General features: G+C 63.7%; 53 protein-coding genes (1 of these 53 cut by a window edge). 19 read left to right on the top strand and 34 right to left on the bottom strand.

What is annotated here, in order from left to right; genetic code table 11:
- Positions 1-62: 62 nt before the first annotated feature.
- The 3 genes from QM712_RS10725 to QM712_RS10715 form a co-directional block, all read right to left on the bottom strand.
- Positions 63-1,085, bottom strand: a complete 1,023-nt coding sequence (locus QM712_RS10725; RefSeq protein ID WP_415023064.1) for an NADP-dependent oxidoreductase — start codon at positions 1,083-1,085, stop codon at positions 63-65.
- A 61-nt stretch (positions 1,086-1,146) separates the two neighbouring features.
- A complete protein-coding gene (locus tag QM712_RS10720; protein ID WP_415023063.1) occupies positions 1,147-2,304 on the bottom strand; it encodes an acyl-CoA dehydrogenase family protein in 1,158 nt (385 codons plus the stop codon).
- A gap of 56 nt (positions 2,305-2,360) precedes the next feature.
- A complete protein-coding gene (locus QM712_RS10715) occupies positions 2,361-3,149 on the bottom strand; it encodes an enoyl-CoA hydratase/isomerase family protein (RefSeq protein WP_415023062.1) in 789 nt (262 codons plus the stop codon).
- A 238-nt stretch (positions 3,150-3,387) separates the two neighbouring features.
- On the opposite strand from QM712_RS10715, the gene QM712_RS10710 reads away from it, so the two are divergent.
- From QM712_RS10710 to QM712_RS10700, 3 genes are read left to right on the top strand one after another with little or no spacing between them, the layout of a single operon-like run.
- On the top strand, positions 3,388-4,488 hold the full coding sequence (locus QM712_RS10710) for a phosphotransferase family protein (protein ID WP_415023061.1): 1,101 nt from the start codon (positions 3,388-3,390) through the stop codon (positions 4,486-4,488).
- On the top strand, positions 4,485-4,970 hold the full coding sequence (locus QM712_RS10705; RefSeq protein WP_415023060.1) for a hypothetical protein: 486 nt from the start codon (positions 4,485-4,487) through the stop codon (positions 4,968-4,970). Before QM712_RS10710 ends, QM712_RS10705 begins: the two co-directional genes overlap by 4 nt.
- A 14-nt stretch (positions 4,971-4,984) precedes the next feature.
- On the top strand, positions 4,985-6,100 hold the full coding sequence (locus tag QM712_RS10700) for a hypothetical protein (RefSeq protein ID WP_415023059.1): 1,116 nt from the start codon (positions 4,985-4,987) through the stop codon (positions 6,098-6,100).
- 95 nt (positions 6,101-6,195) lie between these two features.
- On the opposite strand, the gene QM712_RS10695 is transcribed toward QM712_RS10700, so the two are convergent.
- The 7 genes from QM712_RS10695 to QM712_RS10665 are packed head-to-tail and all read right to left on the bottom strand — an operon-like array spanning position 6,196 to position 13,114.
- A complete protein-coding gene (locus tag QM712_RS10695; protein ID WP_415023058.1) occupies positions 6,196-7,182 on the bottom strand; it encodes an NAD(P)H-dependent flavin oxidoreductase in 987 nt (328 codons plus the stop codon).
- Positions 7,182-8,093, bottom strand: a complete 912-nt coding sequence (locus QM712_RS10690) for an SDR family oxidoreductase (RefSeq protein ID WP_415023057.1) — start codon at positions 8,091-8,093, stop codon at positions 7,182-7,184. The genes QM712_RS10695 and QM712_RS10690 overlap by 1 nt, the downstream gene beginning before the upstream one ends.
- Before the next feature lie 8 nt (positions 8,094-8,101).
- Positions 8,102-9,280 (bottom strand): acyl-CoA dehydrogenase family protein, encoded by a 1,179-nt coding sequence (locus QM712_RS10685; RefSeq protein ID WP_415023056.1) that lies wholly within the window; start codon positions 9,278-9,280, stop codon positions 8,102-8,104.
- 32 nt (positions 9,281-9,312) lie between these two features.
- Positions 9,313-10,176, bottom strand: coding sequence for an HpcH/HpaI aldolase/citrate lyase family protein (locus tag QM712_RS10680; protein ID WP_415023055.1), 864 nt, complete (start codon positions 10,174-10,176; stop codon positions 9,313-9,315).
- Positions 10,173-10,628, bottom strand: coding sequence for a MaoC family dehydratase (locus QM712_RS10675; RefSeq protein WP_415023054.1), 456 nt, complete (start codon positions 10,626-10,628; stop codon positions 10,173-10,175). Before QM712_RS10675 ends, QM712_RS10680 begins: the two co-directional genes overlap by 4 nt.
- Before the next feature lie 12 nt (positions 10,629-10,640).
- Positions 10,641-11,840: an acetyl-CoA acetyltransferase gene (locus QM712_RS10670; RefSeq protein WP_415023053.1), complete on the bottom strand. Its 1,200-nt coding sequence runs from the start codon at positions 11,838-11,840 to the stop codon at positions 10,641-10,643.
- A 2-nt stretch (positions 11,841-11,842) separates the two neighbouring features.
- The gene (locus QM712_RS10665; RefSeq protein WP_415023052.1) at positions 11,843-13,114 is read right to left on the bottom strand and encodes a hypothetical protein; all 1,272 of its coding nucleotides are present in this window, start codon (positions 13,112-13,114) and stop codon (positions 11,843-11,845) included.
- A gap of 288 nt (positions 13,115-13,402) precedes the next feature.
- On the opposite strand from QM712_RS10665, the gene QM712_RS10660 reads away from it, so the two are divergent.
- The 8 genes from QM712_RS10660 to QM712_RS10625 all read left to right on the top strand — a co-directional run bounded on the left by QM712_RS10660 (position 13,403) and on the right by QM712_RS10625 (position 21,253).
- Positions 13,403-14,293 carry an SDR family oxidoreductase gene (locus tag QM712_RS10660; RefSeq protein WP_415023051.1) on the top strand — a complete coding sequence of 297 codons (891 nt, stop codon included), beginning with the start codon at positions 13,403-13,405 and terminating at the stop codon, positions 14,291-14,293.
- A gap of 30 nt (positions 14,294-14,323) precedes the next feature.
- Positions 14,324-15,496 carry an acyl-CoA dehydrogenase family protein gene (locus tag QM712_RS10655; RefSeq protein ID WP_415023050.1) on the top strand — a complete coding sequence of 391 codons (1,173 nt, stop codon included), beginning with the start codon at positions 14,324-14,326 and terminating at the stop codon, positions 15,494-15,496.
- A 63-nt stretch (positions 15,497-15,559) separates the two neighbouring features.
- Positions 15,560-16,048, top strand: coding sequence for a MarR family winged helix-turn-helix transcriptional regulator (locus tag QM712_RS10650; protein ID WP_415023049.1), 489 nt, complete (start codon positions 15,560-15,562; stop codon positions 16,046-16,048).
- A 16-nt stretch (positions 16,049-16,064) separates the two neighbouring features.
- Positions 16,065-16,826, top strand: coding sequence for an SDR family oxidoreductase (locus tag QM712_RS10645; RefSeq protein ID WP_415023048.1), 762 nt, complete (start codon positions 16,065-16,067; stop codon positions 16,824-16,826).
- A 74-nt stretch (positions 16,827-16,900) separates the two neighbouring features.
- On the top strand, positions 16,901-17,695 hold the full coding sequence (locus tag QM712_RS10640) for an enoyl-CoA hydratase-related protein (RefSeq protein WP_415023047.1): 795 nt from the start codon (positions 16,901-16,903) through the stop codon (positions 17,693-17,695).
- Positions 17,696-17,712: 17 nt separating this feature from the next.
- Positions 17,713-18,954: an acetyl-CoA hydrolase/transferase family protein gene (locus tag QM712_RS10635; RefSeq protein ID WP_415023046.1), complete on the top strand. Its 1,242-nt coding sequence runs from the start codon at positions 17,713-17,715 to the stop codon at positions 18,952-18,954.
- Between the two features lie 17 nt (positions 18,955-18,971).
- Complete coding sequence (locus QM712_RS10630; RefSeq protein ID WP_415023045.1) at positions 18,972-19,901, top strand: 3-keto-5-aminohexanoate cleavage protein; 930 nt, start codon at positions 18,972-18,974, stop codon at positions 19,899-19,901.
- Between the two features lie 44 nt (positions 19,902-19,945).
- Positions 19,946-21,253, top strand: coding sequence for an enoyl-CoA hydratase-related protein (locus tag QM712_RS10625; protein ID WP_415023044.1), 1,308 nt, complete (start codon positions 19,946-19,948; stop codon positions 21,251-21,253).
- A gap of 75 nt (positions 21,254-21,328) precedes the next feature.
- Here the strand turns inward: QM712_RS10625 and QM712_RS10620 are convergent, their stop codons facing one another.
- Positions 21,329-22,147 carry an enoyl-CoA hydratase/isomerase family protein gene (locus QM712_RS10620; protein WP_415023043.1) on the bottom strand — a complete coding sequence of 273 codons (819 nt, stop codon included), beginning with the start codon at positions 22,145-22,147 and terminating at the stop codon, positions 21,329-21,331.
- Positions 22,148-22,179: 32 nt separating this feature from the next.
- Entirely contained in the window at positions 22,180-23,370 is a 1,191-nt protein-coding gene (locus QM712_RS10615) for a CaiB/BaiF CoA transferase family protein (RefSeq protein ID WP_415023042.1), read from the bottom strand.
- A 110-nt stretch (positions 23,371-23,480) separates the two neighbouring features.
- Between QM712_RS10615 and QM712_RS10610 the strand changes: the two genes are divergently transcribed.
- The 4 genes from QM712_RS10610 to QM712_RS10595 all read left to right on the top strand — a co-directional run bounded on the left by QM712_RS10610 (position 23,481) and on the right by QM712_RS10595 (position 27,197).
- The gene (locus tag QM712_RS10610; RefSeq protein ID WP_415023041.1) at positions 23,481-24,272 is read left to right on the top strand and encodes a histidine phosphatase family protein; all 792 of its coding nucleotides are present in this window, start codon (positions 23,481-23,483) and stop codon (positions 24,270-24,272) included.
- A gap of 10 nt (positions 24,273-24,282) precedes the next feature.
- Positions 24,283-25,368, top strand: a complete 1,086-nt coding sequence (locus QM712_RS10605; RefSeq protein ID WP_415023040.1) for an acyl-CoA dehydrogenase family protein — start codon at positions 24,283-24,285, stop codon at positions 25,366-25,368.
- Between the two features lie 25 nt (positions 25,369-25,393).
- Positions 25,394-26,536, top strand: a complete 1,143-nt coding sequence (locus QM712_RS10600) for an acyl-CoA dehydrogenase family protein (protein WP_415023039.1) — start codon at positions 25,394-25,396, stop codon at positions 26,534-26,536.
- A 145-nt stretch (positions 26,537-26,681) separates the two neighbouring features.
- A complete protein-coding gene (locus tag QM712_RS10595) occupies positions 26,682-27,197 on the top strand; it encodes a MarR family winged helix-turn-helix transcriptional regulator (RefSeq protein ID WP_415023038.1) in 516 nt (171 codons plus the stop codon).
- Here QM712_RS10595 and QM712_RS10590 read toward each other — a convergent pair.
- A complete protein-coding gene (locus tag QM712_RS10590) occupies positions 27,194-28,501 on the bottom strand; it encodes an ABC transporter substrate-binding protein (RefSeq protein ID WP_415023037.1) in 1,308 nt (435 codons plus the stop codon). The two genes, QM712_RS10595 and QM712_RS10590, sit on opposite strands and share 4 nt — an antisense overlap.
- A 115-nt stretch (positions 28,502-28,616) precedes the next feature.
- Between QM712_RS10590 and QM712_RS10585 the strand changes: the two genes are divergently transcribed.
- Positions 28,617-29,471, top strand: coding sequence for a MaoC/PaaZ C-terminal domain-containing protein (locus QM712_RS10585; protein WP_415023036.1), 855 nt, complete (start codon positions 28,617-28,619; stop codon positions 29,469-29,471).
- Positions 29,472-29,485: 14 nt separating this feature from the next.
- On the opposite strand, the gene QM712_RS10580 is transcribed toward QM712_RS10585, so the two are convergent.
- From QM712_RS10580 to QM712_RS10535, 10 genes are all read right to left on the bottom strand, one after another.
- Positions 29,486-30,463, bottom strand: coding sequence for a Bug family tripartite tricarboxylate transporter substrate binding protein (locus tag QM712_RS10580; RefSeq protein ID WP_415023035.1), 978 nt, complete (start codon positions 30,461-30,463; stop codon positions 29,486-29,488).
- 78 nt (positions 30,464-30,541) lie between these two features.
- Positions 30,542-31,237: a histidine phosphatase family protein gene (locus QM712_RS10575; protein WP_415023034.1), complete on the bottom strand. Its 696-nt coding sequence runs from the start codon at positions 31,235-31,237 to the stop codon at positions 30,542-30,544.
- 74 nt (positions 31,238-31,311) lie between these two features.
- Positions 31,312-32,463 carry a CaiB/BaiF CoA transferase family protein gene (locus tag QM712_RS10570; RefSeq protein WP_415023033.1) on the bottom strand — a complete coding sequence of 384 codons (1,152 nt, stop codon included), beginning with the start codon at positions 32,461-32,463 and terminating at the stop codon, positions 31,312-31,314.
- Positions 32,460-33,734, bottom strand: a complete 1,275-nt coding sequence (locus QM712_RS10565) for a 3-hydroxyacyl-CoA dehydrogenase NAD-binding domain-containing protein (RefSeq protein ID WP_415023032.1) — start codon at positions 33,732-33,734, stop codon at positions 32,460-32,462. Before QM712_RS10565 ends, QM712_RS10570 begins: the two co-directional genes overlap by 4 nt.
- Complete coding sequence (locus tag QM712_RS10560) at positions 33,688-34,350, bottom strand: nitroreductase (protein WP_415023069.1); 663 nt, start codon at positions 34,348-34,350, stop codon at positions 33,688-33,690. Before QM712_RS10560 ends, QM712_RS10565 begins: the two co-directional genes overlap by 47 nt.
- Before the next feature lie 10 nt (positions 34,351-34,360).
- Positions 34,361-35,410 (bottom strand): phosphotransferase family protein, encoded by a 1,050-nt coding sequence (locus QM712_RS10555; RefSeq protein ID WP_415023031.1) that lies wholly within the window; start codon positions 35,408-35,410, stop codon positions 34,361-34,363.
- Positions 35,411-35,415: 5 nt separating this feature from the next.
- Complete coding sequence (locus tag QM712_RS10550; protein ID WP_415023030.1) at positions 35,416-36,660, bottom strand: acyl-CoA dehydrogenase family protein; 1,245 nt, start codon at positions 36,658-36,660, stop codon at positions 35,416-35,418.
- 21 nt (positions 36,661-36,681) lie between these two features.
- Entirely contained in the window at positions 36,682-37,476 is a 795-nt protein-coding gene (locus QM712_RS10545) for an SDR family NAD(P)-dependent oxidoreductase (protein ID WP_415023029.1), read from the bottom strand.
- A gap of 10 nt (positions 37,477-37,486) precedes the next feature.
- Complete coding sequence (locus tag QM712_RS10540; RefSeq protein ID WP_415023028.1) at positions 37,487-38,248, bottom strand: SDR family NAD(P)-dependent oxidoreductase; 762 nt, start codon at positions 38,246-38,248, stop codon at positions 37,487-37,489.
- Positions 38,245-39,897, bottom strand: a complete 1,653-nt coding sequence (locus QM712_RS10535) for an AMP-binding protein (RefSeq protein WP_415023027.1) — start codon at positions 39,895-39,897, stop codon at positions 38,245-38,247. The genes QM712_RS10540 and QM712_RS10535 overlap by 4 nt, the downstream gene beginning before the upstream one ends.
- Positions 39,898-40,103: 206 nt before the next feature.
- Between QM712_RS10535 and QM712_RS10530 the strand changes: the two genes are divergently transcribed.
- On the top strand, positions 40,104-41,123 hold the full coding sequence (locus tag QM712_RS10530) for a zinc-binding dehydrogenase (protein WP_415023026.1): 1,020 nt from the start codon (positions 40,104-40,106) through the stop codon (positions 41,121-41,123).
- 50 nt (positions 41,124-41,173) lie between these two features.
- On the opposite strand, the gene QM712_RS10525 is transcribed toward QM712_RS10530, so the two are convergent.
- The 5 genes from QM712_RS10525 to QM712_RS10505 are packed head-to-tail and all read right to left on the bottom strand — an operon-like array spanning position 41,174 to position 45,715.
- Complete coding sequence (locus tag QM712_RS10525; protein ID WP_415023025.1) at positions 41,174-42,385, bottom strand: ABC transporter substrate-binding protein; 1,212 nt, start codon at positions 42,383-42,385, stop codon at positions 41,174-41,176.
- Between the two features lie 33 nt (positions 42,386-42,418).
- Entirely contained in the window at positions 42,419-43,114 is a 696-nt protein-coding gene (locus tag QM712_RS10520) for an ABC transporter ATP-binding protein (protein WP_415023024.1), read from the bottom strand.
- Entirely contained in the window at positions 43,111-43,809 is a 699-nt protein-coding gene (locus tag QM712_RS10515) for an ABC transporter ATP-binding protein (RefSeq protein ID WP_415023023.1), read from the bottom strand. The genes QM712_RS10520 and QM712_RS10515 overlap by 4 nt, the downstream gene beginning before the upstream one ends.
- Before the next feature lie 2 nt (positions 43,810-43,811).
- A complete protein-coding gene (locus QM712_RS10510; RefSeq protein WP_415023022.1) occupies positions 43,812-44,816 on the bottom strand; it encodes a branched-chain amino acid ABC transporter permease in 1,005 nt (334 codons plus the stop codon).
- Positions 44,817-44,857: 41 nt separating this feature from the next.
- Positions 44,858-45,715, bottom strand: coding sequence for a branched-chain amino acid ABC transporter permease (locus QM712_RS10505; protein WP_415023021.1), 858 nt, complete (start codon positions 45,713-45,715; stop codon positions 44,858-44,860).
- Positions 45,716-46,054: 339 nt separating this feature from the next.
- On the opposite strand from QM712_RS10505, the gene QM712_RS10500 reads away from it, so the two are divergent.
- A complete protein-coding gene (locus QM712_RS10500; RefSeq protein ID WP_415023020.1) occupies positions 46,055-46,921 on the top strand; it encodes a MaoC/PaaZ C-terminal domain-containing protein in 867 nt (288 codons plus the stop codon).
- Between the two features lie 50 nt (positions 46,922-46,971).
- On the opposite strand, the gene QM712_RS10495 is transcribed toward QM712_RS10500, so the two are convergent.
- The 3 genes from QM712_RS10495 to QM712_RS10485 form a co-directional block, all read right to left on the bottom strand.
- The gene (locus QM712_RS10495; protein ID WP_415023019.1) at positions 46,972-47,976 is read right to left on the bottom strand and encodes a hypothetical protein; all 1,005 of its coding nucleotides are present in this window, start codon (positions 47,974-47,976) and stop codon (positions 46,972-46,974) included.
- A gap of 173 nt (positions 47,977-48,149) precedes the next feature.
- Positions 48,150-49,445 carry an MFS transporter gene (locus QM712_RS10490; protein WP_415023018.1) on the bottom strand — a complete coding sequence of 432 codons (1,296 nt, stop codon included), beginning with the start codon at positions 49,443-49,445 and terminating at the stop codon, positions 48,150-48,152.
- A 64-nt stretch (positions 49,446-49,509) separates the two neighbouring features.
- Positions 49,510-50,631, bottom strand: coding sequence for a phosphotransferase (locus QM712_RS10485; protein WP_415023017.1), 1,122 nt, complete (start codon positions 50,629-50,631; stop codon positions 49,510-49,512).
- Positions 50,632-50,727: 96 nt separating this feature from the next.
- Between QM712_RS10485 and QM712_RS10480 the strand changes: the two genes are divergently transcribed.
- On the top strand, positions 50,728-51,630 hold the full coding sequence (locus QM712_RS10480; RefSeq protein WP_415023016.1) for a LysR family transcriptional regulator: 903 nt from the start codon (positions 50,728-50,730) through the stop codon (positions 51,628-51,630).
- A gap of 60 nt (positions 51,631-51,690) precedes the next feature.
- Here QM712_RS10480 and QM712_RS10475 read toward each other — a convergent pair whose 3' ends face one another.
- From QM712_RS10475 to QM712_RS10465, 3 genes are all read right to left on the bottom strand, one after another.
- The gene (locus QM712_RS10475; RefSeq protein WP_415023015.1) at positions 51,691-52,902 is read right to left on the bottom strand and encodes an ABC transporter substrate-binding protein; all 1,212 of its coding nucleotides are present in this window, start codon (positions 52,900-52,902) and stop codon (positions 51,691-51,693) included.
- 260 nt (positions 52,903-53,162) lie between these two features.
- Entirely contained in the window at positions 53,163-53,642 is a 480-nt protein-coding gene (locus tag QM712_RS10470; RefSeq protein ID WP_415023014.1) for a hypothetical protein, read from the bottom strand.
- A gap of 8 nt (positions 53,643-53,650) precedes the next feature.
- Positions 53,651-53,777, bottom strand: partial view of an amidohydrolase family protein gene (locus tag QM712_RS10465; protein ID WP_415023068.1) — the 3' end only. 1,052 nt of this gene lie beyond the right edge of the window; only the last 127 of its 1,179 coding nucleotides appear in the window; its start codon lies beyond the right edge, outside the window — the gene reads right to left on this strand; the stop codon is at positions 53,651-53,653.

Here is a 53,777-nt window from a genome sequence, read left to right as displayed (position 1 = left end):
TGACGTTGTAATCGACCACCCGCTTTACCGGCACCAAGACCTTCATCGATCCTCTCCCGACGCTATGTCGCGGCCTCGAGCCGGATGATCGGCTTGCCGCGGTTGCTGCCTTCATACAGGCCCGCCAATGCCGCCGGCGCCTGTTCCAGTCCGAGACGCACATCCTCGTCGTAGACGAGCCCGCCACCCGAAGCGAGGCGGGTCAATGCGTCGGCGGCCTCGGCGAACGCCGCGACGTGATCGAAGATGATGAATCCGGTCCAGCACAGGCGGCGCGTCAGCACCTCGCGTTCGGGACGCGGGCCCGTCGGCGGCGGCGACCAGGACGCGTTCGACGCCGTCCCGCATTGAATCACCCGCCCGCCCCTGCGCATCGATCGAATGGCCGCATCGACGATCGCGCCGCCCGTATTGTCGAAGAAGATATCGTTGCCGTCAGGGCATGCGCGGCGAATGGCCGCCGCCAGATCGCCCTCGCTGCGATAATCGATCATGTCGGCATAGCCGTAGCGCTCCCGCGCCAGTGCGGCCTTCTCCGCCGAGCTGGTCAGGCCGACGGGCCTGCATCCGGCAAGCCGCGCCAGTTGCCCAACGAAGCTGCCGACGCTGCCGGCGGCCGTCGACACCAGCACGTGTTCGCCTGCTTTCGGCCTGCCGAGACCGTTGAACGCGAGATAGGCCGTCAGGCCGTTGATGCCGAGCAGGCTGAGATTGGCGCTCAGCGGCAGCGCCGACGGCGTCACCCGCCGCAGGATCGCATCGGGCGTCGTCGTGCAATGCGATTGCCATCCGAACCAGCCGTAGAGGAAGTCGCCGTCTGCGATGCCGGCACTCCGGCTCTCGACGACCTCGCCGACCGCGAGCGCGCGCATCGGCGTATCCAGCGGCACCGGCGCGCTGTAATTGCCCTCGTCATTGGCCCAGCCGCGCTGCGCCGGATCGACAGACAGGTAGTGGTTGCGCACGAGGATCTCGCCGTCCACGGGACGCCTGACCGGCTCGCGCACCAGGGCGAAGTCCGCCGGCCGCGGCACGCCTTTCGGGCGGGCAACGAGCCGCATCTGCAGGTTCACGGTCTGCGTCATCTCGCCTACCTTCCGGAGATCGGCCTCGATAGGCCGGGCATCCAAGAGCCGTCGACCGGCGTTACCGCTTGGCGTATTGCACGGCCGCGCGGCCGATGCGTTCGCGGGCGACGATCAGCTTCATGATGCCCGCGGTGCCGTCCCCGATCTCCAGCCCCATCACGTCGCGCATGCGCTGCTGATGCGGCGATTCCAGCGTCCAGCCGTAATGACCGAAGGTCAGCAGGCACTGATGGATGGCGTCGAAGGCCGTCTTTGGGCCCATCCATTTCACCATCGCCGCTTCCGCGGTGTGGGGCTGCCCGGCATCGCGCAGCTCGATCGCGTGATAGGACAATTGCCGGACCGCGGCGAGCTGGCTCTCATATTCGACGAGCGGAAACGTCACGCCCTGGTACTGGGCGATCGGCGCGTTGAAGGCGTTGCGCGTCTTGGTGTACTCGAAGGCCTCGTCGAGCGAGGCTTGCGCGCAGCCGATGCATTCCAGCGCGATCAGCGCGCGGCTGTAGTCGAAACCGCGCATCACATGGGTGAAGCCCTGGTTCTCCGCGCCGAGGCGGTTGGCCACGGGGACGCGGACGTTGTCGAAGAACACCGAGCCGCGGCCGATGATTCGGCTGCCGACGTCGTTGAAGCGGGTGCGCGACAGGCCGGGGCTGTCGGCGGATACGACCATCGCCGTGATGCCGCCAGCGCCGCTTTCGGGCGTTCCGGTGCGTGCGAAGACGATGAAGGCGTCGGCGCAATCGGCGAAGGTGATCGAGGTCTTTTCGCCGTTCAGCACGTAGTGATCGCCTTCGCGGCGGCAGCGCAGCTTCATGTTGCCAGCGTCCGACCCGCCGCCCGGCTCGGTGACGCAGATGCCGAGCAGCTTTTCGCCACTGATCATGCGCGGAAGCCATTCCTGCACCAGATCCGGAGACCCGCTGTTGGCGAGGATCGCGCCCAGGAGCGAGACGTTCACCTGCACGGTGCTGATGTTGAAATCGCCATAGGCCAGTTCCTCGGCGATCACGCCCGCGGTGACGCCGGGCGCCGCCAGTCCGCCGTACTCCTCGGGCAGATCCACGCCCAGCAGGCCGAGGTCACCGAGCTCCCTGACGAGGTCGCGATCCATGACCGCCGCTTTTTCGCGCTCCTGATAGCTCGGGGCAAGCCGCTGCCGCGCGAAACGGCGCGCCAGGTCGCGGATTGCCAGTTGATCCTCATTGAGCAGCATTCGATCTCGTCCTTCCGGTCACCGCCACAGACATCGATAAGAAGGGCCGGCCTGCCCTAGCGCGCCTCGAACGTCGGCTTGCGCTTGCCGAGAACGGCCTGCATGGCGTTCCAGGCATCCTCGGTCCGCGTGATGCGCGCCATGGCCCTCGCCTCGTTCTCGAGCTGTCCTTCCAGGCCTTCGGTCTCGCTGCTGATCAGGAGATTCTTGATCTCGCCATAGGCCAGCGTCGGACCGGCGGCCAATTGCCGCGCGAGCGCCCAGGCCTCGTCGTTCAGCGAATCCGCGGACACGACCCGGTTGATCAATCCCGCCGCGGCGGCCTCTTCGGCCGAGAGCGTCTCGTTCAGCATCAGGAATTGCGACGCCCGCCGGCTGCCCATGCGCCGTGGCAGATAATACGAGCCGCCGCTGTCGCTCACGATGCCGATCCCGGCGAAGGCCGCGTAGAACTTCGCGGCCGGCGATGCCAGCACGAAGTCGGCGCCCGCGACCAGCGCCACCGCGCCGCCCGCGGCCAGGGCATGGACGGCCATCACGACAGGCGCGTTCATCCGCGCAAAGCGCGAAATCGCCATGTGCAGGTCGGCGGTCGCGCTCGATACGAAATTCGCCAGATCACGCCGGTCGCGCGCCAGCGCATTGAGATCGCCCCCCACGCTGAAAAAGCGGCCTTTGGCATCGATCAGAACGGACCTGACGTCCGGATTGACCGTGCATTCGGTCGCAAGCCTGTTCAGATCCTCGGCGAAATGTCCGTCCAGGGGATTGCCGCGATCGGCCTGATTCAGGGTGATGTGCGCAACGCCGTCCTTGATCACGAACTCAAATGCGGTGAGCTTCATCCCTGCCTCCCGGTGCCGATATCTTGCTTACTTGGTAAACTACATTACCTTTTTCTGGCGCGCCGTGCCAAGCTCTTTTTTCTCGCCGCGCAAAGCCCTTGGAGCGGTTGAACAAAAGGCCGGGCGCATACGCGGATATTGCGACCTTGTGAGCGGCTAGACAATTTGGTGCGCTAGTTTATCATAAGTCTCGGTAGGCGGCGCATCCGTCGCCTTTCATCCCGGACCCCGAGGGAGCATGGACCAGGCCGTGACGCGGCAGCAGGAAGATATTCAACGTCCGGCGGGACGCCCGGCGCAGGCAGCACAACGCGGTCTCGCGCTGTTCGAGGATCCATCGGCCCTGCAGGCTGCGGTCGCTGACTTTCTCAGCCGCGACGCCGGACGTCCCGTCGTCATCGAGCGGCTTCAGAAATTCCCCGCCGGGTTTTCCTGGATCACCTACGGCGTCAAGCTGCGCGGCCATCCGCGCGCCGACGACATGATCCTGCGCATCGGTCCCCCCTATGGTCTGTTCGCGCCTTACAGCGCGATGCCCGAGTTTCAATCGCTGTCCGCGCTGGAGGGCAGCGGCGTGCCCGTGCCCCGCGCGTTCGCGGCCAGCGACGATCCCTCCATCCTGGGCGCGCCGTTCTTCTTCTGCGAGCGCGTCGCCGGCGATACGCCGCTCCCTTGGGGCGGCAGCGATGGCGCGATGAACGATGCCCGCCGCGAGAGTCTTGCAGCGGACTTCATCGATTCCCTCGCCGCGCTCCACAATTTCGAGTGGCGGCGTACCGAACTGGCGCAGTGGGACCCCGGCATCACCGTGGACAACGCCGCCGATCGTCAGCTGGACTTCTGGTGGGAGCGTTTCCAGCGCTGGGCCCTGCGCGCACACCCGATGGCGCATCGAACCTTCGCCTGGCTGCGCCGCAACAAGCCGCGGGCTCCCCGCGTCACCCTCGTCCATGGCGACTATCGGCTCGGAAATTTCCTGGAGCGGGATCAGCGGATTTCCGCCATTCTCGATTGGGAACTGGTCCATCTCGGGGATCCGATTGAAGACCTTGGTTGGGCATTTTTGCCGCAATATCGTGGCGGCACCCGCATGGTCTGCGCCCTCGCCAACGAAGACACCTTCCTGCAGCGCTATCAGGACAAGGTGGGCCACGAGATCGACCGCGGCGCGCTCCACTTCTACATCGTATTCTCGCTGCTCAAGCTCGCCCTCACCCACATGGCGGCGGCGCGTTGCTTTGAAGATGGCCTGTTCAACGACATGCGGATGCCCGCGATGGCGACGCAGATCGGACCGGTATTTCGCCAGATCGCCAAGATCATGGAGCGCGGCTCGTGAACAACTCGCTTCCCAGGCTGATCGACGGGATGATCGCCACCTTGCGGCGTGAAGTCATTCCCAATCTCGAAGGCGAGTTCGCGCGCGGCCAAGCGATCGGCATCATCTACATGCTCAACAGCATCCAGCGGCGTGCCAGCTGGTCGAACCGCTTCTTCCACGAGCAATTGCTTGCTTTCAGCAAAGCCAGCAAGGAACTTCAAGCCATGGCGGGCCAGTTGCCAGGAGCGCCATTGCCAGGTGTCACGGAAGTGCCCGATCTGCCCGATGAAGGCGCGCTGGAGGCCAGACGCAACGCCAGCGATGAGCAGCTCTGTCGCATGATCGACTGGCTCGCCGAACGCCGCGAAAACCTGCCCGCCACCGTCGTGGCAGAGGTCGAGACAATCCTAGACGATTATCTGAACCGCCAGCTCAAGTGGGACATCGAAACCAGCGCCAAACCGATGTTCACTGAGATCTCGCGGGGCCGCGAAGACTGAAGAGGAATACCGGCATGCTATCGGCTCAAGACGACTTCATCGGGCACCAGCTTCCCACGACGTTCGACCACGTCATGAACAGCGATCCGACCTGGATGGAACGCTACTGGTACACCGGTCATCCGAAACCCGACGGCGATTTCATCTTCGACGTCGGGCTCGGCTGGCACCCGAACCGCAACGTGATGGACGGTTTCGCCGGCGTCACCGTCGACGGACGGCAGTACAATTTCCGGGTCTCCCGCAGGATGCGGCCGAATCCGCTCACCACGTCGATCGGCCCGCTGCACATCCAGATCCTCGAAGGGCTGCGACGCCATCGCCTTCTGCTCGAGCCGAACGAGTCCAGCCTCGCGTTCGACATCGAATTCATCGGCACCATGAACCCGCACGAGGAGGAAGAGCATTTCCGCCGCCGCAACGGCCGGGTTACCGAGCACATGGCGCGCGCCCAACAACTTGGCGCCTACCGCGGCTGGATCGAGGTCGACGGCAAGCGGCGCGACATCGAGGCCACGCGCTGGCTCGGTCAGCGGGATCATTCCTGGGGGATTCGCGGCGAGATGCGCACCGACGAGACGAGTCCACCCGTCACGTTCTATCCACCCTTCTTCTACTGCTGGACGACGGCGCAATTCGCCAACCGCGGCCTGCACCTGTTCTTCAAGGAGCGCGCGCCCGGTGATCTCATATACATCTCCGGCGAGGAGGTGACGACCATCGGTGAGCGGTCAAAGACGACGCGGAAGTTGGCCGGAATCGCCCACGACGTCGTCTGGGCCAACGATCCTCACGGACAAACGGTCGAGCGCGCCGCGTTCGACGCCGTGTTCTCGGATGGGACGCACCGGAAGGTGAAGGTCCGCACGCTGCCGGCGCGCTACTTCCTCAAGGGCGGCCTTTACGGGGGCCTGCGCGGCTGGTTTCATGGCGACGACAAGGGCAAATTCCACTCGGAGCACGATGTCTGGACCCTCGCCGAACCGGACACGCGGCGGTTGGTCCGCACGCTTTCCGACCATGTGATCGAGGTCGTCGACGGCGACGACGTCGGATACGGCATCATCGAATACGGCGTGGGCAACGGCTACGAGAAGTACGCCGAGGTTCAGCAACATCCGCCAATCTGACCGACGCAAACGAACCAACCGAAATCGACCGTTCAGGCGGAACGTCTTCCACGCTCCGCCTTCATCTGTTCCGAGCGCTACGCGCCGCCCGACTTCTAGACAGCGGCAATCGCACGCCGCGCCCGGGCGTAATCGTCAGCCAGCCACGCAATGAAATCGGCAGCAGGTTCGACGCGTTTGACCGCTCCGATCCCCTGCCCCGCGCTCCAGATATCGCGCCAGGCCTTCCGATCGGACCCGCCGCCCGAGATATTGACGGCCCCGCGATCCGGGCGCCACAACGAGGCCGGGTCCAGTCCGTTCGCCGTCACTGACGGCAGCAAGAACGACGCATTCGCACCGGTAAAGCAATTGGCGATCACGACATCCTTGGCCGCGCAATCCACAATCATCTGCTTGAAAGCAGGCTGGGTATTCGCCTCGGTCGAGGCCAGGAACGGCGAGCCGACATAAGCCAGATCGGCCCCGAGCGCCTCAGCTGCCAATACCGCACTTCCCGTAGCGATGCAGCCCGAGAGGATCAAGAGCCCGCGCCACCATTCGCGGATCTCCGCCATCAGTGCAAATGGGGACACATTACCGGTGTGGCCGCCGGCACCGGCCGCAACCGCGATGATGCCGTCAACCCCGATATCCGCACATTTGCGCGCCTGGCGATCATTGATCACATCGTTGAGCACGATGCCGCCATAGCCGTGAATGGCATCCACGATCTTGGCGCTTGCCGCCAGCGCCAGGACCACGATCGGCACCCGGTGCTTGATCGTCAATTCCAGATCGGCCTCGAGCCTGTCATTCGACTTGTGCGCCACCAGATTGACCGCGTAGGGAATATGGCAGCCGTCCAGTCCCTGCTCGATCCGCGTCAGATCATCGTCCAGCTCCGCGCTGGTCCGCGCGTTCAAAGCCGGGATCGAACCGATGATGCCGGAACGGCATTGCGCGATCACGAGCTCGGGGGTTGATGCGATGAACATCGGCGCGGCCATGACCGGGATCTTCAGGCCACTACGCAGGCGCTTCGCAACACCCTGATCCGACTCCACGCTCTTCCTCTTCTGAGTGAGGGCCTCCGCGTTCATCAGACCGGATCCCAGGTAAAGACGTCGGCCGAGCGATGCAGCGGATAGAGATCATTCGCGAACATCGGAAATACCCGATCGATCACCGTCTCGGGCGTCCACCCCTCTGCCGTGTGAGCAGTGCGGACCGGGCGCGGCTGCGAGAACAGGTAGATCTCGTTGTTGCGGACCCCGAAGATCTGGCCGGTGACGTGCGCGGCCGCATCGCTCGCGAGCGCCACCACGAACGGCGCGATTTTCTCAGGAACGAGCTTCTTCAGCCCGTCGACGCGCCGTTGCTGCTCGGGCGTATTGGTCGGAATGGAATCGATCATTCGCGTCCACGCAAATGGTGCGACGGCATTCGAACGGACGTTGAAGCGCTGCATGTCCAGGGCAATCGACTTCGACAGGCCGACGATACCCAGCTTGGCCGCCGCGTAATTGGCCTGCCCGAAATTGCCGACCAGCCCGGATGTCGACGTCATGTGAATATAAGCGCCGGAAGCCTGCGTCTTGAAGAACGGCGCCGCGGCACGGCTAACATGGAAGCTGCCGCGCAAATGAACGCTGAGGACGGATTCGAACTCTTCTTCCGTCATCTTGTGAAACAGCCCGTCGCGCAGATTTCCCGCATTGTTCACGACGGCATCGATCCGTCCGAACGTGTCGATCGCCATCTGCACCATGGATTGAGCACCCTTGGGGCTCGTGACGCTGTCCGTGCTGGCGACGGCCCGGCCTCCAGCGGCATTGATCTCATCGGCCACTTCCTTGGCCGGCATGCTCTCTCCCGCCTCTCCGGCAAGATTGACGCCGAGATCGTTGACCACCACAGCAGCCCCCGCCTTCGCGAAGGCCAGCGCGATGCCTCGCCCGACTCCACGCCCCGCGCCTGTGACCAGTGCGACCTTTCCGTCCATAATTCCCATAGTGCGCCTCAATAGCTTTTTGGCAGGCCGAGAACTTTCTCGGCCACGAACGAGAGAATGAGTTGCTCGGTGATGGGCGCAAGCCGCGTGAGCGAGACCTCGCGGTAGAGCCGCTCGACGTGATATTCCTTGGCATAGCCGAAGCCGCCATGGGTCATGACCGCCTGCCAAGCAGCGTCGTGCCCGGCGCGCGCGCCCAGGAACTTCGCCGAATTCGCCTCGGCTCCGCACGGCAATCCCTGGTCGTAGAGCTCGGCCGCCTTCATCGCCATGAGCCACGCAGACTCGAGATACATCCATTTCTCGGCCAGCGGATGCTGGATGCTCTGGTTCTGACCGATCGGACGGTCGAACACGACGCGCTCCTGGGCGTAGCGGGTCGCCCTGCGCAATGCGTCCTGTCCGATTCCGATCGCTTCCGAAGCGATCAGCACGCGTTCGGGATTGAGGCTGTGCAGGATGTACGAGAAGCCCTGGCCTTCCTCGCCGATCCTGTCCTCTTCGGGAATGAACAGCCCGTCGATAAAGATGGCGTTCGAATCGACGGCCTTGCGCGCCATCTTCGGAATACGCTGGACATCGATCTTGCTGCGATCCAGATCCGTGTAGAAGATCGTGATCCCGTCGGTCGGCCGCGCGCAATCCTCGTATTTCGTGGTGCGCGTCAGCAGCATGATCTTGTTGGCGACCTGTGCCGTCGACGTCCATACTTTCTGGCCACGGACGATGTAGCCTCCCTTGACCTTCTCCGCGAAGGTCTTGATCCGCGTCGTGTTCAATCCCGCGTCTGGCTCGGTGAATCCGAAGCAGCACTGGTCCTTGCCGGCGATGAGTTGCGGCACCCATCGCGCCTTCTGCTCGGGCGTGCCCTTCACGACGATCGGGTGCGGTCCGAAGAGGTTGATATGAACGGTCGAGGCCGCCGCCATCCCCCCGCCATGGCTTGCCACCTCATGCATCATGATGGCGGCTTCGGTGACTCCGAGCCCCGATCCGCCGTATGCCTCGGGCATCGTGATACCGAGCCAGCCGGCCTCGGCCATGGCGCGATGGAATTCAAGCGGGAACTTGCCGTCCTCGTCGCGCGCGAGCCAGTACTCGTCATCGAAGCGGGTGACGACGGCGCGCACCCCCTCGCGAATCGCATTCCGTTCGTCGTCCGTGGGTAAGGGTCTAACTTCCGTCATGGGGCGTGTGCTCTTCGCAAACCGGCAGAACCTTAGAGAGACGCCAGCGTCTTTCTCGCGGCCTTCAGATGGGGGATGTCGTACATCTTGCCGTCGATCCCGAGCGTTCCGGCGCCGGGATTGGCCTCGAACGCCGCGACGATCTTGCGCGCCTGCGCAATCTCGGCCTCGGATGGCGCAAAGCACCGGTTGATCACGCCAACCTGGTCGGGATGAATTGCAACGCGCCCGACAAAGCCGTCGCGCCGCGACCGTCGGCAGTCGCGTTCGAGCCCCTCCGAATCCTTGAAGTCGGCAAAGAGCGTTTCGATCGGCGCGACCTCGGCTGCGGCCGCGGCGAACAGGCACTGCGTCCTCGCCACCTGATACGGCCAGGTCCAGCTGCCGTCGCTTTCCTTGTTGTCGGTCCCCCCGATGACCGCAGACAGATCTTCGGCACCCCACGTCAGCGCGGCGAGCCGCGGGTGCGCCGGCGCATAGGATCCCAGTGCAAACATTGCCCGCGGGGTCTCGGTACAGACCACGGCAATCCGCACCGAACCACGATCCACGCCGGACCGCACTTCGAGGGCATCGAGGTAGTGAGCGATGCGCTCGATATCTGCAGCACCATTGGCTTTCGGAATCAGCAGACCGTCGAGACCGGGTTTGACGACTGCAGCCATGTCGTCCAGCGTCAAGCCGGTGTCGAGCGCGTTGACCCGCACGAAGAATGCCCAGTCACGGGACGTCTGGCCTTCGAGAAGCCGGCCGACATGATCCCGGGCGGCTGCCTTCTGGGGAGGCGCCACGGAATCCTCGAGATCAAGGATCAGCGCGTCGGCGCCCGACTCCCGTCCGCGCGCGAATTTTCGTTCGGAATCGCCGGGTACGAACAACAGCGAGCGCAGCCTCATTGCTGGGGCACCCGCAACATGAGCGCGGCCCGCTTGCAGGACGCGATGAGCTCGCTCCGCTGGTTGTAGCCGCGATGCTCGAACGTAACGATGCCCTGCTGAGGCCTCGATTTGCTGTCGCGCAGGGCGACCACCGTCGTCTCTGCGCGGATGGTATCGCCGGCAAAGACAGGCTTTGGAAAGGTGACTTCTTCCCAGCCGAGATTGCCGACCGTCGTTCCCAGCGTGGTCTCCTGCACCGACAAGCCGACGATCAGGCCCAAAGTGAAGATCGAATTGATCAGCGGACGTCCGAACTCGGTGGTCTTCGCATATTCGTGGTCGATGTGGATCGCCGCCGGATTGTGCGTCAACGTCGAGAACAGAATGTTGTCCATGTCGGTGACGGTGCGCCGCACCTCGTGTACGAACTTCTGGCCGATCTCGAACTGTTCGAAATATTTTCCCGCCACGTGCGGATCCTCCTAATGCAGGCGCCCGAGAATCGAGACCGCCGCGATGCTGTTGAAGGGCGCCCCTCCGAGATTGTGCACCAATCCAAGATCGACCGTGCCGCGCTGCCGATCTCCGGCTCGCCCAAGCAGTTGGGTATAGACCTCGTAAGCCATCCGGAGGCCGGAGGCGCCGACGGGATGACCGAAGCACTTGAGTCCGCCATCGATTTGGCAGGGCTGCGCCCCCGCCCGATCGAAACGACCATCGAGGATGTCGAATGGCGCACGCCCCTCATCGGAGAGATCCAGGTCCTCCATCGTGACGAGCTCGGTGATCGAGAAGCAGTCATGCACCTCGGTGACCGAAAGATCGCGGCGCGGCGCCTCGACGCCCGCTTCGGCATAGGCGCGTTTCGCAGCCTGCCGCGTGTTTGCGACGTAGCTTCCGTCCCATTCGCCGTATTGCAGCTCCCAGCCGTGGCTTGCGCACAACTGGATTGCCTTCACGGTGACGGGATTGGCGATGCCCAGTCCTCTTGCGATATCCGGCGTCGTCACGATGGCGCAGGCTGCGCCGTCCGACACACCGCAGCAATCGAACAGACCAAGCGGATCGGCGATCATCGGCGCCTTGAGGATGGTCTCGACGTCGACGGCCTTACGCAGATGCGCCTTCGGATTGAGGGCTGCGTTCTGGTGGCTCTTCCAGCTGACGTGCGCCATCGCCCGCTTCAGATCGGATTTGTCGATACCATGGCGCGCCGCATAGGCTCCGGCCAATTGCGCGAACGATCCCGGCGCCGAGCCGTAGGGCATCCACAGATCGTTGGCGAGGCCCTTGGTGCGGAGTGGGAGCCCGCCGTAGCCGGTGTCCTTGAGCTTCTCGACGCCGACCGCGAGCGCGATGTCGACCGCGCCGGCGGCGACGGCATAGCTTGCCGCGCGCAGGGCTTCCGAGCCAGTCGCGCACATATTCTCGACGCGCGACACAGGTATGCCGCGCAGGCGAAGCGCGTGCGCCAGCGGCAAGGCGCTGTTGCCGACGTTGATGTCATCGAGGGCATTGCCCATCCAGGCAGCCTCGATCTGGCTCTTCTCGATGCCGGCGTCTGCAATCGCCTCGACGAACGCATCGACCATCAGGTCCTCGGGGCCCTTGTTCCAATGCTCGCCGAACGACGTACAGCCCATGCCGATGACGGCGACCTTGTCCTTGATGCCTGTGGCCATGTCTATCCCTCGATGGTGGGACGGTCCGCGGGAGCCGCCTTCCAGAAGTACGTCCTGAAGCCGCGCCGGGCGTCGCGCGACTTGATGCGCAACAGCGGCCGCACCGCGTCTCCGACCGAGAAGCCGCGGCCGTCGCCGTCCGTGAACTCCATCATCACGCGCGCGCCGTTGTCGAACTGCACGAGTCCGAACCAGAACGGCGGATCGGGCGTGAAGTTGAGGCGGTCGGCCGTCACCGAGACGATCCTGGCGGCACAGTCGGCCAGTCGAACGTCCTCGAATGGCTCGGGAGCCGTGGCGTCCGGCCGTACCGGAAAGCGGCTCTTCGGAAACTGGACATTGCCCTCGGCGTCGCGGCCGCCGACGAATCCGATCATGTCGCGGCCATAACGCTCCAGCACCGTCGCCTGCGCCTTCTGCTCGAACTCGGAGCGTACGCCCCAATCGAGCTGGACCGCCCCGGTCAGGCTGAGGAAGCGCATGTAGTCGTCGAACGCCACGCCCTTGCTCAGTTGCGCCGCCGCTTCGCGCGCGCCCGGCATCTCGCCTGTGATACGGAACACCATCGCATCGCAGCCGCTGCCGAAGCCGGCTAGCAGGATCAGATCTCCCTCGCGGGCTCCCGCGCACGCCAAGGCGAACGCGAACAGCGCGTGCGCCGACCCGAGATCGCCGACGGCTTGCGCTAGATCGGCCGCGGCATTCGGAGCGGTCACTCCCGTCAGCCGTGAAATCTCGCGCCAGCACCCAGCAAGCGGTTCATGCACCGCCGCGCGCGCGATCTTCGACGGTGCGACTCCCGCCGCGGCGCAGGCCGCCTTGATCGTCGGCGCGATCACTTTTCCGATCGCGGTGTCGCGGACGAACCGCTCCTCATACGCGTAGGATTGCGGGCGTTCGCGGGACGCGTAGATATCAACGAGGTCATGCGACAGGCTCGCGTGACCGAGCAGTTGCGCGGCGCCGCGATCGGAGACGAAAGCAGCCGCGCCGCCGTCGCCGTCGGACAGATGCTGTGAGCTCCCGGCGGTCGCCGGCCGCTTTTCCCCGGCTGCGATGATCGTATCGCCACGCCCCAGCAAAGCATCGCGGAGTGCCGAGACCGCGCAACGGCGCGATCCGGCGACGTCGCCGGTGCGCACGCCCTGATCCAGGGCGAGCGCATCAACGAGCAGCGTCGCCTGTGACCGCTCGATGAAGGGAGCGGAGGTCGACGCGAAGATCACGGCCTCGGGTTGCGGCAACGCCCGCGACGCCTCGACGGCAAGCGTCAACGCGTCTTCGTCCCATCCCGCAACGGCACGACGGCCGGACGGCCTGCCGCCCAGACCTGAAAACTTGAGAGCCTTGCCGGCGGCAGCCCGTTCCAATCGCAGCAGCGGTGCGTAGGCTCCGACTGCCGCAACGAAACGGCCGGCCTGAGATTGACTTGGCGTGGTGGGCAATTTCCGTCCCTCGTTGGTTGGCGCGCAACTTGACAGCAATGCCCAATCTTGTAAATAGGTTTACGAATTTTTCGGAACGACGTCAAAAAAGGCTGTAAACGGAGGCTTTGCCCTATTATGAGCATGGATATCTTTCGGCCTGATGCGTTGGCCGGGAAGTCGATCCTGGTTACCGGCGGGGGCAGCGGTCTCGGCAAGGAGATCAGCAAGGCGCTGGCGGACAGGGGAGCCACCGTGCACATCTGCGGACGACGCGCCCCGGTGCTGGAAGCCGCAGCCCGCGAGATCGCATCGTCCGACAAGGCAAAGGTCCATACACACGTTTGCGATATCCGTGACGCCGATCAGGTCGACAGGATGATGGAGGCCATCTGGAGCGTCGGCCCCCTCACCGGCCTCCTCAACAACGCCGCGGCGAATTTCATCGCACCGACGAAGGAACTGAGCCCGCGCGGTTTCCGCGCCGTGACGTCGACCGTCATGGACGGCAGCTTCCACGTCACCCTGGCGGCCGGCAAGCGCTGGATCGCGGGTGGCCTCAAAGGCTCGGTGGTCAGCAATCTCGTGACCTGGGTCTGGACCGGATCGGCCTTCGTCGTCCCCTCCGCCATGGCGAAGACCGCGCTGCATGCAATGACGATGTCCCTGGCGGTCGAATGGGGCCCTTACGGCATTCGGCTCAACGCCACTGCACCGGGACCATTTCCCACGGAGAGCGCCTGGGAAAAGCTCAATCCGATACCCGACACCAAATCCAGCGCAACCAGTGCCGATACCGTCCCGATGCGCCGGTTCGGCCAGATGCGCGAACTGCAAAGCCTCATCATCTTCCTGATGTCGGACGCCTGCGAATATCTGACCGGACAAACGATCGCGATCGACGGCGGACAGCATCTCGCCGGACCCGGGACGTTCGCCGATCTATCGGCGCTCACCGACGAGCAGTGGAAGGCCGCACGTGACGCGATCGTCAAGTCGACCGAGCGCGACAAGTCACAACGGGCCTAAGGCAGAGACAGGCAGGCGGGCAGAGCAACAATGATCGAGCGCTCCATTTTTCGCGAAGAACATGAGATCTGGCGCGCGACGGTTCGTCGTTTCGTCGAGAAGGAGATCGTGCCGTTCCACGCCAAGTGGGAGGAAGACGGGATCGTTCCCCGAGACCTCTGGCTGAAGGCCGGCGCGGCCGGCCTGCTCTGCTGCACGGTGCCCGAAGAGTTCGGCGGAGCCGGCCTCGACTACCTGTTCGACGTGGTCGTATTCGAGGAATTGTGGCGCGTCGGCGCCAGCGGTCCCGGCTTCCTGATCCATACCGATCTCGTCGCGACCTACATCCTCTCGTTCGGCACTGACGAGCAGAAGCGTCACTGGCTGCCCAAGATGGTCCGCGGTGAAGCGATCGGCTCATTGGGCATGACCGAGCCGCACGCCGGCAGCGATCTGAAGGCGGTCCGGACCCAGGCCGTGCGTGACGGCAACGAATACGTCATCAACGGCCAGAAGGTCTTCATCTCCAACGGCCAGCTCTGCGATGTGATCGTGCTGGCGACCAAGACCGATACGTCCGCCGGCGCGAACGGGATTACACTGTTCCTTGTGGAATCCAACCGCGAGGGCTTCCAGCGGGGACGCAATCTCGAAAAGCTCGGCATGAAGGCGCAGGACACGTCCGAGCTGTTCTTCGACAACGTCCGTGTACCCCCGGCCAACATGCTCGGCTCGGAAGGTCGCGGCTTTCAGCACATGATGACCAAGCTCGCGCAGGAACGTCTCGCCCAGGCGATCCGCTCCGCGACGGTCACCGAAACCGTGATCGGATGGACGGTCGACTACACGACCGAGCGCAAGGCGTTCGGCCAGACCATCGCCGACTTTCAGAACACCCAGTTCGTTCTCGCCGATCTGAAGGCCAGGGCCACCATGGCCAGGGTGTTCACCGACCGCTGTATCGACCTGTTCCTCTCCGGAAAGCTGGACGCCGTCGACGCCGCCATGGCCAAGATGGTCACGTCGGAGCTCCACTGCGAGACCGTCGACAAATGCCTGCAGCTTTTCGGCGGTTGGGGCTATATGTGGGAATATCCGATCTGCCGGGCCTATGCCGACGCACGCGTCGTCAAGATCGCCGGCGGATCGATCGAGGTGATGAAGACCATCATCGCGAGGGACATGTTCAAGGACCGCTCGAAATCGAGAGCGCGGCGCGAATGACGACGAAATGGCGCGCCGCCCCGCAACTCGACGCAACGGCGGCCGCATCCGTAAGGACCTTCGATGGCTAGAGATCTCAATTCAAGCCTCCGCTTCGGCTTCCTCATTCACGACGTCTCCCGTCTGCGGCGAGTCGTCGTCGACCGGTCGCTGAAGCCCCTCAGCATCACCCGTTCCCAATGGTGGGTGCTCGCCTTCCTTTCGCGCCGCGACGGCATGACGCAAACCGCGCTCGCCGCGGATCTGGACCTGACGAAGGTGGCCATCGGCGGCCTGCTCGATCGCATGGAAGGCGCGGGCTTCATCGAACGGCGCGCTGACCGAAATGACGGCCGGGCCCGGCGCGTCTATCTGACCCGCGCCGGCGCCAAGATGGTCACCACCATTCGCGAGAGCGTCGAGAGTATCGAACTCGAAATTCTCAGCCGCGTACCCGAGGAGCAGTTGAACCAGGCGGCGGACACGCTGCGCACACTCAAGGATACGCTGCTCGAGATGCTGGGCGGCGAAGCTGAAGAAGCCGAAGGCGCCGAATTGGACCTCATGGGATGAAACACGGAGACATGCGATGCGTGGGTTGAAGGACAAGATAGCGATCGTCACGGGCGGCGGACAAGGCATAGGCCGCGCGCTCAGCCTTCGCCTGGCGCAGGAAGGATGCAAGGTCGCCATTTTCGATCTCAAGCCCGAAGCCGGCGCCGAGACCGCCAAGCTGGCCGGTGCGGGCACCACCATCAAGACCTACGAGCTCGACGTCGGCGACTACGCGGCGGTCAAGCATGCCGTGGGCAAGGTTGAAGCCGAACTCGGCCCGATCTGGGCGCTCGTCAACAACGCCGGCTGGGACAAGCCGATGCCCTTCCTCGCCACCGACCAGGCGCTCTGGGACAAGATCATTCGCATCAACATGCTTGGCCCGCTCAATACCCACCACGTCGTCGCACCACTGATGGTCGAACGCCGCGCCGGGCGCATCATCAATATCGCGTCCGATGCGGCCCGCGTCGGCACCAGCAACGAAGCCGTCTATTCGGCCTGCAAGGGCGGCCTGATCAGCTTCACCAAATCGGTGGCGCGCGAGCTCGCCAGCAAGGGCGTGCTCCTCAACGCCGTCTGCCCCGGTCCGACCAATACCCCCATGATGGCCGCCGTTCTCGGTGAAGGCGAGCAGGCGGTGAAATGGAAGGACGCGATGGTTCGCGGCATCCCGCTCAAGCGGATGGGCGAGCCGGAGGATTACGCGGGTATCGTCGCGTTCCTCGCTTCCGAAGACGCTGGCTTCATGACCGGACAGACCATCTCGGTCGCCGGCGGCATGAACATGATCTGACCGCGACCGCGGTCCTCACCATCAGGACTTTCGACCCAGCAGCGCGCCTTTCCGTGCGCGCAAGAGAGGAAACCATGACCAATCTGCCGACGTTCGAAGACATCATCTACGAAAAGCGAGACCGCGCCGCCTGGGTCATCATCAATCGCCCGAAGCTCTACAATGCGTTCCGCGCCAAGACGATCGACGAGCTCATCCGCGCGTTCCAGATTGCCGGCGACGACAAGGGCGTCTCGAGCATCGTCCTGACCGGTGCCGGCGACAAGGCCTTCTGCACCGGCGGCGATCAGAGCGCCCATGAGGGGCAGTATGACGGCCGCGGCATCGTCGGCCTTCCCATCGACGAATTCCAGTCGATCATCCGCGACGTGCCGAAGCCGGTGATCGCGCGCGTCAACGGCTTCGCCATCGGCGGCGGCAATGTTTTCGCGACCCTGTGCGATCTTACGATTGCCGCAGACACCGCCATTTTCGGCCAGGTCGGGCCGAAGGTCGGATCGGTCGATCCCGGCTGGGGCACGGCCCTGCTCGCCCGCCACGTCGGCGACAAGCGCGCCCGTGAGATCTGGTACCTGAACGAGCGCTACAGCGCGCAGCAGGCCTACGACATGGGCCTGGTCAACAAGGTCGTGCCGGCCGCCGAACTCGACGCCGCCGTCAAGGTCTGGACGGACACGCTTGCGGAGCGTTCACCGACGGCACTCGCTCTCGCCAAGCGGTCGTTCAATGCCGACAGCGAGAACATCCGCGGCATCAGCATGGCTTCGCTGTACTCCGTGAAGCTGTTCTACGAGACCGAGGAATCCAAGGAAGGCGTCCGCGCGTTCAACGAGAAGCGCAAGCCCGACTTCCACAAATACGCGAAATGATCGACCGGAGAGCGAACGTGGCGCCGCGCCGCATCGAGCCCGCTTCGCTCGCCTCCGTCCTGCCTCCGGATGGGCGCACCCTCGTGGTCGCCTGCTCCGGAGAATCGCTCCTTCTCGCCGACGCGGTCATGCGCGCCGGCGAGGCTCTCGGGGCGATGACGTTCACCGGAATCTTCGTCCCCGGCTTGAACACCCGGACCTATCTCGCCAATCCACGCTGCCGGGTCGAGACGTTCTTCATCACGCCCGAGCTCAGGGCGGCCGGCGCGGCGGTCTCGTTCTTTCCTCTGTGCTATGGCGATATCCTCACGCGATTGCGGTCCGTGCCGATCGACGCCGCGCTGTTCATGGTCGCGCCGCCCGACGAGAACGGGATGTGCAGCTTCGGCCCCATCGCGGATTTCCTTGTCGACATCTGGCCTCGCATCCCCGTTCGGATCGCGCACATCAATCCGCTGATGCCGAGAACACGCGGCCATCACGGCATCCCTTTCTCCGAGCTGACCGCGGTGATCGAGGCAGAACAGCGTCTGCTCGGTTTCAGCGAGGGGACGCCCGACCCGGTCGCCCAAACCATCGCCGGACATGTCGCCGCGTTCATTCCGCACGGCGGGACCGTGCAGACCGGACTCGGAAAGATCCCCACTGCCGTCCTGCGTGCCTTGACCGGCCACCGCGACATCAGGATCCATTCCGGGCTGATCGGCGATGCCGTCCTCGATCTCGCCGATGCAGGCGCCCTTGCTTCCGGCTGCGCCGTCACCGGCGGCGTCGCCATCGGCTCTCAACGGCTCTATTCCGCCGTGTCCGGCCCCGCCTTCGCGTTCACGCCGGTCTCCAATACCCATGGTCCACGGGTGGTCGCCGAGATCGAACGGTTCGTGGCGGTCAACTCCGCGATCGAGGTTGACCTGTTCGGTCAGGTCTATGCCGAGATGACGACGCAGGGCCTCAGCTCGGGGCCCGGCGGCGCCTCGGACTTCGCGCGAGGCGCGTGGTGTGGCGGCGGGCTGCGCATCATTGCGCTGCCGGCAACTGCCGCTGGCGGCACCATCAGCCGCATCGTCGGGCCGAACGGCGGCGCAAGCCCCGTGTCGCTCGGCCGCATGGACACCGACATCATCGTTACCGAGAACGGCGCGGCCGACCTCCGCGGGCTCTCTCATCGCGACCGCGCCGACGCCCTCATCGGGATTGCCGCCGAACATCACCGCGACAGCTTGTCGAACAGCTGGACCGCCTTCGAGTCCAGGTTCTAATCGGGAGGATACTCATCATGGCGAAGAACAAAGTCATCATCAGTTGCGCCATTACCGGCTCCATCCATACGCCGTCGATGTCGCCGCATCTGCCGGTAACCGCAGAGCAGATCGCGAGTTCGGCCCTCGAAGCCGCCGACGCCGGCGCCGCCATCGTCCACCTTCATGCCCGCAATCCCGAGGACGGCCGGCCTGATCAGAGCCCCGAAGCATTCGAGCCGTTCCTGCGGGTGATCAAGCAATCGTCGAACGTGGTGGTGAACCTGACGACGGGCGGCTCGCCGTACATGACCGTCGAGGAACGTGTCCGCCCCGCGGCGAAATGGCGGCCTGAAGTTGCCTCCCTGAACATGGGCTCGATGAATTTCGGGCTCTTCCCGATGCTGAAGCGCTACAAGGAGTTCAAGCACGATTGGGAACCGGCGATGCTCGAAGGCTCCCACGATCTGGTCTTCCGAAACAGCTTCAAGGACATTCGCTATGCCCTTGAAACGTTGAACGCGACCGGAGCGCGTTACGAGTTCGAGTGCTACGATACCAGCCATCTCTACAACCTGCATTACTTCTTCACCGAGGGACTGGTTCAGGCGCCGCTCTTCATCCAGACCTGCTTCGGTCTGCTCGGCGGCATCGGCGCGCACCCCGACGACGTCATGCACATGAAGCGTACGGCCGACCGCCTGTTCGGAAATTCGTACCGCTGGTCCGTGCTCGGTGCAGGCCGCAATCAGATGCCTGTCGCGGCGATGGCCGCATCCATGGGCGGGCACGTCCGTGTCGGCCTCGAAGACAGCTTGTGGGTTGGCGCCGGACAGCTCGCGAACTCGAACGCCGCGCAGGTGCGGCAGGTTCGCAAGATCATTGAGGGTCTCGGCCTTGAGCCGGCGACCGCCGACGAGGCTCGCGAAATCCTCTCGCTCAAGGGTGGCGACCGGGTCGGCTTCTGACCTCTCGTTCGCCCGGCTTCCCTCAAGAAGGCAAAGGATCTTCCATGACGCAGGCTCCGCCCAAACTCGAACAGTTCCGGCTGGAATTGAAGGACAACGGCCTCGTTCACTTCATATTCGACGCGCCCGGCCGCACGATGAACGTATTCTCGGAAGCCGCCATCGTCGAGCTCGGCGCGTTTGCCCGCTGGCTCGCACAGAGCGACGTACGAGGTGTCGTCGTTCGCTCCGGCAAGAGCAGCGCGTTCTGCGCGGGCGCCGACCTCACTGAACTCGGTGTCGCCTACGACATGATCATGGCGAAGCCCACTCACGCCCGGTTCAACGTCGCCTACGATCATTTCTTCCGGCTGAGCCTTGCCATTCGCGCGCTGGAAAGCTGTGGCAAGCCTGTTGCGTCCGCGATCGCGGGCCTCGCCCTCGGCGGCGGCTGCGAACTCGCGCTCGGCACGCATTACCGCGTCCTGACCAACGATCCGCGGGCCGCGCTTGGTCTGCCGGAATCTCTGGTCGGCCTATTGCCGGGCGGAGGCGGCACGCAGCGCCTGCCACGGCTGATCGGCGTTGAGCGCGCCCTTCCCGTGCTTCTGGAGGGAGCAAGGCTGTCGGGCACCGCAGCTCTCGAAAGCGGGCTCGTCGATGCCCTCGTCGCCCCCGGAGAGGAAATCGCGGCCGCGGAATCCTGGCTGCTCTCGACGTCCACCGTGCAGCAACCATGGGATCGCGCGGATTGGAAGGATCCGTCACCGCTCGAGGTGAGCAGGCTTCTCGCTCCCGTCCGCGAGCGCGTCCTTTCGGAGACGCTCGGGCACTATCCAGCCCCCCTCGCGATCCTCGATTGCGTCGAGTTCGGCCTCCCGCAATGCTTCGATGGCGCCATCCGCAGTGAAATGGCGATATTCTCGCATCTGATCCAGCGGGCCGAGGCGCGCAACATGATCCAGACCCTCTTCCTCGGTCGAACCGATCACGACCGTCTCGCCAAGTCCGGCGAACGGCCTGCCTTCATCGCGGACTTCGTCACCACGACGAAATCGGTGCTCGAGGAGGCGCGCCCCAGCGACGAACTCCTCGCGACGGTCGGTTTCACGCGCCCCGGTTTGCCCAACGTTCCGGCGCTTCGCCGCAATGCAGGAGCGGGCTATTGGCTGAATCAATCGGACCAGGACCCACGGCGCCAGCCGGCGCTGGCGTTGATGCAGCGCCTGAGCCAGGCCGTTCTCCCGCTCACATTCGACTTGACGGCGGAGCAGCTTCGCATGGCCGACTATGCCGTCGTACGGGAGCTCGGCTATCCCGCCTATCTGGGCGGTCCCGGCGCCTTCGGTCAACGCCAAGCACCCGCGTCCTGACCGTCTCCCAACGCCCGCTGGTCCAATGCTCAGGCACTGCCGGCGGGCGCGAAGATGTCGAACTCGCGTCCCATTCTAGAGATCGCGATAGCTCGGTTCCCGCTTTTCCCGGAACGCGGCCACGGCTTCGCGGTGATCGGCGGTTTCCAGCAACATCACCTGCTGGCGGTCTTCCATGGTGAGGGCGGTCTCCAGGCCCGGCGCGTCGATCAGCGCGTTGAGCGTCTGCTTTGTCATGCGCAAGCCCATCGGTGCGGTCCGCAGCAGGTCCGCCGCATAAGCCAGGCCCGTCGCCAGCAATTGATCGGCGGGAACGACGTCACTCACCAATCCCACGGCCTTGGCTCTTTCGGCCTCGATAAATCGCCCGCTCAGCAGCAGTTCCGAGGCAACGGACAATCCGATCAGTCGCGGCAGCAGATAGCCCGACCCCATGTCGCAACCGCCGACGCCGACGCGGATATAGGCGGCATTCATGCGTGCGTGCGGCGAGGCAAACCGGACGTCGGCGGCAAGCGCCAGCGAAAAGCCGGCCCCGCACGCGGCGCCCTGGACCAGTGCGACGATCGGTTGAGGACAGCTTCTCATCAGGCGAATGATGCCGGAGTATTGCTGCTGCATTCGCAGCTGACGTTGCGGCCGTCCCTCCCCCGGTTTCGCAAAGGCCTCTGAACCAAGCTCGGCGCCGGCGCAAAATGCGCGGCCGTTGGCCCGAAGGATCACCACGCGTGTCCTGAGCTTGTCGTGCAGCGACGACAAATAGGTGGTCAGTTCCTCGGCCATCGCCGGCGTCACCGCATTCAGCGTCTCCGGCCGGTTCAACGAGACAATGTCGATCCCGGGACGCTCTTCGACCGTGATCGTGGTGAAGTCGTTCGCCGTCGGCTCGCTCATCGATATCCTCCCTCATTGTCTCCGCGCACGGATCATCCGATGATGCCCGCGTCGCGTAACGTTTCGATCCGCTCCGCCGACATGCCGAGTTCGGACAGAACTTCGTCCGTATGCTGGCCGAGCGCCGGCGGCGGCTTTCCCGCGGTCCGCGCCTGACCATTGATGCGGACGGGATGTCCCACGCCCTTCATATGCCCGGCCGCGGCATGATCATATTCCACGATGATTCCGCTTGCGTCTGTATGGGGATGACTTAGCACCTGAGCCAGGGAATTGATCGGCGAACAGGGCACGCCGGCTGCCGCCAGGGCCTCGTTCCATGCCACGGCTGACCGCGACATCAGCGCCTCCTGCACGCGGCGGAGGGTTTCCGCCCTGTTTTGAACCCGATCGGCATTGGTCCGGAAGCGCGGATCGTCCACGATATCGGCCAGCCCCACGACGGCGCAGAACTTCCGCCACAGATTGTCGTTCGCCACACCGATCATGATCGGTCCTTCGCCGGTTTCGAAAGCCTGATAGGGGCAGAGCGACTCGTGGCTCGAGCCGCATTTTGCCGGCTGAACCCCACGCTCCCAGAAGGTCTGCAGATTGTAGCCGAGCAGCCCCATCGCGGTCTCGAACAGCGACACCTGAACCGTTCCACCCTGCCCGGTTTTCTCCCGCGCATAGAGCAGCCCGAGGATCCCGCTGAAGGCGTGCACCCCCGTCATCTGGTCGATCGGCGAGATCGGGCTACGGATGTACCCGCCGCCCTCGTCGCCTGTCATCGCCATGACGCCGCAAAAGGCCTGAAGGATCACGTCATAGCCGGGCGCATTCTTCAGGGGACCAGTCCGGCCGAACCCCGAGATGCTGCAATGGATCAGTCGCTCGTTCAGCGGACGCAATGTCGCGGCATCGATTCCGAGACGCTCCGCGACGCCCGAACCGAAACTCTCGATCGCAACGTCCGCCGTCCTCGCCAGTTCATGCGCGATCTCGCGGCCGCGTTCGGTCTTGAGATCGATGGCGATGCTGCGCTTGTTGCGGTTCGCGCTGAGAAACACAGTTCCGAAACCCGGCGCGGGAAACGGCGGCCATCCCCGGGTTTCGTCGCCCTGCCCCTTCATCTCGACCTTGACGACCTCCGCGCCGAGGTCGCCCAGATACTGGCTGCACAGCGGCCCCGCCAGAACCTTGGAGAAATCCAGCACCTTGATTCCCACGAGAGGCTTCGACATGGGCATGTCCTTGATCGTCCGCATCGATCAATTGATACGCTGGCTTACTTGGTCTGTAAATCACACATCAGGAAACGCATGCATGCGATGTCCTGACGACGTTCCGCGGAATGCCCGTTATCGTCGAATGGTCTCGAAACGCCGGGATATTCGACCATCCATCGGAAGCAGCACCGCGCCTCCACTCGCTTGACACATTAGTTCACTACTATACCATATTTCAAAACAACGATGGTTCAGCCTGCCGGTCGCGGGTTGCCGCCGGAGAAGCGCATCTGGGACGGACCATGAAAATCATTCTTGTGCGCCACGGCCGGCCGGACGAGAACGATTCCGCGAACCCCGGCGATCCGCCCTTGAACGACGACGGACGGCGGCAAGCGGACGCGATCGCCGAACTTCTCAGTCTGGAAACCATCGATCGTATCGTCGCGAGCCCGTTGCGGCGCGCGCGGCAAACGGCGGAGCCTCTGGCGCAACGACTTGGCCGGCCGATCGACGTCGTCGACGAGTGGGCCGAGGCTGACCGGTTCGGCGCGCGGTATCGCTCCACCGAAACGCTGCGCAGCCTGGGGCAGGATGAATGGAAGCGATTCCTGACGGACCCGATCCGCTACCTTGGAGGAGATCCCGATCGTTTCCAGGCCGAGGTCATGGGTGCCCTCAAGACCATCGCCGCCGAAGGCGACGCGAGGCAGAAGGTCGCGATCTTCACCCACGGCATGCCCATCAACGTCGTGCTCTCGCAGGCACTCGCCTTGAACGGCTTCGTGCATTTCCTTCCAGGTTACGGCTCGGTCACCCGCCTTCGCCTGCGGAGCGACGGAAGCATCGGCATCATCAGCATCAACGAAAGCGGGCACCACGCACTCGCGACGTCAATAGCATCAACAGGCCCATGAGGAGTTCCACTTGATTTCGTTCGAGTTGAGCGAGGAACAGGAGATCGCTCGCAGCGCTGCCGCCGGCCTGGCGCGATCCACGCTCGCGCCTGCGGCCCGCGCCGCCGATGAAGCGGCGCAGATTCCCTCCTCCACCCTCGTGGACGCCTGGGCGCTGGGTATCGTACAAGCGGTTGCCGATCCCGCGTTTCGGACCATGGAGCAGCCGACCGTCCTGAACGCGCTGGTGCTCGAGGAACTCGCGGCCGGAGACGCAGCCGTTGCCACCGCCATCGCGGCATCTGTCGGCTTCGCCAAGGCCGTCGCCGAGCAGGGATCCGATCGGCAGCGGGACGAACTGCTTCCCTCGTTCATGTCAGATTCTCCGCAACTCGCTGCGGTGGTCGAACTCGATGCCGCCCTGCCGGACAACACCGCGGCGAGAACCAGCATCACGCGAACAGCCAATGGATTTCGGCTCGAAGGCAGTGCGACGATGGTGCCGGTCGCAAAGCAGTGCCGTTATCTGCTCGCACTCGTGAAGTGCGATGGCCGGGACGAGGCGCTTATCGTCCCACTCGATACGGCCGGCGTGCGGGTTTCGAAAATCGAGGGCACGCTTGGGCTACGCGGCCTCGATTGGGCATCGGTCGCGTTCGACGGCGTCACGATTCCCACATCCATGCGTCTCGGTGAGACGGCCGGCGCCAATGTCCAGCGTATCCGCGACGCATCCCGGATCGCCCTTTGCGCGATGCTTTCCGGCCTGTCGCGTGCCGTGTTCGATTTCGCTCTTCCCTACACCAAGACCCGCATCGTCCATGGCGAGGCCATCGCCCGCAAGCAGACCATCGCCTTCAAGCTGGCCGACATGCACGTCGCGATCGACGCGATGCGATGGATGGGGCTGAAGGCGGCGGCCGAACTGGATGGCAATCCCGACGCGGCACGCAGCGCGCGCCTGGCGCAGCTCTATGCGAGCGACTCCGCCATGCGTATCGCCGACGAGGGCGTGCAGGTGTTCGGCGGCCACGGCTTCGTTCGCGACCTTCCGCTGGAGATGTGGTACCGCAACGCCCGCTCCCTGTCGGTTCTCGATAGCCTGGTCGGCGCATGACTGCCGGAATTCGGAGACATTCCTCATGATCAGCTTTGAGTTCACCGAGCGCGACCGCCAATTAATCGATGAGGCACGTCGTCAGGCAAAGCTGGCGACCAAATATGCCCGCGATTTCGAGAACGCCGAGGACAGCCTTCTGCCTCACGCCTATCCCGAGGCGGATGGGTGCCCCGACGTGCGGGCTCTGCTCGAGGCCTTTGTCCACGAGACCAGCGGCCACAAGATCATCAAAGCGCTGTTGTACCTTGAGGATTGGTATGGTGGCGTCCCGCTTCGCGAGCACAGATATTCGCTCGGCAACACCGTGTTGAAGATCGCCGGAACGGCCGAGCAGTATGACCGCTGGCACGACTGGACCATCGCGATCGGACTGACAGAGCCCGTCGGCGGCTCCGATCCGGCTTCGGTGAGGACCACGGCGCGGTTCGACCCGGTCACCCGCAACTGGATCATCAACGGCGAGAAGATCTTCATCACCTATGCCGAAGGATGCGACGCAGTCCTCGTCCTCGCGCGCGCGCTGCATCCGGAGCAGCCGCAGCGGCTGTCCACGTTCATCGTCGAAAAGGGCACACCGGGATTCAACGTCGGCCCACAGATCCGGAAGATGGGCATCCGCTGGGAGGATACCGCAGCGCTTTCCTTCGTCGACTGCCAGGTCCCGGCTTTCAATCACGTCGACGGCGACCTGAAGAAGACGCTTCAATCATTCAGCGAATCCCGTCCGGTCGTCGCGGCCTACGCATTGGGCGTCTCGCGGGCCGCGCTCGACTACACCTGGACCCAGCTTCGCAACGCGGGCATCCAGCCCGACTACAATGCGCGCCTGGCGACGCAACCGATGGCCTCCGCGCGCATGCTCTCCCTGGAAGCCGAATGGGAAGCAACCTGGCTCACCGTGGTCCGCGCCAAATGGATCGAGCAGAGAGAGGGGCCGGGCAAAGTCGACTCGTCCATGGCCAAGGCCATGGGTGGGATGCTGGCACGCCGCGTTACCCAAACCTGTATCGAGGTCCTCGGCGCCGCGGGTCTCTCCGCCTCCGAGCCGCTGGAAAAGCTCTTTCGCGATGCGCGGATCTTCGACATCTACGAGGGGACCGGGGAAATCCAGCGGCTGATCATCGCCCGGCATATCCTCGGCTATTCGCCAAAAGAGCTCAACTGACGGTATCGCCCCGTTGTGGCTTCAGACTGTCCTGCAGCCTGCCCCCCGTCAGGCGGCGGGGCTCCTGTCTTGATCGTCCCTTAAAATACGCTAGTGTATGGTATGAGCCAAGCGGTCCTATCGGGCCTGCTTCAAGGGACACTGGATGGTTGATCAGCCCGCCTGGGATCTGCGACTGGGATACCTCATTCATGATGTGTCGCGGCTGAGAAGGATGATGTTCGACCGCGCCCTCGCCCCGCTTGGAATCACCCGTTCGCAATGGTGGGTGCTGGCCTTTATCTCCCGCAAGGACGGCCTGCCCCAGGTCCAGCTGGCCAACGAGCTCGATGTCGGCAAGGTGGCCGTGGGAGCCCTGATCGACCGCCTGGAATCGTCGGGATTCGTGATCCGTCATGCAGATCCCATCGATCGTCGCGTCAAGCGTGTCTATGTGACCAAGCAGGCCAAGGGCTTCCTCGAACGGATCCGCAAGGAGACCGACAAATTCAACGCCAGCATTGCCAAGGGTATCGACCGCAAGGAGCTGGAGGCCGCCTCCCACGCCCTGCTTGCCATGAAGCACAACTTGCTCGCCCTGTCTGACGGCAACGCGTCGAACGGGACCAAGGATGAGCCGGTCGCCAAGCCCAAGCCGCGACGGCGGCGGCGCGCTGCCTAGTCTCGCGCCGAGCTAGCGGGGTGCACGCTTCCGGCATCGAGCAGATGCCACGTCGATCCCTCGAACCGCATCAACCGCCAGTCCTTGATGGGAGCGAAGTCGTCCGGGGACGTATGCAGGCGGATTCCAGGCAACAGCATTCCCAGATCGACATCCTTCAGGCTTGCCGCAACGCGCATGACGTTCTCACGCGAGAGGTCATCGCTGCACTGCTTCAGCACATGGACCAGCGCCTGCGCCGTATTGTAGCCGTTGACGATCAGCGTATCGCTGCGGTCCGCGGCAGGAAGATATCGGTCCACGAATGCGCTGAACGCGGCAAATCCGGCGTCGTCCTTCCACGCCGGATCGTTCGGGTCCTTGAAATAGGCAGCTGAGATCGCGCCCTGGGCGGTCTCGAGACCCGCAGGCTTGATCACGCTGCCGATCGACGCCGATACGTAGCTCAGGATGTGCAGCGGCCGCCAGCCGATCTCCGCTAGTCGCTTGAGGACCTGCGCGGCGAACTTCGGCGTGGCGACGTCGAGGAGCACGTCGGCGCCCGATGCCTTGAGCTTGACGAGATGGGATTCGATGGTCGGCTCGGAGACGTCGAATGGCTCCTCCGTGACGATCATCGCCTGCGCTTTCGCGCCGAGCCCTCGCTTCAGCCCTCGAACGTAATCTTTGCCGAGATCGTCGTTCTGAAACAGGATCGCGATCTTTGCCTCGGGCCGATGTTCCAGAAGATATTTCGCATAGAACTCCGCCTCGGTCTCGTAGCTCGGCGTGAAGCCGATGGTCCACGGGAAGTTCCTGGGATCGTTCCACCTCGCGGCGCCGCTCGACACGAACAGTTGCGGCACTTTCTTCGCATTGAGGTACTTTTGAACGGCGGAATTCGTCGCGGTGCCCATGGCATTGAACACCATCAGCACCTCGTCACTCTCGACCAGCCGGCGGGTCTGCTCGACCGTCTTGGGCGGAGAATAGCCATCGTCGTACGAGATGAACGTGATCTTGCGGCCGTTGATACCGCCCTCCTCGTTGACCTTCCTGAAATAGGCCGCCTCCGTTTTTGCGACCATGCTGAAGGCCGACGCCGGCCCGCTATAAGGCGATGTATTTCCGATCTTGATCTCGGTGTCGCTGACGCCGGGACCGTATGTCTTGTCCACGGCCCATGCCGATCCGCACGAGGCGATGGCGGCCGCGACGAAGCAGGCAGCAGCGACGAGATTTCGCCTGAGGAGTTGCGGCGTCGATCCAGCGGTCGAGCCGCAAGATGGTCCGTCCGGCGCCAGGCACTGATCGAGACCTTGCATGACATTGCTCCCATCCGCTGTCGCGGACACATCCGCCATTCTATTTCGTACGCTATCGTACTATAATGCGACCCTCTCGAGAGCAACCACCATCCCGCGCAATCCGGAGCGTCACGTGAACCTGGAAGCCGTCCGCAATTTTCGCTTCAACGCCGTCTCGCAAGACTTCACCCGCCGCGACACGATCCTGTACGCGCTCGGTCTGGGCTTCGGCTCCGATGCGCTCGATCCCGATCAATTGCGCTTCGTGCTGGAAGACAGGCTGCTGGCCGTCCCGTCGCTCTGCTGTGTTCTTGCGCATCCCGGCCGCTGGGTCGCGGCACCTGAATTGGCGATCGACTGGATCCGGTTGCTGCACGGCGAGCAAACCATCGAGATTCATCACCCGATTCCGCCCGAAGGCTCCGTCAAAGGGAACTACGAAATCGCGGCGGTCGAGGATAAGGGCGGAGACAAGGGAGCCATTCTTCACCTCGTGAAGGCCCTGAGCGACGCGCGGACAGGAACACGTCTCGCAACGGTTCGCTCGGTCCTGTTCCTTCGCGGCGATGGCGGCTGCGGCGGCTTTGGCGACCCGGGCCTATCCGCGGCGCCCTTGCCTGATTGTCCACCGTCCATCAGCCTGGAAATCCCGACGCTGCCGCAGTCGGCACTGATCTATCGGTTGAGTGGCGACTACAACCCGATTCACGCCGATCCGGAAGCTGCCCGCAAGGCGGGCTTCGAGCGGCCGATCCTTCACGGCCTCTGCACATTCGGGATCGCGACCCGCGCCATACTGTCCGCGTTCGCCGGCAACGCTCCGGAGCGGCTCCAATCGCTGTCGGTTCGCTTCAGCCGCCCCGTCTTCCCAGGCGAGACGATCCGCACCGAGTTTTTCCCATCCGGTGACGAAATCCGCTTTCGCTCGATTGCAGTCGAACGCAACGTTGTCGTGCTCGATCGCGGTACGGCTCGCTTGACGGCGTGAGGCCGCTCGGCCTGCTACTTCTTTTCGATCTTCGCGATCTCGACGATCTGCGCCCATCGCCTGGTGTCCGCATCGGCGAACGCGCCGAGTTCGGCCGGCGTCGTCAGGAACGGCTTTGCGCCGACAGATTCCAGATAGGCCCGCGTCTCCGCGGTCTCCAGAAACGCGCGCACTAGACGGTTGAGCCGATCGACGATATCAGCCGGCGTGCCCGATCGCACGAAGACGCCGACCCAGGCGGTCAACTCCGATCTGTGCAGCCCGACCTCCTTCATCGTGGGCGCATCCGGCAGGTTCGCAATCCTCTCCCCGCTGGTGACGGCGAGCACCCTGAGTTGATGATCCTGAATCAATCCCTGGGCGCTGGCGGGATCGGCGAAGACACAGTCGATCTGACCGCTCAGCAGATCGGTCAGCGCCTGCGGCATGCCGCGATAGGGCACGTGCTGCATCTGGATGCCGGCTTCATAGCGAAACAGTTCGGCGGCGCCCCTGCTCGACGTGTTACCGCTTCCGAACGACAAGGGTTGCGCGCGTGTCTTTGCGAGCGCGACAAATTCGGCGACGCTTCGCGCGGGGAAGTCCTCCTTGACGGTGAGCAGCAACGGGATGCTCATGACACCCGCAACCGGTGCAAAATCCGCCTTGGGATCGAACGGCATCGCGTTGAACAGATTGACGTTGGCGGCCTGGGTCGAGTTCGTCGTCACGAACACGTTGTAACCGTCCGCGTCAGCCTTCAGCACGGATAGCGCCGCGAGGTTTCCGTCGGCGCCGGGCTTGTTCTCCACCAGCACCGTCACGCCTGCCTGGTTCTGGATACTCTCGGCAAGGCGCCTGGTCACGCCATCGGTCGCGCTGCCGGCCGGAAACGGCACCGTCAACGTGATGCGCCGGGAAGGAAACGGCTGCGCGGAGACGTCTTGCGAAACCAGCGCCGAGACAAGCACGGCGACGACAATACAGGCCGTCGTGAGGATGCGAATTGTCATGCAAGACGGCTCCCAGAGGACATCTTCAAAGTGAGCGACATTGACCTACCGCGCGGCTCATGGCCGGCAGGCGCAACACTAGCAATATTCGTCGTTGACGCATTCAACCGCCAGATCAGCAAGCGTCGTACCGGATATGCGCGTCAGGGAACAATGTCCGATCCGCAACTTGTTCCTGTTCTCGAGCCCGAGGGCGTGCTGCACCAGAACCTTGATCGGCGTGCCGTGGCTGAAGACCGCGATGGTGCGCGCTTGCGACGCCAGCAGGTCCTCGCATGCACCAAGCACTGCGGCATTGAATTGCGCCTCATCTTTCCCGAAGAACGCTGCGGGCGAGGCCAGGAACTCCGTCCATCGTTCCGGATATTCGCGCTTGATGGTCTCGGGCGAGCGGTAACGATCGGTATGCAGGTCGACCTCGGCAATCCCCTCGACAATCTCGACCGGCAGATCAAGCAGGGACGCCAGCGGCTGCGCCGTCAGGCGCGCTCGCCTTTGCGGGCTCGACACGATCCGATCGATCCCGTCGCCGGCCAGCAATTCGGCGACGCGACGCGCTTGCAGCATTCCCTGGCTGCTCAAGGGAGGATCGCCGGGGTCCAGCGGATTCCCCTCGTCCGGCTCGCCGTGCCTGACGAGGATGAGGCGGGTCGTACCAGGAAGCTCTTCAGCCATGTTCGTTCTCCGCTCGAAGCGCACCGGCAGTCTGCGAGAATGGTCCGCTCCGTCGATCGTCGCGCCCTTCGCGCTCCGAAAATCGGCCGCCGCAATCAAGCGGCGGCCAAGTCACAGGAGAGCAGGCATACCGGCCTGCCAGCGGAACCTTCATTCCACAGCGCCAAATCGTCTCAGAAATCAGCCATCGCGCCGACTGCCACCAAGGCCTGGCGATCCCCTGCGGAGATCCCCCAATCCGCCAGGGCGGCGTGGCCGTCCGCCCCAGGCCGCGACGCCGGTCGCGCGAGTTCGGATGCGGTGCGTGAAAATCGCGGCGCCGGACTGGGATGACGAACGCCATCGAACATCGCGTAGACGTCGCGCGTCTTCATCTGCGGGTGCGCCGGCGCTTCATCCATGGTCAGCACCGGCGAAAGACAGGCGTCACGCCCGGCGGCCGCTGCAACCCATTCGTCTCGCGTCCGCGACGCGAAGACCCGCGCAAACACGCCTCGCATCATGGGCCAAGACGATCGGTCGTTCTGCGCAGGCATCTGCTGCGGATCGAGCCCCATGACCTCGACGAGGTTGGCGTAGAAGTGCGGCTCGATGGCCCCGGCCGCGACGTACTTCCCGTCTTTGGTCTCATACGTACGGTAGAATGGAGCTCCTCCATCCACGATGTTGTCGGCGCGTTTCTCCGACCATGTGCCCTGTTGGCGAAAGGCCTGGAATGCCGACATGAGGTGGGTGACGCCGTCGATCATGGCGACGTCGATCGTCTGTCCTCGCCCCGAACGTTTCGCTTCCCATGCGGCCGCCAGCACGCCGACGACGAGATAGAGGCCCCCCCCACCGAGATCGGCCACCAGATTGAGCGGCGGCGGCGGCGGCCGATCATCGTCGCCGAGGCAATGGAGTGCCCCCGTCAGCGCCAGGTAATTGATATCGTGACCGGCCTCCTTCGCCAGCGGTCCGGATTGCCCCCAACCGGTCATGCGCGCATAAACCAGCAACGGATTGGCCGCGTGGCACGGCTCCGGCCCCAATCCGAGCCGCTCCATCACGCCCGGCCGGAATCCCTCCACGAGGATGTCCGCCTGCCGCAACAGCCTGAGGATCGTCGCGACCGCTTCCGGCTTCTTCACGTCCAACGCGATCGAGCGCTTGTTTCGATTGTAGAAGTCGAACTGCGGCGGCAAGTCCGGCTCGCTTCCCGGCTTGAGAATGCGATCGATCCGCAGCACGTCCGCTCCGAGATCTCCCAGCAGCGCGCAGGCAAACGGCGCGGGCCCGATGCCTCCCATTTCAACGACACGAAAACCATCGAGCGGTCCCGTCACGATTCACTCTCCGTCTTCCGATATTTCGACAATCCTGCGCCATCGCGCGCGAGCCCGTGCAGCCACGGACCTGGCGCAAACCGTTCGCCATGCGAAGCCGCGAGCCGATCGCACAATTCGACGAATTCGTTGATGCCGAACGCTTCGACCCAGCTCGCAATTCCTCCCAGGGATCTCGGAAATCCGAGACCGAGGACCGAGGCCGTATCGGCGTCGTCGGCGCTGGAGATGGTCCCCTCCTCCAGGCAGCGCATGGCTTCGCGCGCTTCCGCGGCCAGCAGACGCAATTCCACGGCTCGCCCATCCGGTTGACTGTCTGCCCGTGGATAGAGCGAGCGCAGACCAGCCCAGAGCGTGCGTTCGCCCCTTGCCGGCCAATCGTAGAAGCCGCCGCCGCGACCGCGGCCACATCGTCCGCTCTCAACCAGCACTTTCAGCACCGGCTCGGCCAAAGGCCGACAAAAGCGGGCTTGCTGGCCGTCGGCGCGGGCCTGCCTCGCCTGCTGCAAATTCAACGCGATACCGGTCTCATCCAACGTTGCGAGCGGGCCGATCGCACGACCGACGGCGATCGCCGCGGTGTCGATCCGCTCGCCTTCGACGCCCTCCCGAAGCATGCACACCGCCTCGTCGAGATAGGCAGCGAAGACACGCGTTGCGAAGAAGGATGGACCATCGCGGACGACGATCGGCACCTTGCCGATCGCCTTCACGAAGGCAAGACCGTCCCGCAAGGCCGCCTCCGACGTTTTTTTCCCTTGGACGACCTCGACCAGAGGCATGCGCTCGGCGGGAGAAAAGAAATGCAGTCCCAGGAACCGCTCCGGACGGCGCAGGGGCGCGGCGAGCCCCGACACCGCAAGCCCCGACGTATTCGTCGCCACGACCGTGCTGCTGGAGACAGCCCGTTCGATCTGACCCAGCACGTCCGCTTTGATGGAGCGGTCTTCGGGCACGCTTTCGATGACGAGGCCGCATCGGCTCAGTTCGTCCGCCGTGAACGGCCTGGTTGCGATCAAGTCCAGAATCCGGCCGCACTGGTCCTTCGACATCCGCCCCCGGCTGACCTGACGTTCGACGGAGGTCCGGATACGCTGGTTCGCGTCCGACGCCCGATCCGCATTCCTGGCGTAAAGGACGACCTGCCGTCCGGCAGCCGCGACGGCCTGAGCGATGCCGCGCCCCATAAGGCCGGCCCCGACGATCCCGACCGGGTTCGTCGCATCAGCGATGGAATTGGACCACGTCATTGATCTCTGCACGGCCGACACGAGCCGTGTTCGCTTTCACGCCCGGATCTTCGTATCCGAACGATATTCCAAAGAGCAGTTTCAAATTCGAAGGCACTCCGAGATGGTCGCGAACCACGTCCGGAAACAGGCCGAGAGCCCCCTGCGCACAGGAGGCAATTCCGTGCGCCGTCAGCAGGAGCATCACGCTCTGCGCGTACATGCCGATATCGGTCGCCTCACGCGTATCGAACGGCTCGGACATGAAGATGAAGACGGCATGGGGGGCATCGAAGAACGCGTGGTTGCGGATATAAGCCATCTTCCGGCCCACGGCGTCGTGACGCTCGACGCCCATGGCGCCGTACAACGTCCTCGCCGCATCGACCTGACGCTCGCGATAAACGCCCGTGAACACGCCGTCGGCCGGCCAGTCCGGCTTGATCGGCTCGTCGCGCATCCCTGCCGATGTCAGAGCTTCACGCAGCCGTTTCAGCGTGTGCCCCGAAACCACGTGCGGCGTCCAGGGCTGGACATTGCAGTTCGACGGCGACCACTGCGCAAGCGCGAAGACCTTGCGCAGGACTTCGTCCGGAACCTCGCGCTGGAGAAATCCCCGGACGGAACGCCTCGCCCGGATCGCCTCCTCAACGCTCATGGCGCCTTGTTCACTCACGGCCGCTGCCCTCCTCGATCAAGTCCAGCCCCCGCTTCGCATAGGCACGCGCAAGCTTGCGCCCAATCCGCGCCGCATCCGGCAAGACGTTGTTGCCTTGATCGCCGCGTACGGCGACGCCCGCGCTGCCGACGGCACCGCGGAACATCGCGAACACCTGATGAAACCGCCCTAACCTTTCCCGTGCGCCCGACAATTCGTAATAGCGCTCGAGATATTCCTGCTCAGGGGGGATGCCCAGTTCGTCCAGTGGAAGGCCGAGCAAGCCACCGTTCTCGTCCGGCGCCATTTGATAGGCTTGGCTGTTGAATGCCAGATCGACCAGGGGATGACCAAGTGTCGATAGCTCCCAGTCGAGGACGCCGATGACACGCGGCTCTTTTGCGTCGAACATCACGTTGGCGATACGGAAATCGCCGTGGCAGAGCGCAAGCGTCTGGCTCTCCGGAACGCGCTCTCCCAGCCATCCCACGATCTTGTCGAGGTCCGGATTATCATCGTCGCCGCGTCGGAATTGCTCCCATTGCGACGACCAGCGCGTGAACTGCCGAGCGAAATAGTTTCCCGGCCGTCCGAAATCACCGAGCCCGAGCTTCTGATAATCGAGGCGATGGATTGCCGCCAGCGTCGCGCACATCGAACGATAACATTCGCTGCGTTCGGCCGGAGACAGACCGGTCAGGGCAAATTCCTGAAAGACACGCCCGTCCAGCCATTCCATCAGATAGAATGGCGTACCGAGGACCTCGCGGTCCTCGCAGTACCGGTAGGGCCTGGGCGTCTTCACGTCACTGCCCTGCAGCGCGGTCAGCACCCGATATTCCCGATCGATGGCGTGCGCCGAGGGCATGAGGACACTCCCCGGCTGCTTCCTCAGTACTCCGCGCCAGTCGCCCCGCGTAACGAAATAGGTCGGGTTCGACATCCCGCCGCTGGTCCGCTCGACTTGCGTGCGAGCGGCACCACCGAGCCAGGACTTCAAATAGTCATCCAGGCGAGCGATCTCGAAATCGACATTGCGATCAGCGGCTGGCGCGCTCATGCCGGTCAGCTCGCGCGCTTGCCGCTGAAGCCGAACAGGTACTGGGCCACGCGCCGCATCTGCACTTCCTCCGTCCCCTCCGTGATCCGGTAACGACGGTGATGCCGATAGATGTGCTCGAACGGCAGGGCTCGGCTGTATCCCATGCCGCCATGGACCTGCATCGCGCGGTCAGCCGCCTCGCAGCACAGGCGATTTGCGCGGAAATTGCAGATCGAGACCATGTCGCTGATCTGCAGCGGATTCTGCCGGTCCATCTGCCAGGCCGTACGGAAGATGAAGTTCCGCACCATCTGGTATTCCGCCCACAGCTCAACGAGCGGGAATTGAACCGCCTGCTTCTTGGCGAGGGGCTCGCCGAAGGCGACCCTCTCGTTGGCGTATTTGACCGTTTCCTGGATACAGTAGCGCGCGGCGCCGGCGCTGGCGGCCGCCTGGCGAATCCTGTTCTCGTGCACGAAGCGCTGCGCGACGACGAGCCCTTCGCCTTCCTTGTGAAGGATGGCGCTGTCGGGCACGCGCACGTTCTTGAGCTCCGTTTCCGCGTGATCGCTCGGCATGTTGAACGTCCAATGGTTGTACAGGACGTTGTGGCCCGGAGCATCGGTCGGAACGACGAAGGCGGTAATGCCCTTGGCATCGCCCGGCTTTCCCGACGTTCGCGCGAAGATCAGGTTGGCATGAGCTCTCGCAACCTGGCTGTTCCAGCGCTTGCGCCCGTTGATGACCCAGTGCGCGCCGTCCTTCACTCCGGTGGTTTCCAGCCAGGTGGCGTCGCTGCCGTGTCCGGGCTCAGTCAGGCCGAAGGAGAGATGCTTCTTTCCGGTGATGATTCCTTCGATATAGGTCTTCTGTTCCTCGCTGCCGTAGTCGGCGATCGCCGGAATGATCGGAAAGTTGCCCACGATCGACGATTCATCCTGCAGATCGTTGTGCAATCCGAGCCCGCGCGCCGCGAGATGCTCGCGGATGGCGGCGATGGCCAGATTGGAAGCGGCCTGTCCGCCGCAGGATTTGGGCAGCCCGTAGCGCAGATGCCCTGCCTTGTCCGACCTGCGCTCCATCTCGCTGATCAAGGCGCGCCACTCCGCACGAGGGCGGCCGTCATGGTCCCAGTCGGTTCGCGCATTCTCGCGGCGATGGTCGAAGAACTGCATGTTGTCGCGCTCGAGGGGCTTGATCTCGGCCTCGATGAACGCATCAAGCTCCGTGAGCTTGTCGGTAATCTCCTGCGGCAATTCGAAATCCACGGCCTGCTTCCTTCCTTTGTGTTATTTGTTCGGGAGTGCGATCCGCCCGTATGGATGCGTGCTGCTGACGCCGCCGTCGACCGACAGCAATTGGCCATCGACATAGGAGGAGTCGTCGCTCGCCAGGAACGCGGCGGCGGCCGCGATCTCCTCCGCGCGTCCGGGACGCTTCAGCGGCGTGACATGGCCGAGCTTGCCCTCGATGCCGCGCGACCGCGCATCTTCGAAGACCTTGCTGGTCAGCTTGGTCTCGACGAGCCCCGGCAGCACGGCATTCACGCGCACGCCGGTCCCGGCGAAGGCGTTGGCGGCCGTCTGGGCGAGATTGTTCACCGCCGCCTTGCTGGCGCTGTAGGAGATCGCGCCCGCATTTGCGCGCAGAGATGCGGCCGACGACGTCAGGATGATCGACCCATAGCCCTGCGCCACCATGTGCTTGCCTGCATACTTGACCGCGAGGAAGCAGCTGATGGTGTTGATCCGGTAGACCTCGCTCCATTCTTCCGTGGTCTGCTCGAGCAACGGCGTATTCGTTCCGGTCACGCCGATATTCGCGAAAAACACCTCGAGTCCGCCGAGGTCGGCAACGCACCGCGACACGATGGCCTCGACGTTCGCCTCGACCGAGGCGTCCGTGATCATCGCCGCGGCCTTTCCACCATTCGCCTTGATGAAGGCTGCGGTCTCTTCGGCATTGCCGGCCCGTCCGACGACCAGCACGGAGGCGCCTTCTTGCGCGAAACGAATGGCGCTGGCACGCCCGATGCCACTGCCGCCCCCGGTGATCACCGCACGCTTGCCGTCAAGCCGCTTCATCGTGGTGCTCCTATCTGCTGGGAACCGTCCATCCACCGTCAGCCGTGACTGACGCTCCCTGGACGTAGCTCGCGTCGTCGCTGGCAAGAAAGGCAGCCAGCGCCGCGATCTCTTCCGGCTCGCCGAAGCGGCCCATCGGCATCTCGCCGCGTCTCTTGGCGATGGTCGCCTCGTCGTATTGAGCGAGCGAGGCCGGAGTTCCGATCATCCCCGGCGCGATCGCATTGACCCGAATGTTCTGGGCGCAGAGTTCGATGGCCGACGCGCGTGTCAACCCGACCACGCCGGCCTTCACGGCGGCATAGACGATGGCATCCTTGGTCGGATGCTCGGCGGCGATCGAGCTCAGATTGACGATTGATCCTCCGCCCCGCTGCAACATCTGCGGAACAGCCGCCTGAGTGGTCCAGACCAGGCCAAGCACGCCGACACCGATCATCTTCTCGGCCGTCTCGGCGTCGATCTCGTCAAGGGGCTGAAACCTGGCGAACACGGCATTGTTGACCAGCGACGCAATCGGTGACGCAAAATCGCGCTGGATCGTCTCGAACGCGACGCGAACCTCGTCCCGCTTGGCGACATCGACACCGTAGGCCCTGGCTTCGAAACCCTTGGCCTGCAGTTGCTCGACCGCAGGCCCGAGCCTGCGCGCACTGACGTCGACGCAGGCAAGGCGCGCTCCCTCGTTCCCGAAGCGCTCGGCGATCGCCAGTCCAATTCCCCGCGCCGCCCCGGTCACGACGCAGACGCGGCCCGAGAAGCGCCCGCTCATGCACTCGCCTTCTGTGCGCTATCGACGAACTCCTTCGCCTTTTCCTTCAGCAGGAACTTCTGCACCTTGCCGGCGGGCGTCCGCGGCAGGTCGTCGATGAAAATGATGCGCTCGGGCCAGTACTGTTTCGCCACCTTGTTTCCGGCCATGTACGTCTGAAGGGCGGGCAGATCGAGGGTCTGTCCCGGCCGCAGCACGACGAACGCGCAGGCCTTTTCACCCAGCCGCTCGTCCGGATATCCGACGATCGAGGCCGACAGCACCGACGGATGCTTGAACAGGAGGTTCTCGATTTCGAGAACCGGCACGTTCTCGCCGCCGCGGATGATGATGTCCTTGCTGCGGCCGTTGATGCGGATGTAGCCTTCATCGTCCATGAAGGCCAAATCACCGGTGTCGAACCAGCCATCCGTGTCGAAGGGATCGAGGTCCTCGCGCTTGTAATAGCCGAGGCACATCTGGGCACCGCGAACTTTGAGTGGTCCCGTCTCTCCGACCGGCGCGGGAGAACCGTCCAGCCTCAAGACCTTCACCTCGACACCGTCGAGGGGACGACCATCGGTCTTGGAGGATTTCTCGAGCGCGCGCTCGGGCTCGGTCAACGTGCTCGACAACGACTCGGTCATACCCCAGAGCGAACAGACCTTCAGGTTGAGCTCGCGATAGACGCGGTCGATCAAGGCGGGAGGAATGGGAGCGCCCGCGCAAAGGAATTTGCGCAGCCTCTCCGGCTTCGGCGCGCCTGCCCCGACGGCCTCGCACATGTCGGCCAGGAATGTCGCGGCGCCCGCCGAATAGGTGACGCCGTTCTCCGACATGATCGAGACACCGCGCGACGGATCCCAGACGTCCTGGAAGATCACGGACGCACCGATCTTCAGACCGAGCAACATTCCCGCCGCGAAGCCTGTCATGTGCCCGAGCGGCGAGCACACCAGCATCGTATCGTCGCTGCCGAGACCAAACCGGCCAGCGAGCGCGATGTTGCACGCCAGAAGCGTATTCAGGCAGTGCATCACGCCCTTCGGGGATCCGGTCGTTCCCGACGTGAACATCAGGACCGCCATCTGGTCGGGCGGAAGCGCGCCGATCTCGCCAGCCGGCGGCGGCGCGAGGCGGTCATCCGTCGCAAGCAGCGCCTGATGGAAGCTGTTGGCTCCCATTCCATCGACGACGATCACATGCTCGAGCTTCGGCTGGGCGGCCTTCAGCGCCTGCGCCATCTCCTCATGATCGAAGCCGCGGAACGACTTGGGGACCACCAGGAGCTTGGTCTCGGCAAATCCGAGCATGTAGTTGAGCTCATGCTCGCGAAAGATCGGCATCAGCGGATTGACGACCGCGCCGACGCGAAACGCTGCCAGGGCGACGACGGCGAACTCCCACCAGTTCGGCAACTGCACGGAGACCACGTCGCCCCGCCCGATGCCCAGCCGCTTCAGCGAAGCCGCGGCGCGCGCGATCCGGTCCGCCAACTCCCGATAGGACAACCGGACCGGCGCGTCGGGACGATCCGTCCGGTAGGCCAGCAGCGCAAGCCTGTCCGGCGCCGAGGTCACGCTGGCCTGGAGAAATTCGTCGAAGTTCTTGTCAATCCAGAAGCCCTGCGATCGCATCGACTGCGCGTGCTTCGCTGCATCGAACCCCATGCTGTCCTCCCTTAGCCAAACCGAGGCCCCCGCGACTGCGGGTTTATTTGATGTGCTAGTTTACTATTTTTTCTCCGGCTCGCAAGTGCGATTATTCCGCGCAGCGATAGTTGTTATGGCGAGCCCGTCACTTTCCTGCTTTCATTTCTGGTACACTAGCATCCTAATGCGAAAGAGATTTCGAAGGCCGAACGGGGAAGACGCGAATGAAGGCAGCAGTTCTGGAGCGACGCGGGGCAGACGGCCTGAGCTGGCGCGAGTTTCCCGACCCCGTTCCGAGGCCGGGCGAGTCGATCCTGAAGGTCGCCGCGTCGTCGCTCAATCGCGTCGATCTCTACATGCGCGACAACGGCGCCGGCATCACCCATACGCTCCCGCAGGTCTTGGGCGTCGAGGCGGCTGGCGAAATCGTCGAGACCGAGCCCGGCAGCGGCTTGCGCAAGGGCGCGAAGGCCATCCTCTACTCCGTCGCATTCTGCGGCAAATGCCGCTATTGCGAGGCCGGCGACCAGCCGCTCTGCGTCAGCGCCCGATTGATGGGAGAGCATCGCCACGGCGGCTTCGCCGAATACGTCGCCATGCCCAACAGATGCTTTTTTGAACTTCCGGACGAAGCCGACCTGATCTCAGCCGGGTCTCTGATGGTCGGGCATCTGACAGCGTGGCGGATGATCTTCGGCAAGCGCGCACTTCAGCCGGGCGAAAGCGTTCTCATTGTCGGCATCGGCGGAGGCGTCGCGGTCGCCTGTCTTCAACTCGCCCTTCTCGTGGGGGCTCGCGTCTACGTGACGTCGTCGAGCGACGCGAAAATTGCGCGCGCGATCTCCCTGGGTGCCTCAGGCGGGGTCAACTATACCAGGGATCCGGTTTCCAGCTCCATTCTGGAACTCAGCGGCGGCGGCGTCGACATGGTGATCGACTCCGTCGGACAGTCGAGCTGGAGTGAGTCTCTCAAATCCCTTCGCAGGGGCGGCAGGATCGTCACCTGCGGGGCGACGAGCGGCTCAAACCCGTCGGCGGACCTGCAGCGCCTCTTCATCCGGCAGCTCGAGGTGTACGGCTCGACGGGCGGCAGTGTCGGCGAATTTCGTCAGTTGCTCGACGTCTTCAACCGCAGGCTGATCAAGCCCGTCACCGATGAGACCTTCAGCATGGCCGACATCCGCTCGGCCTGCGATCGCCTTGCGGCCGGCTCCCAGTTTGGAAAGATCTCCCTCCAGACTTGAAACCATTGCGGAAAGCCCGCGGCTGCACACCGCGGGCTTTCCGTCGTCGGTTACATCTTGCAGGCGGGATCGACCGCCGGAATGATGTCGGCGCCCGCCTCGATCTTCTTGATCTCGTAAGTGGGCTTGCCATCAGAGCCGGCGACGATCTGATTGATGGCCATCGGACGTATGGTTTGATGGTCCCCTGCCCGAATTTCGACATCACCCAGGACAGTCGTGGCCTTCAGCCCTTCGAGCGTGGATCGCAAGGTGTTGACGTCGGTTGACTTCGCCTTGTTGAGGGCGGCAGCCATCAACTCGATCGCGGCGTATTGGTCGGCTGCGGTGTAGGGAGGCAACTGGCCGTTGTACTTCTCCTTCCAGGCCTTGACGAACGCTTCCGCCTTCGCGCCCGGGAAGCCCGGCACGAAGCCGAGCGGCTGGTAGACGCCCGTTACGGTTTCCCCCATCGCCGGAAGCACCTGGGGAATGACGAACGAGTTGCCGAGCACCATCTTGTATTTCTTGAACAGGCCGAACTGTTGCTGCTGCTTCGCAAGGTTGATCGCATCGCTTCCGAAGATCGTGACGAAGAGCCCCTCCGCCGGATCATTGCCCAGTTCGGAGATCTTCGCGCCGAAGTCGGCCGTTCCGGACGGCGTGAACAGGACTTTCCCGACCGAACCGCCGAGGCCGGCGACCAGCGTCTTGAACTTGTCCGCGGCGTCGCGTCCGGCCGCATAGTCAAGCGCGAGAATGTCCCACTTCTTGACGCCCTGTGTCTTCAGGAAGTCCTTGACCGCGCCCATGATGATGGAGTCGCTGACATTGACGCGGAACAGGTTGGTCGAACAACCCTTCCCCGTAAGACCGTCCGCCTGGGCGTACACTTCCAGCATCAGCGCCTTCAGCGCCGGCAGCTTGGCGGCGAGCGCCGGCGAGACGGCCGAGGTGTCCATGCCGGTGATGAAGATGGCGCCGTTCTTCTGGATCGCCCTCGTCGCGCCGTCGACGGCCGTATCCGGCGTGCCGGGATAGGTGATGAAGTCAGCCTCGAGCTTCTTGCCCATCACGCCGCCCGCGGCATTTACATGCTCGATCGCGAGATTGACGGCGTTGGTCTGGCTTTCCTTCAGGCCTGCCAGAGGACCACTGTCGATGAGCAGGACGCCCACCTTGACGGACTCCTGCGCCGATGCCGCCCCGGCGACGAGACCCAAGGTGGCGCCGAACGTCGCCAGCCGGACCGAACGCAGGACAGATTGACCGAAACTTCTCATGTTTTCCCCTCCTCTGATGATTGATTGCTCGCCTTACAAGGCCATGAGCGCCTGGTTTTCAGCGGCGCCGATCAGTTCGATCGGACCCGCCCCGACAACCTCTCCCTTGGAGAGGATCACGAAGCGCTCGGTTGCCCGTTTGACGAGGCTCAAATGCTGCTCGACGACAAGAACGCCTGTCCCGGCTTTGCGAATGTCGATCAAGGTGTCGACCAAGCCGTCGACGAGCACCGGCGAAAGTCCTTCGGAAGGCTCGTCGAGGAGAAGCAGGTTCGGATTGGCCATCAATGCGCGGCCGATCGCCAGCATCTGCTGCTGACCGCCGCTGAGCATCGTTCCCATCTGGCCGGCGCGCTCCTCCAAAACCGGAAAGAGCTTGAAGACGCTGCGCAGGTCCCACGGACCGGGCCGTCCGGTCGCCTTGCCGAGCAGCAGGTTTTCCCTGACGGTCAGGTTTGGTAGCAGCCGGCGTCCCTGGGGTGCGATCGAGATGCCCAGCTTGGCCGCTGCATATCCCGGCATCCGCTCGATCCGGGTGTCGCCGACCCAGATCGCGCCGCCGGTGACGTTGGTTTCCCGAAACAGGGAGAGCAGCAGGGTGGATTTTCCGGCGCCGTTACGGCCGACGACTGCGACGGACTCTCCGGATTCAATCGTCAGATCGGCACCGTGCAGCACCGTCGATGCACCGTAGCCGGCAAACAATGCTTCGATCCGGAGCAGGCTCATGCCGCGCTCCCCAGATACGCAGCGATCACGCGGCTATCCTTGCGAATCTCGGCGGGCGTGCCGGTTGCCAAATGGCGCCCGAGATCGAGCACCGTCACCATGCCGCAGCAGGCGAACACGGCCTCGACATCGTGCTCGACGACCACGGCGACGATCTTCTGCTCGCTGACGAGCTCGCGAAGATGCTCGAACAGCCGCAGGGTCTCGACCGCCGACAAGCCGGCACCCGGCTCGTCCATGAGAAGAATGTTCGGCCGGCCGAGCAGCGCGAGGGCAACGTCGACCCTGCGCTGCACCCCGTATGCGATCCGCCCTGCCTGCTGATCGAGATAGGACACCAGATCCATGAGGCGGATGATGTCGTCCAGGCGATCGTCGACGAGATGGGCTGCGACCAGTTCGAGCTGCTCTCGGACGGTCAGGTCGGGAAAGATGCTCGTGCGCTGGAACGAGCGCGACATGCCATTGCGGCGACGCCAGGCCACTGACCGCTTTGTGATGTCCTCTCCCCGGTAGCGAACCGAGCCGGCGGTGGGACGGCGGCGGCCGCAGACCGCGTCGAGCAAGGTGGACTTGCCCGCCCCGTTCGGGCCGATGATGCCGTGCAGGACGCCCTGGTCGTGCACGTCGAGATCGACGTCCGCAAGCGCCCGAAGCGAACCATAATTGACCGACAGCCCCTCGATCTTGAGCATGTTCAGGACTTCCCTCGCGGACGATCGAAAGCCGGCACGGCACGTCGTACGGCCGCTACGAGACCGCCCACCACTCCACGCGGAAACACCACGATGAAGAGCACGATCGCCACGCCGGTCAGCAATTGCGTCGCGCCCCGCGCTCCGAACTCGTCCTGCGCGAACGCGAAGATCAAGCCGCCGGCCAGGGGACCGATCGATCCGGCGGTTCCGCCCATGAGGGCCGCGACCAGGGCATTCGTGCTCACCCCCAGGCCAAGGCTTTCCGGCGATACGAAGCCGGTGTTCAGGACGTGCAGCAGGCCGGACACGGCGGCAACGGCGTTGACGAGGACGTAGGCGACGACTCTCGGGACATAGGTGTCGAACCCGGAGAAGCGCATGCGCTCCTCGTTCTGGCGGACCGCGCGCAGCGTCGCGCCGAGCCTCGACCGCGAGACGCTCCAGAGCGTCACGCCGATCAACCAGACCGCGGTCCAGCCGATCGGCCAGAAATGCTGCGGACTGGCGAAGTCGGCCGCCTGCATGCCCAGGATGGTCCCCTTGAAGCTGACGACCAGGCCGTCGGCGCCGCCGGTGTAGTCGTGCACGGCTTCCAGCATCACGACATGGCTGATCATTTCGCCGGCAGCCAGCGTCAGCATCATGAAGGCGAGTGGATTGGTGCGCACGATCAGCGCGCCCAGCACGCTCGCATATGCAATGACCGCCAGAAAGGCGAACACGATCGCAGCGCCCGGGCTCAGGCCCCATTCGCTCATCGCGATCGCGAACAGATACCCGCTGCCGCCGTAGACGCTGGCAGCACCGAGCGCGACGAGACCGGCTTCGCTCATCAGGAAGGCGACGCTCAATGCGAGCAAGCCCAGAAGCAGGCCTTCGTTGGCCAGCTTGAGCGTGAAGTCGCTCGCAAGATATCCCGGCAGCACGCCGCCAAGGCCGAACAGGACCGCGCCTGCGACGATCGCAGCCGGCACACGAAAGGACGAACTCGCGCGTCCGGACATCGTGACCTCACGCAGATTCTTTTGAACAGGGGCTCCGCTGGTCAACTCAACACCCTTCCCCGACCGATCCCGCCGGGCGCGATCAGCAGCACGACCATCAGCAGCACGTAGGGAACCAGCGCCGCCACGTTCGGCAGGAACACCGATCCCGCGACCTGGACGAAGCCGAACAGCAGAGCGGCGATGATCGCTCCCGCGATGCTCCCGGTGCCGCCGATCACCACGATGATGAGGCAATCGACGATCATGACGACGTCCATGCCCGGATCGATCGACAGGTACGGACCGGCCAGAACGCCCGCGATTCCAGCAAAGGCCGCACTGAGGCTGGTGACGAGAAGGCTCAGCTGGTCCGAATTGATCCCCATCATGCGGGCAACGCCCGGATCCTGGCTGACGGCGCGGACGAACAGGCCCGACGACGTGAACCTCAGCCAGATCGCCAGCGACACGCAGGATCCCAGGCCCATCAGGATCAGGAACACGCGATAGACGGGATAGGACAGGCCCAGCAATGTCACCGATCCTGACAGGATCGCCGGCGCCTCGATGCTCCGCGCTTCGCCGCCGTAGATGAAGATGATGATCTGGCCAAGGATGATGCCGAGACCGAGCGTCACCAGCGCCACTTCGATGTGCGAACGGCTCTTCAGCGGACGCAGCACCAGGAATTCGAAGACGATCCCGACGAGCGCCAGCAGGATCGGAACGATCAGCAGCGCCAGCCAGAACCCAGTCACCTTGGCGACGGTGTAGCCGAGGTAAGCGCCCAACATATAGAGCGCTCCGTGTCCGAAATTGATGACGTCGCGCAATCCATAGATCAATGCCAGCCCGCTCGCGAGCATGATCAGGAGAGAGGCAAGCGCCAGGGAGTTGGCGATGAGAAGCGCGATCAAAGCGAAGCCCCGAGACGCTGGGCTGCACCTTCGCGCGTGCACAATGCCCGCGCCGAAGGCGCGCGCTCTTCCTCTCGCAATCTGGCCTCCCTTTGCACCATGTCGAACCGGACCGGCGCCGTCTTTATATTCGTCAGCTTTAGCGGGTCGCCCCAAAACTGGTACACTTCTTTATTATATCTTGGCGTTCCGCGCAAACGATGTTTTGTCGCATTATCGGCTGTTTTTGCAATGCATTGACGATCCATCGCAGCACAACACAATCCGACGAATGCAAATCGGTACGCATATACACCAATAATCCCGCCGGCTTTCGCCAGCCTTCCAGAGGACGACAGGATGAATCTCGAGAACGTCATCGCGCGCCATTTCCCGCCGATCCGCCAAACCTATGATTGGCGGGCGGCCGCGCTCTACGCGTTGAGCCTGGGAATGGGAAAGGACCCGACGGACGAGGAGGAATTGCCCTACGTCTACGAAGGCCGCGAACAACAGGCAGTGCCGAGCATGTGCGTCACCCTCGGCTGGCCACCTCTCTGGATCGCCGAGCCGGCGATGGAGATCAGTTGGCCCCGCGTCCTTCACGGCGAGCAACGGTTCGAGCTCCATCGCCCGCTGCCCCCTGGCGCAACGATAACGGCCTCCCATCGCGTGAGAGCGGTGGCCGACAAAGGTCCCGGCCGGGGCGCGGTGCTGTATTTCGAAACGGAGATCGAGGACGCAGCGACCGGAACACCTCTGGCGAGTCTGAGGGCTGCCAATTTCCTGAGGGACGACGGCGGCTGCGGCGATTTCGGCGATACACCGCGCCCGTTGCCCGCACTCCCTGCTCAGGACTCCCCTGATCAGTCGATCGACTATGCCACGTCAGGACAGGCGGCCCTTCTGTACCGGCTCGCCAGCCACGACTACATGCCCATCCACGCCGATCCCAAGCTCGCGCGCCGTGCGGGCTTCGACCGTCCGATCGCCCACGGCCTGAACACACTCGGGATCGCCTGCCGCGCAATTCTCAAGCTCGTCCTGCCGCACGCGCCTCACCGGCTGCGAACGATGGCCGTGCGCTTCGTATCGCCGGCATTTCCGGGCGACACCATCCGCGTCGAGCTGTTCAGGCGCCCCGAAGGAATACGCTTTCGCGCATGGGCGATCGAGCGCCAAATCCTCGTGCTCGACCGCGGCCATTGCGAAATTTCTGATGGGTAACGACCTTCGGGCGTTGACCAGGGATCGGCCAAGCATCGCCCGACCAGGCCTTAGCTGGTGATGGCCGGTATCCTGTCGGTCCACCGGCGACCCCGCAGCCGTGCCTCCACGGCGAGGGAATGGTTCTCCTGCGCCGAACCATGGCCAATGCGGCCGTCAAGCTCCCATCGCATCAGCCCATACCAGCAGATGGCATTGCCATACGCCCGCCAGGGGGCGCCGGCCAGCGGCACACCACGGAGCTGGTGCTTGCGGCCGCGCTGGTCGGTCACCAGCGCGTCAATGACGATCGGCGTGACGCCCAGCCTCGAGGTCGTCATCTCGACGTTCATGATCGCCATGACTTCTCCCTTGTCCAGCAAGTAGCCGTGGGCGAACCGCTGGTCCGCGCCGGTGGCCTTCTCGGGATCGAGGTGCATGTGGAAGCGGAAGCCGAGTTCCTCGCCGAACTGCGCCCACAGCGAATTCATCGGCGGAATTTCCAGCTCGGGACGGGGTCCCCAGCTGTGATTCATCCGGTCGACGATGTCGATCTTGTAGTCCTTGCCGCGGAGCCTGAGACGGCCGGTGAAGCGGCCGTGCATGTCGAAATGCCCCTTGTAGCCGCTTCCCATCGAGGTCCGCGCCAGCCGCTCCTCCTCGGTGGCACCCGCGAGCGGATTCTGCCGGGGATCGTGGATGTCGAAGGGATCCATGATCCCCACGATCTTCATCTCGAGCTCGACGCCGTCCCGCCCGCTGTACTCGATGAGATAATCGCGAGGCGGCTTGACCGCCTTGACGCTCAGTCCATTCGGGCCGTGAAGGTGCGAGAAGCGCGCAGGCGCAGGAAGGTGGAAGCGTGTGTCGACATAGAGCGCTTCGAATTCCGTTTCGCTCACCGAGCCGATGAAGCGGACATCGTTCTGCATGCAGCCCAGAACCGGCCGGACACAGACATAGACGTGACCGAAGATGCGCTCCTCCGGGATGGAGACCGGCAGATAGTAGGTTTCGGCCCAGGTGTAATCATCCTTGTCGGTGTGGTGGTATTCCAGATCTTGAGCAGTAATCATGTTCTCTTTCCCTAGCTTTCGACTCTCGCGTCCCGCTCGGCAAGAAACGCGCCCGCATGCCGCGTGAACGCGTCCCCTACCGTCACTTCCATCTCCGGATTGCGGCGAGCCCGGCCCTCCTCCTCCCGATGGTCGCTTGTCCGGCAAACCGGTCAGCCCTCGCCCCCCGAAGATCAGGCCGACGGCATCTTCCTGAAGGCGAACGACATCGCCACGCCGGACAGGACGATGGACGTCGTGATCAAGTACATTCCGAGCACGGTGGAACCGGTCAGGTCTGTCACGATGCCGAGCATGTAAGGACTGACGAAGCCGCCGAGGTTTCCTAGCGAGTTGATCGTCGCAAATCCGATCGCCGCGGCGCTCCCTGCATAGATCCGCGCGAGGATCGCCCAGAACACCGTCGATGTCGCGAGAATGCCCACAGCAGCCAGCGTCAGCCCCAGTAACGCGAGACCCACGCTCGCGCTGAAATACGCGCTCATCCAGAAGCCGATCGCCGTGATCGACACCGATGCAATCCGGACGGTCTTTCTCCGGCCCGGCGAATCCGAGAACGGTCCGACGAAAAGGACCGCGATTCCGGCCGCCAGCCACGGCAACGACGACACCCAGCCGATCGTCCAGGTGTCGGAGATGCCCGACTGCTTGATGATCTGGGGAAGCCAGAAGGCGATCCCGTAATAGCCGATCAAGAGCAGGAAATAAGCGGCGCAACAAAGCAGCGTCTCCGGCTTGCGCAACGCGTCCTTGTACGTATGCGCATTGGCGCCCTCCGCGACGTGCGAGACGGCGTCCTGCGCCGCCTTCTTCTCTCCCTCGGTCAGCCAAGGGGCGTCCTGAATCCTGTTCGACAGGCCAAGCAGGATCAGGGGAGCGACCGCGATGGTCAGCAGTCCCTCGACCAGGAACAACCACCGCCAGCCGGAATAGCCGAACGTCCCGTTCAGCTGTGTCAGAATCAACCCCGAAAACGGCCCGGACACGACGAACGCGATGGGCGCAGAGACCCAGAACAGCGCGTTGAATCGCCCACGCTGACTGTCCGGAACCCACTGCGACAGAAACAACATGACTCCCGGCGCGGCCCCCGCTTCCGCCGCTCCGATCACGAACCTCAAGACGTAGAACAGCGTCGTGTCATGGACGAAAGCCAGCGCCGAAGTGGCGATGCCCCAGGTCAGCACGATCCGCGTGAACCAGATCCGTGCGCCGACCTTCTCCAAGGCGATGTTGCTGGGAATTTCGAAGATGAAATAGCCGAGGAAGAATATCCCGGCGCCAAAGCCGTAGGCAGCGTTGCTGAACCCGAGTTCCTGCTTCATCTGCAACGCCGCGAAGCCGACATTCGCGCGGTCGAGATTGGCGAAGAAGAAGATCAGAATCAGGATCGGAATGATCCGCCAGGCGATCTTGTTGTACAGCTGGCCCGTCTCATCCGTCGTGCAGACGGTCGTTATCGTAGTCATTGCCCCTCGATCCTTGCGCTGTTGCCTTGTTGGTCCATCCCGGCGGGTTGCCCTCGCCCACGCCTCATCGAAACTCCGGCAACAGCTCGAAGACATCCCAATCGAGCATCGCCGTGATCGAGCGCTTCATCAGCGCATTCTTCCGCCGGACCGCTCTTTCATGCGTATTGATGTTGATCCCCACGATGTAGATGACCGTGCAGAAATCGAAGAGCATGGCGCGCCGGTAGTCCTCCGTCGCCTCGGCCACGGAGTATGGGATTCCGAACTGCGAAATCTGCTCGGTGTAGCGACGAATGAGACCGGCCTCGTGGGCTCGACGTGCCTCGACATCCATGCTGTGGCTCACGAGATACGAAAAGTCGCGGATGCCCTTCGAGGGACGCACGGCCTGCCAGTCGACCGCGACGATCGGGTCACGTTCATCCGGCCCGAACAGCAGATTATCGAGCCGCAGGTCGCCGTGGCCCAGGGTCGCCGGCTGCGCGAAGAGCCACTCCTGCAAGGGACCGATGGCGTCGAGATAGGCCTCTCTTGCACGACGGACACTGTCGGGCACGTAATCGCCGAAGCGGTTCTCCATCTCCTGCCAGGCAGCTTCGAATTTGGCCCGAGGCGGCATCTGCAGGGGAGCAAGATCGACCTGCTTCATCTTCCCCCAATATGGGCCGTGAAGCTGCGCCATCAGGTCGACGGCCAGCTCAGCCTCATGAAGCTTGAGCCCGACCGTTTCGTCGCCGGCGCGATGATCGGGAAAATCCTCGAGGATCAGCGCGAAGAATTCTCCATCGGTGCTAATGTCGGCGAAATGGCACATCGGCGCCCTCACCCGAACCGACTTCACGAGCACGTTGTAGAAGTTGATCTCGCGCTGATAGAGACCGATGGTCTTCGACGCTGCCCGGCGCGTCGCATCAGTCGTCGCGAATTTCGCGAACAGGCTTGCCGGCGCATGGTGCGCCGCATCACGGTTCGCATACTCCAACTTCAAGCGCACGGAGTCGCCGGTCTGACCGAACCCCGCTCCGACGGGACAGACCTCCACCTTCGCGATCGCTTCGGCGTTCGACAGAACTTTCCTGCTCTGCAAAACTTCAGTCAGCCAAGCGGCATTCACTGCGTCCGGCGACGCAGGAAAAGAACAAGCCATGGTTCCTCCCAATAGGCCCTTGTCTTCAATGAGCAATTCGCTCTTCGCTGCGCGATAGCACAGCTGCTCTTGTTGACGTGATCGAATCTTGGATGTTACGGTTATCGGCTAGATCAATAAGAGGTTTGGTAGGTGCTCAAGTCGCCGATCGAACTGCGCCAGCTCCAGTTGTTCCTGCAGCTTGCCGCCGAGCTGAATTTCAGCCGCGCTGCCAGGAAAGCCAATATTTCCCAGTCATCGATGACGACGCAGCTCCAGCGTCTGGAAGACGTGCTTGGCGTTCATCTGGTCGATCGCAATCGCCACAGTGTTCGCCTCACCGCAGCGGGAGAGATGCTGCGAAGCGAGGCACTCGGCGTCGTCGATCGGGTCGAGACGCTGGTTGAACGGACCCGCGATGCGGCCGGCAACGTCAGGCCGACGCTCCGCATCGGCTACTCGGAGATGGCGATCAGTTCGCCGATGCCGAGAATCATCCAGCACTTCCGCAAGTGCTATCCCGACACCGATACCGTCCTGCTCGAGCAGTCATCGAACGGCTCGGAGAAGGCTTTGCTGAAGGGAACGCTGGACTGCGTCTTCGTGCCGACCCTTCAGGCGAATCCGCGGATCTCCAACCTGACCATCGGCGAAGAGGTCATCCAGGTGTGCTTTCCCGAGACGTCTCACCTGCTCGAGCAGGCCACAGTGCGGATCGATCAGCTTCGGGAGGCGCACCTCATCCTTCCGGACGAAGGCAGTCGCTTCAGCGAACGCATCATGCGGGCGTTCGCACAGGCAGACATCCGGCCACGTGTCATCACGCGGCTCACGCGCGTGTCCGCCATGCTGACGCTGGTGGCCGCCGAAGCCGGGGTCTGCTTCATTCCGATGTCCCTGGCAGGGCTCGTTCCGAGCGGCGTTGCCGCCCGCCCCGTCGCCCCGCCGGCACTGACCGTCCCGTTCTCACTGGTCTGGCGCCGGGAACCGCACAATCTGGTGGTCGACCGCTTCGTGACGATCGCGCGCAAGATGACCGGCTGCGAGGTCAACTAGCGGGGTCGAGGACGCACCGATCGGCTGGTGCGATCCCCTTCCCGTCCGCCGACCCCAGATCTACTTGGCACTCGCCGACATTCCGGTGTCGTCCAGCAACTTCCAGGACTTTCCCTCGAATTTCGCGAGGCGCAGGGATTCATACGGCGTGTAATCCTCGGGCGTCGTGCTCAGCGCGATCCCGGGCAGCATCATCTTGAAGCGCTGGCCTTTCATGCTGGTCGCCTGCTTCAGAAGATTCTCGCGCGTCAGGTCGTCGCCGCACTGCTTTATCGCCTGCACGATGCCCTGTGCGATCACGTAACCCGACAGGGCGATGAAATCGCCGGGGTTGTCGTTCGGCGCCCACTTCTTCATGAACGCGACGTATTCGATCACTTCGGGATCGTTCTCCCAGGCTGGATCTCCCGCCTGCTTGGTGAATTGCGTCGTGATCACGCCCTGGGCATTCTCGAACCCCGCCGGTTCGATGACGGCCTTGATGGAATTCGACGGGCTCACCAGGAACTGCAGCGGCGCCCAGCCGATCTCCTTGATCTTCCGCAGCCCCTGCGCCGTGAATTTCGGTGTCGAGAAATGAAGGACGACGTCCGCGCCGGCGTCCTTGAGGCGAACGATCAGAGACTCGATCGTGGGCTCCGTGATCTCGTAGGAGACCTCCGCGACCGGCTTGTTCTTGTCGCCGAGGCCGGCCTTCAGGCCCGTCAGGAAGTCCTTGCCGTAGTCGTCGTTCTGATAAAGCACTCCGATCTTCCCATCGGGCTTGTGCTTCATGATGTACTCGCCGAAGGTCCGCCCCTCCATCTCGAAGCCCGGATACATGGGCACGCTCCAGGGGAAGTTCTTCTTGTCGGCAAAGCGGCGTCCACCGGCGGAGATGAAGATGTGAGGCACCTTCGCGCCGTTGAGATACTTCTGGATCGCGACGTTGGGCGTCGTGCCGACGGTGCCGACATCGGCCAGGACCTCATCGCCCTCGACCAGCTTTCGCGTCTGCTCGATCGCCTTGGGCGGGCTGAATGCGTTGTCGAGGGAGATCAGATTGACCTTTCGACCGTTGATGCCGCCGGCTTCATTGATCATCGCGAAGTAGCCCATCATGGTGCGCCCATAACTGGCGAAAGCCGAGGCTGGACCACTATATGCCACCGTCTGACCAAGCTTGATCTCGGTGTCGGTCACCCCCGGTCCGTACTTCTTGTCAGCCGACCAAGCCGTCCCCGCGGTCAGCAGCGCCACGCTCGCGACCAGCGCCGTCATCGCCGTCTTCATGACTTCCTCCGTTGCAGCCTCACCGCACCTTTTCGGGACGGCATCCGGCGGCGTCTCTCTTCCCTGTCGCCGGGCCGCGCTTTTGTTCGGGCCTTCAGCGCGCGAACGCTAACAGACGGTATTTTTACTTACAAGCAGGATGACCTGTTTCTTTTGTCGCGGCCCGCATCGCTCGGCGTTGCCGCGCAGCAGCGATCGAAATTGACGCGCCAGTGCGAAATCCGGCGGCGTCTTCCCGCAGAACCGGCGCATCGTCGTTGCTATTCGCAGGGCTGCGATTGGCCGGCCGTTTTCTGGAGTTCGATTCGATCGATGAGCCCGAACATGGCCTCGTCGATCTGAAGGTCGGCAGCGAAATGCATGGGATCCGCGTGACCGCAGATCACGTCCGCGAAATGCCAGCTTGCGATTCCGAGCACCTGATCCCCCGCAATGACGGCGATCTTCAGCGGATGCTGCGTTCCGACACCGCGAGCGCTCTGGTAGCCGTCCGCAATGCAGTAGAGCTCGACCCGAACCGTGCTGGGGGCAATCTGCTGAACCGACAGCTCGATGTCGCAGAACCCGAAGGCTGGATCGTCATCCGATCCATCAGCGTAGAAATAAAACGCGCCGATCGCACCATGTGCGCATCGACCGAGCTTGCGGTCCTTCGGGACCTGCGCATCGGAGCGCGCCGGTGTCCGTGGCGGCAAAGGACCAAGCGAACAGAACTGGCGATAAGAATAGCAATTCGTCATCTCGCCTCTCACGCCTCGAGCCCAAGCCAGCGCCTGGCGTTCGCCGTGAGATCCCGTCTCGGCATCGCCAGGGACCGTTCGGCGAATTCGCCCGGGCGGTCCTGCTTGATCGTGAACGGGTAGTCGGACCCGACG

The sequence above is a fragment of the Bradyrhizobium sp. genome (assembly GCF_047605465.1).
Classification (GTDB): domain Bacteria; phylum Pseudomonadota; class Alphaproteobacteria; order Rhizobiales; family Xanthobacteraceae; genus Bradyrhizobium.
Note: the sequence above shows the minus strand (reverse complement) of the source record. Positions and strands in the feature narration are given on the sequence as shown.

Bases quoted from the DNA above. Each gene is read 5' to 3' on its own strand.
- QM712_RS10725 (WP_415023064.1), bottom strand. From the start codon at position 1,085: ATGACGCAGACCGTGAACCTGCAGATGCGGCTCGTTGCCCGCCCGAAA.
- QM712_RS10720 (WP_415023063.1), bottom strand. From the start codon at position 2,304: ATGCTGCTCAATGAGGATCAACTGGCAATCCGCGACCTGGCGCGCCGT.
- QM712_RS10715 (WP_415023062.1), bottom strand. From the start codon at position 3,149: ATGAAGCTCACCGCATTTGAGTTCGTGATCAAGGACGGCGTTGCGCAC.
- QM712_RS10710 (WP_415023061.1), top strand. From the start codon at position 3,388: ATGGACCAGGCCGTGACGCGGCAGCAGGAAGATATTCAACGTCCGGCG.
- QM712_RS10700 (WP_415023059.1), top strand. From the start codon at position 4,985: ATGCTATCGGCTCAAGACGACTTCATCGGGCACCAGCTTCCCACGACG.
- QM712_RS10695 (WP_415023058.1), bottom strand. From the start codon at position 7,182: ATGAACGCGGAGGCCCTCACTCAGAAGAGGAAGAGCGTGGAGTCGGAT.
- QM712_RS10690 (WP_415023057.1), bottom strand. From the start codon at position 8,093: ATGGGAATTATGGACGGAAAGGTCGCACTGGTCACAGGCGCGGGGCGT.
- QM712_RS10685 (WP_415023056.1), bottom strand. From the start codon at position 9,280: ATGACGGAAGTTAGACCCTTACCCACGGACGACGAACGGAATGCGATT.
- QM712_RS10680 (WP_415023055.1), bottom strand. From the start codon at position 10,176: ATGAGGCTGCGCTCGCTGTTGTTCGTACCCGGCGATTCCGAACGAAAA.
- QM712_RS10670 (WP_415023053.1), bottom strand. From the start codon at position 11,840: ATGGCCACAGGCATCAAGGACAAGGTCGCCGTCATCGGCATGGGCTGT.
- QM712_RS10660 (WP_415023051.1), top strand. From the start codon at position 13,403: ATGAGCATGGATATCTTTCGGCCTGATGCGTTGGCCGGGAAGTCGATC.
- QM712_RS10655 (WP_415023050.1), top strand. From the start codon at position 14,324: ATGATCGAGCGCTCCATTTTTCGCGAAGAACATGAGATCTGGCGCGCG.
- QM712_RS10650 (WP_415023049.1), top strand. From the start codon at position 15,560: ATGGCTAGAGATCTCAATTCAAGCCTCCGCTTCGGCTTCCTCATTCAC.
- QM712_RS10645 (WP_415023048.1), top strand. From the start codon at position 16,065: ATGCGTGGGTTGAAGGACAAGATAGCGATCGTCACGGGCGGCGGACAA.
- QM712_RS10640 (WP_415023047.1), top strand. From the start codon at position 16,901: ATGACCAATCTGCCGACGTTCGAAGACATCATCTACGAAAAGCGAGAC.
- QM712_RS10630 (WP_415023045.1), top strand. From the start codon at position 18,972: ATGGCGAAGAACAAAGTCATCATCAGTTGCGCCATTACCGGCTCCATC.
- QM712_RS10625 (WP_415023044.1), top strand. From the start codon at position 19,946: ATGACGCAGGCTCCGCCCAAACTCGAACAGTTCCGGCTGGAATTGAAG.
- QM712_RS10620 (WP_415023043.1), bottom strand. From the start codon at position 22,147: ATGAGCGAGCCGACGGCGAACGACTTCACCACGATCACGGTCGAAGAG.
- QM712_RS10615 (WP_415023042.1), bottom strand. From the start codon at position 23,370: ATGTCGAAGCCTCTCGTGGGAATCAAGGTGCTGGATTTCTCCAAGGTT.
- QM712_RS10610 (WP_415023041.1), top strand. From the start codon at position 23,481: ATGCCCGTTATCGTCGAATGGTCTCGAAACGCCGGGATATTCGACCAT.
- QM712_RS10600 (WP_415023039.1), top strand. From the start codon at position 25,394: ATGATCAGCTTTGAGTTCACCGAGCGCGACCGCCAATTAATCGATGAG.
- QM712_RS10595 (WP_415023038.1), top strand. From the start codon at position 26,682: ATGGTTGATCAGCCCGCCTGGGATCTGCGACTGGGATACCTCATTCAT.
- QM712_RS10590 (WP_415023037.1), bottom strand. From the start codon at position 28,501: ATGCAAGGTCTCGATCAGTGCCTGGCGCCGGACGGACCATCTTGCGGC.
- QM712_RS10580 (WP_415023035.1), bottom strand. From the start codon at position 30,463: ATGACAATTCGCATCCTCACGACGGCCTGTATTGTCGTCGCCGTGCTT.
- QM712_RS10560 (WP_415023069.1), bottom strand. From the start codon at position 34,350: ATGAGCGTTGAGGAGGCGATCCGGGCGAGGCGTTCCGTCCGGGGATTT.
- QM712_RS10555 (WP_415023031.1), bottom strand. From the start codon at position 35,410: ATGAGCGCGCCAGCCGCTGATCGCAATGTCGATTTCGAGATCGCTCGC.
- QM712_RS10545 (WP_415023029.1), bottom strand. From the start codon at position 37,476: ATGAAGCGGCTTGACGGCAAGCGTGCGGTGATCACCGGGGGCGGCAGT.
- QM712_RS10540 (WP_415023028.1), bottom strand. From the start codon at position 38,248: ATGAGCGGGCGCTTCTCGGGCCGCGTCTGCGTCGTGACCGGGGCGGCG.
- QM712_RS10535 (WP_415023027.1), bottom strand. From the start codon at position 39,897: ATGGGGTTCGATGCAGCGAAGCACGCGCAGTCGATGCGATCGCAGGGC.
- QM712_RS10530 (WP_415023026.1), top strand. From the start codon at position 40,104: ATGAAGGCAGCAGTTCTGGAGCGACGCGGGGCAGACGGCCTGAGCTGG.
- QM712_RS10525 (WP_415023025.1), bottom strand. From the start codon at position 42,385: ATGAGAAGTTTCGGTCAATCTGTCCTGCGTTCGGTCCGGCTGGCGACG.
- QM712_RS10520 (WP_415023024.1), bottom strand. From the start codon at position 43,114: ATGAGCCTGCTCCGGATCGAAGCATTGTTTGCCGGCTACGGTGCATCG.
- QM712_RS10515 (WP_415023023.1), bottom strand. From the start codon at position 43,809: ATGCTCAAGATCGAGGGGCTGTCGGTCAATTATGGTTCGCTTCGGGCG.
- QM712_RS10510 (WP_415023022.1), bottom strand. From the start codon at position 44,816: ATGTCCGGACGCGCGAGTTCGTCCTTTCGTGTGCCGGCTGCGATCGTC.
- QM712_RS10500 (WP_415023020.1), top strand. From the start codon at position 46,055: ATGAATCTCGAGAACGTCATCGCGCGCCATTTCCCGCCGATCCGCCAA.
- QM712_RS10495 (WP_415023019.1), bottom strand. From the start codon at position 47,976: ATGATTACTGCTCAAGATCTGGAATACCACCACACCGACAAGGATGAT.
- QM712_RS10490 (WP_415023018.1), bottom strand. From the start codon at position 49,445: ATGACTACGATAACGACCGTCTGCACGACGGATGAGACGGGCCAGCTG.
- QM712_RS10475 (WP_415023015.1), bottom strand. From the start codon at position 52,902: ATGAAGACGGCGATGACGGCGCTGGTCGCGAGCGTGGCGCTGCTGACC.
- QM712_RS10470 (WP_415023014.1), bottom strand. From the start codon at position 53,642: ATGACGAATTGCTATTCTTATCGCCAGTTCTGTTCGCTTGGTCCTTTG.